The organism is Pseudomonas sp. R3-57, assembly GCF_051132065.1.
Classification (GTDB): domain Bacteria; phylum Pseudomonadota; class Gammaproteobacteria; order Pseudomonadales; family Pseudomonadaceae; genus Aquipseudomonas.
Window position 1 is genome coordinate 4,978,127 of record NZ_CP071655.1, and the last position, 57,671, is coordinate 5,035,797.

50 protein-coding genes (2 of these 50 running past the window's edge) are annotated in these 57,671 nt (G+C 59.9%); 25 read left to right on the forward strand and 25 right to left on the reverse strand.

The annotated features are described in order from the left end of the window. On the reverse strand, positions 1-2,820 hold the 5' portion of the coding sequence (purL, locus tag J3P93_RS22465; protein WP_434592025.1) for a phosphoribosylformylglycinamidine synthase. Its footprint begins 1,077 nt before the window's first position; only the first 2,820 of its 3,897 coding nucleotides appear in the window; it begins with the start codon at positions 2,818-2,820; its stop codon lies off the left edge, out of view. A gap of 285 nt (positions 2,821-3,105) precedes the next feature. On the opposite strand from purL, the gene mltF reads away from it, so the two are divergent. After that, a complete protein-coding gene (gene mltF, locus J3P93_RS22470) occupies positions 3,106-4,566 on the forward strand; it encodes a membrane-bound lytic murein transglycosylase MltF (protein ID WP_434592028.1) in 1,461 nt (486 codons plus the stop codon). Positions 4,567-4,689: 123 nt separating this feature from the next. On the opposite strand, the gene pdxJ is transcribed toward mltF, so the two are convergent. The 8 genes from pdxJ to lptF form a co-directional block, all read right to left on the reverse strand. After that, positions 4,690-5,433 (reverse strand): pyridoxine 5'-phosphate synthase, encoded by a 744-nt coding sequence (gene pdxJ / locus J3P93_RS22475; protein ID WP_434592031.1) that lies wholly within the window; start codon positions 5,431-5,433, stop codon positions 4,690-4,692. 39 nt (positions 5,434-5,472) lie between these two features. Continuing rightward, complete coding sequence (gene recO, locus J3P93_RS22480) at positions 5,473-6,162, reverse strand: DNA repair protein RecO (RefSeq protein WP_434592034.1); 690 nt, start codon at positions 6,160-6,162, stop codon at positions 5,473-5,475. Positions 6,163-6,329: 167 nt separating this feature from the next. Then, positions 6,330-7,232, reverse strand: coding sequence for a GTPase Era (era, locus tag J3P93_RS22485; RefSeq protein ID WP_434592037.1), 903 nt, complete (start codon positions 7,230-7,232; stop codon positions 6,330-6,332). Continuing rightward, a complete protein-coding gene (rnc, locus tag J3P93_RS22490) occupies positions 7,225-7,914 on the reverse strand; it encodes a ribonuclease III (RefSeq protein ID WP_024011703.1) in 690 nt (229 codons plus the stop codon). Before rnc ends, era begins: the two co-directional genes overlap by 8 nt. A gap of 169 nt (positions 7,915-8,083) precedes the next feature. Then, the gene (lepB, locus tag J3P93_RS22495) at positions 8,084-8,938 is read right to left on the reverse strand and encodes a signal peptidase I (RefSeq protein WP_434592041.1); all 855 of its coding nucleotides are present in this window, start codon (positions 8,936-8,938) and stop codon (positions 8,084-8,086) included. 9 nt (positions 8,939-8,947) lie between these two features. Continuing rightward, positions 8,948-10,744, reverse strand: a complete 1,797-nt coding sequence (lepA, locus tag J3P93_RS22500; RefSeq protein ID WP_332762793.1) for a translation elongation factor 4 — start codon at positions 10,742-10,744, stop codon at positions 8,948-8,950. A 173-nt stretch (positions 10,745-10,917) separates the two neighbouring features. Beyond that, positions 10,918-11,979, reverse strand: a complete 1,062-nt coding sequence (gene lptG, locus J3P93_RS22505) for an LPS export ABC transporter permease LptG (protein ID WP_434592045.1) — start codon at positions 11,977-11,979, stop codon at positions 10,918-10,920. Then, the gene (gene lptF / locus J3P93_RS22510) at positions 11,972-13,093 is read right to left on the reverse strand and encodes an LPS export ABC transporter permease LptF (RefSeq protein ID WP_203420851.1); all 1,122 of its coding nucleotides are present in this window, start codon (positions 13,091-13,093) and stop codon (positions 11,972-11,974) included. Before lptF ends, lptG begins: the two co-directional genes overlap by 8 nt. 576 nt (positions 13,094-13,669) lie before the next feature. On the opposite strand from lptF, the gene J3P93_RS22515 reads away from it, so the two are divergent. The 5 genes from J3P93_RS22515 to rlmF all read left to right on the forward strand — a co-directional run bounded on the left by J3P93_RS22515 (position 13,670) and on the right by rlmF (position 20,356). Next, entirely contained in the window at positions 13,670-15,160 is a 1,491-nt protein-coding gene (locus J3P93_RS22515) for a leucyl aminopeptidase (RefSeq protein ID WP_434592048.1), read from the forward strand. A 57-nt stretch (positions 15,161-15,217) separates the two neighbouring features. Further along, positions 15,218-15,646 carry a DNA polymerase III subunit chi gene (locus J3P93_RS22520; protein WP_434592051.1) on the forward strand — a complete coding sequence of 143 codons (429 nt, stop codon included), beginning with the start codon at positions 15,218-15,220 and terminating at the stop codon, positions 15,644-15,646. 8 nt (positions 15,647-15,654) lie between these two features. Beyond that, complete coding sequence (locus tag J3P93_RS22525; protein ID WP_434592054.1) at positions 15,655-16,062, forward strand: DNA polymerase III subunit chi; 408 nt, start codon at positions 15,655-15,657, stop codon at positions 16,060-16,062. A 194-nt stretch (positions 16,063-16,256) separates the two neighbouring features. Beyond that, positions 16,257-19,103, forward strand: a complete 2,847-nt coding sequence (locus J3P93_RS22530; RefSeq protein ID WP_434592057.1) for a valine--tRNA ligase — start codon at positions 16,257-16,259, stop codon at positions 19,101-19,103. A 233-nt stretch (positions 19,104-19,336) separates the two neighbouring features. After that, positions 19,337-20,356, forward strand: a complete 1,020-nt coding sequence (rlmF, locus tag J3P93_RS22535; protein WP_434592060.1) for a 23S rRNA (adenine(1618)-N(6))-methyltransferase RlmF — start codon at positions 19,337-19,339, stop codon at positions 20,354-20,356. Positions 20,357-20,548: 192 nt separating this feature from the next. Here rlmF and J3P93_RS22540 read toward each other — a convergent pair whose 3' ends face one another. Then, a complete protein-coding gene (locus J3P93_RS22540) occupies positions 20,549-20,830 on the reverse strand; it encodes an HU family DNA-binding protein (protein WP_003221909.1) in 282 nt (93 codons plus the stop codon). A gap of 395 nt (positions 20,831-21,225) precedes the next feature. On the opposite strand from J3P93_RS22540, the gene yejK reads away from it, so the two are divergent. Continuing rightward, positions 21,226-22,230 (forward strand): nucleoid-associated protein YejK, encoded by a 1,005-nt coding sequence (gene yejK / locus J3P93_RS22545; protein ID WP_093104504.1) that lies wholly within the window; start codon positions 21,226-21,228, stop codon positions 22,228-22,230. Next, the gene (locus J3P93_RS22550; protein WP_434592064.1) at positions 22,230-22,580 is read left to right on the forward strand and encodes a glutaredoxin family protein; all 351 of its coding nucleotides are present in this window, start codon (positions 22,230-22,232) and stop codon (positions 22,578-22,580) included. The genes yejK and J3P93_RS22550 overlap by 1 nt, the downstream gene beginning before the upstream one ends. Before the next feature lie 116 nt (positions 22,581-22,696). Here J3P93_RS22550 and J3P93_RS22555 read toward each other — a convergent pair whose 3' ends face one another. The 5 genes from J3P93_RS22555 to J3P93_RS22575 form a co-directional block, all read right to left on the reverse strand. Further along, positions 22,697-23,632 carry a glutathione S-transferase family protein gene (locus tag J3P93_RS22555; RefSeq protein ID WP_434592067.1) on the reverse strand — a complete coding sequence of 312 codons (936 nt, stop codon included), beginning with the start codon at positions 23,630-23,632 and terminating at the stop codon, positions 22,697-22,699. An 84-nt stretch (positions 23,633-23,716) separates the two neighbouring features. After that, positions 23,717-24,019, reverse strand: a complete 303-nt coding sequence (locus J3P93_RS22560; RefSeq protein ID WP_434592070.1) for a GIY-YIG nuclease family protein — start codon at positions 24,017-24,019, stop codon at positions 23,717-23,719. Positions 24,020-24,059: 40 nt separating this feature from the next. Next, positions 24,060-24,530: a nuclear transport factor 2 family protein gene (locus J3P93_RS22565; protein ID WP_076565988.1), complete on the reverse strand. Its 471-nt coding sequence runs from the start codon at positions 24,528-24,530 to the stop codon at positions 24,060-24,062. A 204-nt stretch (positions 24,531-24,734) separates the two neighbouring features. Next, positions 24,735-26,039: a CynX/NimT family MFS transporter gene (locus J3P93_RS22570; protein ID WP_434592073.1), complete on the reverse strand. Its 1,305-nt coding sequence runs from the start codon at positions 26,037-26,039 to the stop codon at positions 24,735-24,737. After that, a complete protein-coding gene (locus tag J3P93_RS22575) occupies positions 26,029-26,688 on the reverse strand; it encodes a FadR/GntR family transcriptional regulator (protein WP_434592075.1) in 660 nt (219 codons plus the stop codon). Before J3P93_RS22575 ends, J3P93_RS22570 begins: the two co-directional genes overlap by 11 nt. A gap of 166 nt (positions 26,689-26,854) precedes the next feature. Between J3P93_RS22575 and J3P93_RS22580 the strand changes: the two genes are divergently transcribed. Together J3P93_RS22580 and J3P93_RS22585 are read left to right on the forward strand one after the other, a co-directional pair. Then, positions 26,855-27,166, forward strand: a complete 312-nt coding sequence (locus tag J3P93_RS22580; RefSeq protein ID WP_434592078.1) for a type II toxin-antitoxin system MqsR family toxin — start codon at positions 26,855-26,857, stop codon at positions 27,164-27,166. Further along, entirely contained in the window at positions 27,163-27,645 is a 483-nt protein-coding gene (locus J3P93_RS22585) for a type II toxin-antitoxin system MqsA family antitoxin (RefSeq protein ID WP_434592080.1), read from the forward strand. The genes J3P93_RS22580 and J3P93_RS22585 overlap by 4 nt, the downstream gene beginning before the upstream one ends. Positions 27,646-27,696: 51 nt before the next feature. On the opposite strand, the gene J3P93_RS22590 is transcribed toward J3P93_RS22585, so the two are convergent. The 4 genes from J3P93_RS22590 to J3P93_RS22605 form a co-directional block, all read right to left on the reverse strand. After that, positions 27,697-28,461 (reverse strand): amino acid ABC transporter ATP-binding protein, encoded by a 765-nt coding sequence (locus J3P93_RS22590; protein ID WP_016771581.1) that lies wholly within the window; start codon positions 28,459-28,461, stop codon positions 27,697-27,699. Between the two features lie 13 nt (positions 28,462-28,474). After that, on the reverse strand, positions 28,475-29,569 hold the full coding sequence (locus tag J3P93_RS22595) for an amino acid ABC transporter permease (RefSeq protein WP_090281878.1): 1,095 nt from the start codon (positions 29,567-29,569) through the stop codon (positions 28,475-28,477). A 10-nt stretch (positions 29,570-29,579) separates the two neighbouring features. Continuing rightward, the gene (locus J3P93_RS22600) at positions 29,580-30,761 is read right to left on the reverse strand and encodes an amino acid ABC transporter permease (RefSeq protein WP_434592084.1); all 1,182 of its coding nucleotides are present in this window, start codon (positions 30,759-30,761) and stop codon (positions 29,580-29,582) included. A gap of 66 nt (positions 30,762-30,827) precedes the next feature. Beyond that, on the reverse strand, positions 30,828-31,859 hold the full coding sequence (locus tag J3P93_RS22605) for an amino acid ABC transporter substrate-binding protein (RefSeq protein ID WP_090281876.1): 1,032 nt from the start codon (positions 31,857-31,859) through the stop codon (positions 30,828-30,830). Between the two features lie 468 nt (positions 31,860-32,327). Between J3P93_RS22605 and J3P93_RS22610 the strand changes: the two genes are divergently transcribed. The 5 genes from J3P93_RS22610 (at position 32,328) to J3P93_RS22630 (ending at position 37,626) form a co-directional block, all read left to right on the forward strand. Beyond that, positions 32,328-32,984, forward strand: a complete 657-nt coding sequence (locus J3P93_RS22610) for an alpha/beta hydrolase (protein WP_332762819.1) — start codon at positions 32,328-32,330, stop codon at positions 32,982-32,984. A 96-nt stretch (positions 32,985-33,080) separates the two neighbouring features. Then, positions 33,081-34,571: an ATP-dependent RNA helicase RhlB gene (gene rhlB, locus J3P93_RS22615; protein WP_434592088.1), complete on the forward strand. Its 1,491-nt coding sequence runs from the start codon at positions 33,081-33,083 to the stop codon at positions 34,569-34,571. 117 nt (positions 34,572-34,688) lie between these two features. After that, the gene (locus J3P93_RS22620) at positions 34,689-35,633 is read left to right on the forward strand and encodes an ornithine cyclodeaminase family protein (protein WP_434592091.1); all 945 of its coding nucleotides are present in this window, start codon (positions 34,689-34,691) and stop codon (positions 35,631-35,633) included. Between the two features lie 148 nt (positions 35,634-35,781). Next, positions 35,782-36,909 (forward strand): NAD(P)/FAD-dependent oxidoreductase, encoded by a 1,128-nt coding sequence (locus J3P93_RS22625; protein ID WP_434592094.1) that lies wholly within the window; start codon positions 35,782-35,784, stop codon positions 36,907-36,909. 90 nt (positions 36,910-36,999) lie between these two features. Then, positions 37,000-37,626, forward strand: a complete 627-nt coding sequence (locus J3P93_RS22630) for a helix-turn-helix transcriptional regulator (RefSeq protein ID WP_434592097.1) — start codon at positions 37,000-37,002, stop codon at positions 37,624-37,626. Positions 37,627-37,733: 107 nt separating this feature from the next. Here J3P93_RS22630 and J3P93_RS22635 read toward each other — a convergent pair whose 3' ends face one another. The 6 genes from J3P93_RS22635 to J3P93_RS22660 all read right to left on the reverse strand — a co-directional run bounded on the left by J3P93_RS22635 (position 37,734) and on the right by J3P93_RS22660 (position 43,036). Continuing rightward, entirely contained in the window at positions 37,734-38,510 is a 777-nt protein-coding gene (locus tag J3P93_RS22635) for an ABC transporter substrate-binding protein (RefSeq protein ID WP_434592100.1), read from the reverse strand. Between the two features lie 263 nt (positions 38,511-38,773). Beyond that, positions 38,774-39,226: a molybdopterin synthase catalytic subunit MoaE gene (gene moaE / locus J3P93_RS22640; protein ID WP_434592103.1), complete on the reverse strand. Its 453-nt coding sequence runs from the start codon at positions 39,224-39,226 to the stop codon at positions 38,774-38,776. 3 nt (positions 39,227-39,229) lie between these two features. After that, complete coding sequence (locus J3P93_RS22645; RefSeq protein ID WP_434592106.1) at positions 39,230-39,472, reverse strand: MoaD/ThiS family protein; 243 nt, start codon at positions 39,470-39,472, stop codon at positions 39,230-39,232. Then, the gene (moaC, locus tag J3P93_RS22650) at positions 39,469-39,942 is read right to left on the reverse strand and encodes a cyclic pyranopterin monophosphate synthase MoaC (protein ID WP_281877459.1); all 474 of its coding nucleotides are present in this window, start codon (positions 39,940-39,942) and stop codon (positions 39,469-39,471) included. Before moaC ends, J3P93_RS22645 begins: the two co-directional genes overlap by 4 nt. Before the next feature lie 237 nt (positions 39,943-40,179). Continuing rightward, positions 40,180-41,574, reverse strand: coding sequence for a PhoH family protein (locus J3P93_RS22655; RefSeq protein WP_434592110.1), 1,395 nt, complete (start codon positions 41,572-41,574; stop codon positions 40,180-40,182). Between the two features lie 337 nt (positions 41,575-41,911). Next, positions 41,912-43,036: a polysaccharide deacetylase family protein gene (locus tag J3P93_RS22660; RefSeq protein WP_434592113.1), complete on the reverse strand. Its 1,125-nt coding sequence runs from the start codon at positions 43,034-43,036 to the stop codon at positions 41,912-41,914. Positions 43,037-43,260: 224 nt separating this feature from the next. On the opposite strand from J3P93_RS22660, the gene yaaA reads away from it, so the two are divergent. From yaaA to J3P93_RS22710, 10 genes are all read left to right on the forward strand, one after another. After that, a complete protein-coding gene (gene yaaA / locus J3P93_RS22665; protein ID WP_434592115.1) occupies positions 43,261-44,040 on the forward strand; it encodes a peroxide stress protein YaaA in 780 nt (259 codons plus the stop codon). An 809-nt stretch (positions 44,041-44,849) separates the two neighbouring features. Continuing rightward, complete coding sequence (locus tag J3P93_RS22670) at positions 44,850-46,166, forward strand: nucleotide sugar dehydrogenase (protein ID WP_016771595.1); 1,317 nt, start codon at positions 44,850-44,852, stop codon at positions 46,164-46,166. Positions 46,167-46,265: 99 nt separating this feature from the next. Beyond that, entirely contained in the window at positions 46,266-47,747 is a 1,482-nt protein-coding gene (gene alg8, locus J3P93_RS22675; protein WP_172833293.1) for a mannuronan synthase, read from the forward strand. Positions 47,748-47,782: 35 nt separating this feature from the next. Continuing rightward, positions 47,783-48,952 carry an alginate biosynthesis protein Alg44 gene (locus tag J3P93_RS22680; protein ID WP_090281864.1) on the forward strand — a complete coding sequence of 390 codons (1,170 nt, stop codon included), beginning with the start codon at positions 47,783-47,785 and terminating at the stop codon, positions 48,950-48,952. A 9-nt stretch (positions 48,953-48,961) separates the two neighbouring features. Further along, positions 48,962-50,467, forward strand: coding sequence for an alginate biosynthesis TPR repeat lipoprotein AlgK (gene algK / locus J3P93_RS22685; RefSeq protein ID WP_434592119.1), 1,506 nt, complete (start codon positions 48,962-48,964; stop codon positions 50,465-50,467). Beyond that, the gene (locus J3P93_RS22690; RefSeq protein WP_206415459.1) at positions 50,464-51,945 is read left to right on the forward strand and encodes an alginate export family protein; all 1,482 of its coding nucleotides are present in this window, start codon (positions 50,464-50,466) and stop codon (positions 51,943-51,945) included. Before algK ends, J3P93_RS22690 begins: the two co-directional genes overlap by 4 nt. 26 nt (positions 51,946-51,971) lie before the next feature. Then, positions 51,972-53,558 carry a mannuronan 5-epimerase AlgG gene (gene algG / locus J3P93_RS22695; protein ID WP_434592122.1) on the forward strand — a complete coding sequence of 529 codons (1,587 nt, stop codon included), beginning with the start codon at positions 51,972-51,974 and terminating at the stop codon, positions 53,556-53,558. 11 nt (positions 53,559-53,569) lie between these two features. Then, positions 53,570-55,036, forward strand: coding sequence for an alginate O-acetyltransferase (locus tag J3P93_RS22700; protein WP_434592125.1), 1,467 nt, complete (start codon positions 53,570-53,572; stop codon positions 55,034-55,036). Positions 55,037-55,044: 8 nt separating this feature from the next. Continuing rightward, complete coding sequence (locus J3P93_RS22705; RefSeq protein ID WP_434592128.1) at positions 55,045-56,169, forward strand: mannuronate-specific alginate lyase; 1,125 nt, start codon at positions 55,045-55,047, stop codon at positions 56,167-56,169. A gap of 191 nt (positions 56,170-56,360) precedes the next feature. Next, positions 56,361-57,671 carry the 5' portion of an MBOAT family O-acyltransferase gene (locus tag J3P93_RS22710; RefSeq protein WP_090281859.1) on the forward strand. The gene runs 255 nt beyond the window's last position, so only the first 1,311 of its 1,566 coding nucleotides appear in the window; its start codon is at positions 56,361-56,363; the stop codon falls past the right edge of the window.

Below are 57,671 nucleotides of genomic sequence, written 5' to 3' on the forward strand. Positions count from 1 at the left end.
CGGGGTGGCGTCCTGACGAACCTGGATCACCGCACCGAGTTCTTCGTTGAACAGAATGCCGGCGATTTCCGCGGCGGATTCGGCAACGCTGTCCAGGTTCAGACTCAGACCGCAGTGGCCGGCGAAGGCCATTTCCACCACGGAGGTCAGCAGACCACCGTCGGAACGGTCGTGGTACGCCAGCAGGTGACCGTCGGCGTTGAGGCCCTGAATCACCGCGAAGAAGGCTTTGAGGTCTTCGGCGTCATCGACGTCCGGCGCGTGCTTGCCGAGTTTGCCGTGGACTTGCGCGAGGATCGAAGCACCCATGCGGTTCTGCCCGCGACCGAGGTCGATCAGGATCAGGTCGGTGGTGCCCTTGTCCATGCGCAGTTCCGGGGTCAGGGTCTGACGGATGTCAGCCACTGGCGCGAAACCGGTCACGATCAGCGACATCGGCGAGGTCACGGTTTTTTCTTCACCGTTATCGTTCCAGCGGGTGGCCATGGACATCGAGTCCTTGCCCACCGGAATGGTGATGCCCAGCTCAGGGCACAGCTCCATGCCGACCGCTTTCACGGTGTCGTACAGACGCGCGTCTTCGCCCGGGTGACCAGCGGCAGACATCCAGTTTGCCGACAGTTTGATGTCGGAAAGCTTGTTGATGCGCGAGGCGGCAATGTTGGTGATGGTTTCGCCGATGGCCATGCGGCCGGATGCCGGCGCGTCCAGCAGAGCCAGCGGCGTGCGCTCGCCCATCGCCATCGCTTCACCGGTGTAGACGTCGAAACTGGTCGCAGTCACGGCAACGTCGGCTACCGGCACCTGCCATGGGCCAACCATCTGGTCACGGGCGACGAGGCCGGTGATGGTGCGGTCGCCGATGGTGATCAGGAAGCTCTTGCTCGCCACGGCCGGGTGATGCAGAACGCGTTCGATGGACTCGGTAATGTCGAGGTTCGACGGATCGAAGTCATCGCCCAATTCAGCTTCGCGAACCACCGAACGGTGCATGCGCGGGGCCTTGCCCAGCAACACTTCCAGCGGCATGTCCACCGGGTTGTTGCCGAAGTGGCTGTCGGTCACGGTCAGTTGCGGCTCGGCCGTGGCTTCACCGACCACGGCAAACGGGCAGCGCTCGCGTTCGCAGATCGCCTTGAAGCGCTCGAAATCTTCCGGGCCGACCGCCAGAACGTAGCGTTCCTGGGATTCGTTGGACCAGATTTCGTGCGGGGCCATGCCCGGCTCGTCGTTGGGAATGTTGCGCAGTTCGAAACGGCCACCGCGGTCGCCGTCGTTGACCAGTTCCGGGAAGGCGTTGGACAGACCGCCCGCGCCGACGTCGTGGATGAAGCTGATCGGGTTCTTGTCACCCAGTTGCCAGCAACGGTCGATGACTTCCTGGCAGCGACGCTCCATTTCCGGGTTTTCGCGCTGTACGGAAGCAAAATCAAGATCCGCCGAACTGGTGCCGGTGGCCATCGAGGATGCCGCGCCGCCGCCCAGACCGATCAACATCGCCGGGCCGCCGAGCACGATGAGCTTGGAGCCGACAACGATCTCGCCTTTCTTGACGTGTTCTTCGCGGATGTTGCCCATGCCGCCAGCGAGCATGATCGGCTTGTGGTAGCCGCGCACTTCGTCGCCGTGCGGGGTGCTGATCGATTGTTCGAAGGTACGGAAGTAGCCAGTCAGTGCCGGACGACCGAATTCATTGTTGAACGCAGCGCCGCCGAGCGGGCCTTCGATCATGATGTCCAGTGCAGTAACGATGCGCTCAGGCTTGCCGTACGGCACTTCCCATGGCTGTTCGAAGCCGGGGATCTGCAGGTTCGATACGGTGAAACCGGTCAGGCCGGCCTTTGGCTTGGCGCCACGCCCGGTAGCGCCTTCGTCACGGATTTCGCCGCCGGAACCGGTCGATGCGCCCGGGAACGGGGCGATCGCGGTCGGGTGGTTATGGGTTTCGACTTTCATCAGAATGTGCACCGGCTCCTGCACCGCGCCGTACTGGCGGGTTTCAGGGTTCGGGAAGAAGCGGCCGGCGACGTTGCCGACGATCACCGAAGCGTTGTCCTTATAAGCGGACAGCACGCCTTCGCTGTGCATCTGATAGGTGTTCTTGATCATGCCGAACAGGCTTTTTTCCTGGCTCTGGCCGTCGATGTCCCAACTGGCGTTGAAGATCTTGTGGCGGCAGTGCTCGGAGTTGGCCTGGGCGAACATCATCAGTTCGATGTCGTGCGGGTTGCGCTTCAAGCCGTTGAAGGCATTGACCAGATAGTCGATCTCGTCTTCGGCCAGGGCCAGGCCCAGCTCGGTGTTGGCCTTTTCCAGCGCGGCGCGGCCGCCACCGAGGATGTCGATCGCGGTCAGCGGCTTCGGCTCGGCGTGGCTGAACAAACCGGCGGCCTGCTCGAGGTTGGCCAGCACGATCTGGGTCATGCGGTCATGCAGGGCATCCGAGATCAACTGCGCTTCGGCTTCGCTGAACTGGCCAGCCACATAGAAGGCGATACCGCGCTCCAGACGCTGAATCTTGCTCAGGCCGCAGTTGCGGGCGATGTCGCTGGCCTTGCTCGACCACGGCGAGATGGTGCCGAAACGCGGCAGCACCAGAAACAGACGGCCGGTCGGCTCTTGAACCGGAACGCTTGGACCGTACTTCAGAAGGCGCGCAAGCACCTGCTGTTCGTCGCTGGTCAGGACGCCGGTGACTTCGGCGAAGTGAGCGAATTCAGCATACAGGCCACTGACAGCTGGAACCTTCTGGCTCAGTTGCTCAAGGAGTTTGCTGTGGCGAAAGGCAGAAAGGGCAGGAGCGCCGCGCAGGATCAACATCTTCGGGACAGCCTCGGGAAGGGGTGTGCTTTGAGGCCGTGCATTCTAGCCTAAACCGCCCTCAACATCACCCGAAACGCTACGCGCGGTTGCATTCGCCTGCCCATCTGTGTTTCTGCCTCAGGGGTCAGGTAAATCAGCCTTGAAACAGCGGCTTATTTTTACTGTAACAAAAAGCCCGATCGGCCCGTTTTCATGGGGTTTCGTTCGATTTTGTGACCTTTAGCAGACTCCTCCTGCGCTGTCGAGATATGGCGCCCGTGGCCGTTTGCGTATACTGCGCAGATGTTTTTTCCAACGGCTTTGCGTCCGCGGTACGCCAAATGGCTGATCGCAACCGGACTCTTCCTGATGCTCAGTGGCTGTGTTGATAAACCCAACACCCTCGAGCGCGTTAAGGAGGATGGTGTGCTGCGGGTGATCACCCGAAACAGCCCCGCCACCTACTTTCAGGATCGCAGCGGTGAAACCGGCTTCGAATACGAGCTGGTGAAGCGCTTTGCCGACGATTTGGGCGTTGAACTGAAGATCGAAACCGCCGACAACCTCGATGACCTGTTCAACCAGATCGGCAAGCCCAATGGCCCGGTGCTCGCCGCGGCCGGTCTGGTCAGCAGCGATGAGCGCAAAAAGCAGGTGCGCTTTTCCCACTCTTACCTTGAAGTCACCCCGCAGATCATCTATCGCAACGGCCAGTCGCGGCCAACCGATCCCGGTGATCTGGTCGGCAAAAAGATCATGGTGCTCAAGGGCAGCACCCACGCCGAACAACTGGCCGAGCTGAAACAGAAATTTCCCGCCATTGAGTACGAAGAGTCTGACGCCGTCGAGGTAGTCGATCTGTTGCGCATGGTCGATGAAGGGCAGATCGATCTGACCCTGGTCGACTCCAACGAAGTGGCAATGAACCAGGTTTACTTCACCAACATTCGCGTGGCCTTCGACCTTGGCGATGCGCGCAGCCAGAGCTGGGCGGTGGGGCCGGGCGAAGACAACAGCCTGCTCAACGAAATCAACGACTATCTCGACAAGGTGCAGAAAAACGGCACCCTGCAACGGCTCAAGGATCGTTATTACGGCCACGTCGACGTGCTCGGCTACATGGGCGCCACGACGTTCGCCCAGCACTTGCAGCAGCGTCTGCCGAAATACGAACAGCACTTCAAGAATTACGCGAAGAAAGAGAAAGTCGACTGGCGCCTGCTGGCGGCGATCGGTTATCAGGAATCGCTGTGGCAGCCGACCGTCACCTCGAAAACCGGTGTGCGCGGCCTGATGATGCTGACCCAGAACACTGCACAGGCGATGGGCGTGTCCAACCGTCTCGACCCCAAGCAAAGCATCATGGGTGGTGCCAAATACCTGGCTTACATGAAGGATCAGCTCGACGACTCGATCAAGGAGCCGGACCGCACCTGGTTCGCGCTGGCGGCGTATAACGTCGGCAGCGGCCACCTCGACGACGCACGCAAACTGACCGCCAAGGAAGGGTTGAACCCGGACAAGTGGCTGGACGTGAAGAAAATCCTGCCGCGCCTGTCGCAGAAGCAGTGGTACAGCAAGACCCGTTATGGCTACGCCCGCGGGGGCGAGCCGGTGCATTTCGTGGCGAACATCCGTCGCTATTACGACATCCTCACCTGGGTGACCCAGCCGCAGCTTGAAGGCGATCAGGTGGCCGAGGGCAATCTGCATGTGCCGGGGATCGACAAGTCGAAGCCGGCGCAAGAGCCAGCCCCGCTCTAACCAACACCCAAATCAATTGTAGGAGTGAGCCTGCTCGCGATAGCGGTTTGTCAGCCAATGTGATGACGTCTGACACACCGCTATCGCGAGCAGGCTCACTCCTACAGGAGATTGCGGTGTTGCTTAGGGCCTGGCAGCGGCCAGGATCAGCGCTTTCATCTCGGAAACAGCAGACTTGAACCCGACAAACAACGCATGCGCCACCAGCGCATGGCCGATGTTCAGTTCGTTGATGCCTTTGATCGCCGCCACCGCTTCGACGTTGTGGTAATGCAGGCCATGTCCGGCATTGACGATCAAGCCCTGAGCCAGACCGAACGCTACGCCATCGGCGACACGCTTGAGTTCTTCAGCCACTTCCGTCGGGGTTTCAGCGTCGGCATAACGCCCGGTGTGCAATTCGATCGCGGGGGCGCCGACGCGTTTGGAGGCTGCAATCTGCCGCTCGTCGGCATCGATGAACAGCGACACTTCGCTGCCGATCTTCGACAGCCGCTCGACCGCTGCCCTGATGCGCTCTTCCTGCCCCGCTACATCCAGGCCACCTTCAGTGGTCAGTTCCTGGCGGGTTTCTGGCACCAGGCAAATGTGCGGCGGACGAATACGCTCGGCGAACGCCATCATTTCTTCGGTGACGCCCATTTCGAAGTTCATGCGCGTCTGCAGTACATCCTTGAGCAGCAGGACGTCGCGCTCCTGGATGTGACGGCGGTCTTCGCGCAGGTGCACGGTGATGCCATCGGCGCCCGCCTCTTCTGCATCCAGCGCTGCCTTGACCGGGTCCGGGTAACGAGTGCCGCGAGCCTGACGCAGGGTGGCAACGTGGTCGATGTTCACGCCGAGAAGAATGCGATTGCTGCTGGTCACGAGTGCGCTCCTGAAGGGAAGAATTCGGCGCACAGCATATCAGGGCTTGCGAAACAGCTCGCGGCTTACCAGCGGCCGACCGCCCAGATGCACCGCCAATGCCTGACGCATCAGACGCTTGGCCGCCGACAGCGCGCCGGCGGCCGACCAGTCGGCTTCGGCCATGGCCAGCAGTTCCAGACCATTGAACAGGCCGGGTTGCAGCAGGAACACCCGTTCAAGCCCGGCATCCACCTGCAGGCGATAAAGACCGTCTTCGGCGATGGGTTCGCCGTGCACATCGGTATTCAACGAGAAGCCGTAGCCGAGGTCGTCGAGCAAACGCCATTCGAAAGAACGCAGCAACGGCTCCAGCGGCCGACCTTCAGCCAGTGCAAGCAAGGTCGCGGCGTAGTGATCGAACACCCCGGGATGCGGATCTTCGGCCGGCAGCAGACGAATCAACAGTTCGTTGAGGTAGAGGCCACTGAACAAGGCCTCGCCGTTGAGCCACGCCGATGTACCGAAGCTCTCCATGCGCCCGACATTCTTCAACTCGCCCTTGCCGCGAAACTCGACGTCCAGCGCCACGAACGGCCGCGCCAGCGTACCGGCCTTGCCCCGCGCACTGCGCAACACCGCCCGCAGCCGACCTTGCGGCGTGAGGAAGTCGACCAGCGCACTGGTTTCGCGATAGGCACGCGAATGCAGGACGTAGGCGGGTTGGGCGGGAGGCGGGTTTTGCGACATTGAGTTCTCGATGAACAAACGCAGTTTTATACACAACCACAAAACTGCTGTGGGAGCGAGCCTGCTCGCGATTTGGCCCTGACAGGCAACATTGATGTCGACTGACAGTCCGCAATCGCGAGCAGGCTCGCTCCCACAGTGGGTATCGGTGTTCTCAGGTTCAGCGCTTACAGATCGCCATAACCCAGCGAACGCAGCGCACGCTCGTCGTCCGACCAGCCGCCCTTCACCTTGACCCACAGGTTGAGCATGATCTTGGAGTCGAACAGCAACTCCATGTCCTTGCGCGCTTCGGTGCCGATGCGCTTGATGCGCTCGCCCTTGTCGCCAATGATGATTTTCTTCTGGCCGTCACGCTCGACGAGGATCAACGCGTGGATGTGCAGGGTCTTGCCCTGCTGCTTGAACTCTTCGATCTCGACGGTGATCTGGTACGGCAGCTCGGCGCCCATCTGACGCATGATTTTTTCACGCACCAGTTCGGCAGCGAGGAAGCGGCTGCTGCGGTCGGTGATCTGATCTTCCGGGAAGAAGTGATCGTTTTCCGGCAAATGATCGGCGATGACCTTTTCCAGCGCCTCGAGGTTATGCCCGTGCTGCGCGGAAATCGGGATGATCTGCGCGTTCGGCAACTGCTCCTGCAACCAGCTCAGGTGCGGCATCAGCTCGGCCTTGTCTTCGATGCGATCGGTCTTGTTCAGCGCGACGATCAGCGGGCCGGTGACATATTGCACACGCTCAAGGACCATCTGGTCTTCTTCGGTCCACTTGGTGCGGTCGACCACGAAGATCACCACGTCGACATCTTTCAACGCCGCCGAAGCGGTTTTGTTCATGTAACGGTTCAGGGCCTTTTCGCCACCCTTGTGCATGCCAGGGGTGTCGACGTATATCGCCTGCACGTCGCCCTCGGTCTTGATCCCGAGCATGTTATGGCGCGTGGTCTGCGGCTTGCGCGAGGTGATCGCGAGCTTCTGGCCGAGGATGTGGTTGAGCAGCGTCGACTTGCCGACGTTGGGACGGCCGACGATGGCAACGTAGCCACAGCGAGTTGCTTTTGTATCAGTCATTGCCATTCTCCACGCCCAGGGCAATCAGTGCTGCGGCGGCCGCTACCTGTTCGGCAATACGACGGCTCACACCCTGACCTCGGCTTTTTTCATTCAATAAGACCACTTCGCATTCGACGAAGAAGGTTCGGCAGTGCGGCTCACCCTGGATATCCACTACTTCGTAGCGCGGCAGTTCGCAACCGCGCGACTGCAAGTGTTCCTGCAGACGGGTTTTCGGATCCTTGTTGGTGTCGACCAGCGTCAGGCCTTCAAACTCGCCGGCCAGCCAGGCCAGTACGCGTTCGCGGGCGACGTCCATGCCGGCATCGAGGTAGATCGCACCGATCAACGCTTCGAGGGCATCGGCCAGAATCGACTCGCGACGGAAGCCGCCGCTTTTCAACTCACCGGAACCCAGTCGCAGGTAATCGCCAAGGTCGAAACCGCGCGCCAGTACGGCCAGCGTCTCACCTTTTACCAGGCGTGCGCGCAAACGCGACAACTGGCCTTCGCGGGCCAGCGGAAAGCGATCGAACAACGCCTCGCCGGCGACAAAATTGAGGATGGCATCACCGAGGAATTCCAGGCGTTCGTTGTTGCGCCCGGCAAAACTGCGGTGCGTGAGGGCCAGCAGCATCAGCTCCTGATCCTTGAAGGTGTAACCGAGCTGGCGCTCGAGACGGCTTAGAGAAACGCTCACGGTTTACCCACGCTGAGTTCGTGGCTGGATTCCACTGCCATCGCCGGGGTGCGGCGCAGGCCTGGGACAATTAACGCTGTGTTCAAAAATTAAATCCTGGCGATTGTGAAGCCGATTGTGCCGGCTCCAGAAATGCATTCGGCGCTGTGGTCAACAGCGCCGTGTGTGATTACTTGATCAGGCCAACCCGCGAGAAATTCGGCAGGTGGCTGAGTTTCGGCTCCGGCCAGCTCATCCAGACCGCAAAGGCCTTGCCGACAATATTCTGGTCGGGAACCATGCCCAGCAGGTTCTTGGGAATGTTCGGATCATCCCAGTAACGGCTGTCATTGGAGTTGTCGCGGTTGTCGCCCATCATGAAGTAGTGCCCGGCAGGCACGGTCCACGAGCGGTCCGGCGTGGCGCGATAACGGCTCATTTCCTTGCGGATCAGGTGCTCGGCGGCGCCCAGCTTCTCTTTGTAGAGTTCAGCGCTGCCCAGTGTGCCTGGCTCGGCACCGACCATCTGCTCGGCAATCGATTCGCCATTGACGAAAAGACGCTTGTCAGCGGTGTAGCGCACCGTGTCACCCGGCAGGCCGACCACACGCTTGATGTAGTTGACGTTGGGGTCGCTCGGGTAACGGAACACCATCACATCGCCGCGCTGCGGATCACCGACTTCGATGATTTTCCTGTCGATCACCGGCAGGCGGATCCCGTAGGAAAACTTGTTCACCAGAATGAAGTCGCCGACGTCCAGGGTCGGTTTCATTGAGCCGGAAGGAATCTGGAACGGCTCCACCAGGAACGAACGCAGCACCAGCACGATGAACAACACCGGGAAGAACGACTTGCCGTATTCGACCAGCAGCGGTTCCTTATTGAGTTTTTCGACCACCACGCCATCAGGCTGGCTGACGCTGCCCTGATAGGAAGCGATGGCCGCCCGGCGACGCGGCGCCAGAATCAACAGATCAAGCAACGCCAACAGGCCGCAGACGAACACGGCGATGACCAGCAACAGCGGGAAATTTAGTGACATAGGACCTGACTATTCCAACCTGAGCACGGCAAGGAAGGCTTCCTGTGGAATTTCCACGTTGCCGACCTGCTTCATGCGTTTCTTACCGGCCTTCTGCTTCTCCAGCAGTTTCTTCTTACGGCTGACGTCACCACCGTAGCATTTGGCCAATACGTTCTTTCTGAGCGCCTTGACGGTTGTCCGCGCAACGATCTGGCCACCAATGGCGGCCTGAATGGCTACGTCGAACATCTGCCGCGGGATCAGCTCTTTCATCTTCTCGGTCAACTGGCGACCTTTGTAGTGCGAGTTGTCACGGTGCACGATCAATGCCAGAGCATCGACCTTGTCGCCGTTGATCAGCACGTCCAGTTTCACCAGATTAGCCGATTGGTAACGATCGAAATGGTAGTCCAGCGAAGCATAGCCACGGCTGGTGGACTTGAGACGGTCGAAGAAGTCCAGGACCACTTCGTTCATCGGCAGGTCGTAGGTCACTTGCACCTGATTGCCGAGGAACAGCATGTCGACCTGCACACCGCGTTTTTCGATGCACAGGGTGATGACGTTGCCCAGGTGTTCCTGCGGGACCAGGATATTGGCCCGCACGATCGGCTCGCGCATGTCTTCGATCGACGACACATCCGGAAGCTTGGAGGGGTTGTCGACGTAAATCGTTTCACCGGTTTTCAGCACCAGCTCGAAGATTACCGTCGGCGCGGTGGTGATCAGGTCCAGGTCGTATTCGCGCTCGAGGCGCTCCTGGATGATTTCCATGTGCAGCATGCCGAGGAAGCCGCAACGGAAGCCGAAGCCCAGGGCGTCGGAGCTTTCCGGGGTGTACTGCAGCGACGAGTCGTTGAGGGTCAGTTTCTGCAGCGCTTCGCGGAAATCCTCGAAGTCATCGGAGCTGACCGGGAACAGACCGGCGTAAACCTGTGGCTGGATGCGTTTGAAGCCAGGCAGCACTTCAACGTCCGGGGTCGAGGACAGGGTCAGGGTGTCACCAACCGGGGCCCCGTGAATGTCCTTGATGCTGGCGATGATGAAGCCCACTTCACCGGCTTTCAGATCGGTGGTGGCGGTGTGTTTCGGGTTGAACACGCCGACGCTGTCGACCAGGTGGATCTTGCCGGTGGACTTGACCAGAATCTTGTCGCCCTTCTTCACCCGGCCGTGGCGCACACGGACCAGGGAGACAACGCCCAGGTAGTTGTCGAACCACGAGTCGATGATCAACGCTTGCAGCGGATCTTCGATGTTGCCGGTCGGCGCTGGAATGGTGTGGACCAGACGCTCGAGGACTTCGTCGACACCCAGGCCGGTCTTGGCACTGCAGGTCACGGCGTCGGTGGCGTCGATGCCGATGATTTTCTCGATCTCGTCCTTGACGCGATCGGGATCGGCCTGCGGCAGGTCGATCTTGTTCAGCACGGGCATGACTTCGAGGCCCTGCTCGATTGCCGTGTAGCAGTTGGCCACGGACTGGGCTTCAACGCCTTGACCGGCATCGACCACCAGCAACGCACCTTCACACGCGGCCAGGGAACGGCTGACTTCGTAGGTGAAGTCGACGTGACCCGGGGTGTCGATGAAGTTCAGCTGGTACTTGATGCCGTCTTTGGCGGTGTAATAAAGAGTGACGCTGTGGGCCTTGATGGTGATCCCGCGTTCACGCTCAAGCTCCATGGAATCGAGGACCTGGGCTTCCATTTCGCGCTCGGCCAGGCCGCCGCACATCTGGATGAAGCGATCGGCCAGCGTCGACTTGCCATGGTCAATGTGGGCGATGATGGAGAAATTGCGGATATGACTCAAATCACTCACGGATCAACACTCAAAAAGGCTGCAGGCATGGCCCGCCGAAAAATAGCCGGGAATTGTACCTGATAGTCCGCGCAAGCGTCACGTTCGCCTGTCATCCGGTTTGCATGCAAAAACGCCCCGCTGTGGCGAGCGGGGCGTTTTCAGGGTTCAAGCGCTGAATGAAAGCTTGTTCATCAGCCCGCTCGTCGGAGCAGCCAGACCCCCGCCAATGCGCACACGCCGGCCGGCACCAGGACCGCAAACAGCGGCGAGAAACCAAACACCAGGCTCGAGGGCCCAAGCAGATCCTGGACGATCCGGAAGGTGAAGCCCACCAGTACGCCAGTGAAAACTCGCTGACCGAGGGTCACCGAACGCAGCGGACCGAAAATGAAGGAGATCGCCATCAGCACCAGCGCGGCGGTGACCAGCGGCTGCAACACCTTGACCCAAAATGCCAGCCAGTAACGACCGTTGCTCAAGCCTTGCTCGGCCAGATAGTGGATATACCCCCACAGACCGCTGATCGACAGCGATTCCGGGGCCATGACCACGGTACTGAGCAATTGCGGGCTCAGCGACACGTCCCAACGCTCGGTCGGCGTATTCACCACTTCCGTGCTGCGATCCTTGAACAACGTGGTGGAAACCTCGCTGAGCTGCCAGTGATCACCGTCGAACTCGGCCTTTTTGGCGAAGCTCGAGCTGAGCAGGTGACGCTCTTTGTCGAAGTGGTAGCGAGTCACGCCATACAGCAGGCCGTTCGGTTGCACGGCGTTGATGTGGATGAATTCTTCACCCTGACGGTGCCACATGCCGTGCTTGGCGCTTTGCGCATCGCCACTGCCCTGAGCCAGCGAACGATTGGCTTGCGCCATGCTTTCGGTGGCCGGGGCGATGTATTCGCCGATCAGCACGCCGGCCAGCATCAGCACCAGCATCGGTTTCATGACGGCCCAGACGATACGGCCGATCGACACGCCCGCGGCGCGCATCACCGTCAGCTCACTGCTGCTGGCCAGACTGCCGAGGCCGATCAGGCAACCGATCAGCGCGGCCATCGGCAGCATTTCATAGAGACGGCGCGGCGCGGTCAGCAGCACGAAGCTCAGCACGTCGACCAGGGTGTAGGTATCGCTGACGTCGCCCATTTCATCGATGAAGGCAAACAGCGTCGCCAGACCGAGAATGATTGCCAGCACAGCGATGATCGCCATGAACACGCTGCTGCCGATGTAGCGGTCGAGTTTAACCACGGGCCACCTCCAGCGCAGCAGAGCGACGGCTGGCCATTTTCAGACGCAGCGGCTCCCAGTACAGCAGGCCGAGGCCAATGACCAGGAAGATCGCGTGCACCCACCACAAACCGAGCGCCGGTGGGATCTTGCCCTTCTCGAGGGCGCCGCGCGCGGCAATCAGGATGGTCAGGTAAGCCATATAGAGAAGAATCGCCGGCAGCAGCTTGAGGAAACGCCCCTGGCGCGGGTTGACGCGCGACAGCGGCACCGCCATCAGAGTCACGATGAACACCAGCAGCGGCAGCGACAAACGCCATTGCAGTTCGGTTCGGGAACGGATGTCATCGCTGCCCAGCAGCGAGGACGTCGGCATGGCGTCACGGTCGGTGACTTCCTCGCTGACGTCCGGTTTGGGCAGCAGCACGCCGTAGGTTTCGTAGTGAATGGCGCGGTAATCGGCCTGACCCGGGCTGCCGTCATAGCGATAGCCATTGTCGAGGATCAGATAGCGATTGCCGTCAGGGCGGATTTCCTGACGGCCCGATTCGGCCACCAGCACGGAAATGCCGCGATCCTTTTGATCGGCGCCGAGGTTTTTCTGCGAAATGAACACGCTACCCAGATTGACCCGATCGTCGCTCAGGGTTTCAGTGTAGGTCACCCGGGTACCGTCGCGCAGTGCCTGGAAACGCCCGGGCTCGAGGGTGTCGAACTCGGTCAGCGCATCCTGCTTGTTCAGCAGCAGCTGGAACTGGTTTGCGCCTTGCGGGGCCAGGCCCAGACTGAGCCATGCCACCACCAGCGCCACCAGGGTCGCCGGGAACAGGGTCATGCGAAACAGCTTCTGCTGGCTCATGCCGGTGGCCGAGAGCACGGTCATTTCGCTTTCAAGGTACAGGCGACCGTAGGCCAGCAGGATCCCGAGGAACAGGCCCAGCGGCAGAATCAGTTGCAGGAAACCCGGCAGGCGAAAGCCCATGATCAGGAACAGCGAGCCCGGATCGAGCTGGCCGGCAGCGGCCTGAGCCAGATATTTGATAAAGCGACCGCTCATGATGATGACCAGCAGCACGGCACTTACGGCGCTGAGGGTCAACAAGACTTCGCGGGACAGATAACGGAAGACGATCAAACCAGACACTCCAGGGTTGTCAGGCTAAGGCGGCCAAACAAGCAAGCACATCGACCGGCCCGCAACGCAGAGCGGTCGAAAAAAGATGCGGCATTATCCTGTGATTGGGTGCGCCTGTCACTGCGCACACTCATCCATCGCTGTAATCCTTTGCTGATCGTACAACCCAGGGGGCGTTCTCAATTAGTTTTCACACCGCGCCGAGTCTGCTGTTGTGCAGGGCAAGGCGCGAGAAGCGTGGTTTGGTCATTCCAGATGAGCTTCGAGCAACGCAGCCCTGCACAACAGCAGGCCCGGCCCTTCGGGTTGTGCCTTAAAGCCGGCCAGTCTGCGTTGCAGGCCTTGGAAAGGGAACGACCATTCCCAGCGGCCTGCGCCTTGCCTGGCTGGCTTTAAGGCGACAACGCGGTGTGAAAACTAATTGAGAACGCCCCCTAGGGTTGTCAGGCGTGGGGAGCGAGGTTCAAACTGCGGCCCTTGTCGCAGGCTTTGGCCTGCGCCTCTTCTATCTATAAGCAGGCGACTGCGGACAACGTCGAACGCCTGCGTGTTGACCATTCATTCAGGGATCCGGACATGGAACTGGTTGTAAAAAGCGTTAGCCCAGAAACGTTGAAAACCGCCACCCTGGTGGTTGCCGTCGGCGAAGGCCGCAAACTCGGCGTGGCCGCCACCCAGGTCGACGAACTGAGCGGCGGCGCGATCAGCGCGGTCCTCAAGCGTGGCGATCTGGCCGGCAAGGTCGGTCAGAGCCTGCTGCTGCACGGCCTGCCGAACCTGAAAGCCGAGCGCGTGCTGCTGGTCGGCGTGGGCAAGGACGAAGAACTGGGCGACCGTCCATTGCGCAAAATCGTTGCTGGCATCCTCAACACCCTCAAAGGCCTGGGCGGCAGCGACGCCGTGCTGGCGCTGGATGAAGTTATCGTTAAAAACCGCGACAGCTACGGCAAGACCCGTCTGCTGGCGGAAACCCTGATCGACGGCGGCTACATTTTTGACCAGTTCAAGAGCCAGAAAGCCGAACCGCGCGCGCTGAAGAAAATCACCCTGCTGACCATCAAGGCGGCGCAGGCCGAAGTACAGCGTGCGGTCAATCACGCGACGGCGATTGCCAACGGCATGGCCTTCACCCGCGATCTGGGCAACCTGCCGCCGAACATCTGCCATCCGACTTTCATGGGCGAACAGGCCAAGAATCTCGGCAAAGAGTTCAAGGATCTGAAAGTCGAAGTGCTCGACGAGAAGAAGATCAAATCCCTCGGCATGGGTTCGTTCTATGCCGTCGGCCAGGGCAGCGCCCAGCCGCCGCGCCTGATCGTCATGCAATACAACGGCGGCAAGAAATCCGAGAAGCCGTACGCGCTGGTCGGTAAAGGCATCACCTTCGACACCGGCGGTATCAGCCTCAAGCCGGGCGCCGGCATGGACGAAATGAAATATGACATGGGCGGTGCTGCCAGCGTGTTCGGCACCCTGCGCGCCGTGCTCGAGCTGAAACTGCCGATCAATCTGGTGTGCATCCTCGCCTGCGCGGAAAACATGCCGAGCGGCAACGCTTCGCGCCCTGGCGACATCGTCACCACCATGAGCGGCCAGACCGTGGAAATCCTCAACACCGACGCCGAAGGCCGTCTGGTGCTGTGTGACGCGCTGACCTACGCCGAGCGTTTCAAGCCACAAGCGGTCATCGACATCGCCACCCTGACCGGCGCTTGCGTCGTAGCCTTGGGCGCGCACACCTCGGGCCTGCTGGGCAACAACGACGAACTGATCGGCCAGTTGCTCAGCGCCGGTCAGGCCGCCGACGACCGCGCCTGGCAACTGCCGCTGTTCGATGAGTACCAGGAGCAACTGGACAGCCCATTCGCTGACATCGCCAACATTGGCGGGCCAAAAGCCGGAACCATTACCGCCGCGTGCTTCCTGTCGCGCTTCACCAAGAACCTCAACTGGGCGCACCTCGACATCGCTGGCACCGCGTGGACCAGCGGCGGCAAGGACAAGGGCGCCACCGGCCGTCCGGTGCCGTTGCTGACCCAATACCTGCTGGATCGCGCCAAAGCCTGAACCCGCTGAAAAGTGGCGTCACTCTCGGGTGACGTCGCTTGCTGCCCTGGACCCGCAATGACCAAAGTCGATTTCTATATCCTGCCCAGCGCCGCCCCTTCGGCTCGCCTGGACTTCGCCTGCAAGCTCACCGAGAAAGCCTGGCGCATGGGCCATCGCATCTACCTGCACTGCAGCGATGCCGCTCAGCGCGATGATCTTGATGCGCGCCTGTGGGCGTTCAAAGGCGAGAGCTTTGTGCCGCACGGCCCGGCAGACAGCGAACCGGAAGGTTTGATCGTGCTGGGCCTGGGTAACGACTGCGGTCAACATCAGGACTTGCTGGTCAATCTCGACCTGAAAGTCCCGGCCTTCGCCAGCAAATTCGCCCGAGTGGCGGAAGTAGTGGTCGAAGACCCGACGATTCGCGCCGCGGCGCGGGAGAGTTTCCGCTTCTACCGCGAACAGGGCTATTCTCTGCAAGACCACCGTTTACAGCGACTCTGAGCATTCCAATGGACACTCCGAAACCGCAACAGAAGTCCGCACACCTGCTGGACGATCTCGAATCGATCCGCCAGCTGCTCGGCGACGACAACCTGCAACCGCCACTCTTGACCGATACGGTCGACGAAGGCGAACAGGAACAGATTCCGATGCTGTTCGACCCGGTCGGCAACGAGCCGCCCGCCGTCGCACCGCCTGCTGCACCAGCGCCGACAGCCACTGCACAACCGGCTGCACCGGTCGACAAAGGCCCGGACGCCCTGCTGCATCTGGACAGCGAACTGCGCGCCGCCGCGCAATTGATCATGCAAGACGTGATCGACGACTTCGCCCCGCACATCGAAACCGAGATCAAACGCCGCCTCGATGCGCGAATGGAGCGGCTGCTCGCCGCAGCTGCAAGCGGCAAGATTTAAGCTGCAAGCCAAAGCCAAAGCAAAAGCCAAACCCACCGCTATCCTCTTGCAGCTTGTGGCTTGTGGCTTGTGGCTTGTGGCTTGTGGCTTGTGGCTTGTGGCTTGTGGCTTGCTGTGGCTTGTAGCTTGCAGCTGCCCCCCCAGCTATACTTGCCGGCTTTTCCTGAATAAATGCCAATAGGGTCCCGCCGCGCATGGATAAGACCTACCAGCCGCACGCCATTGAAACTTCCTGGTACAAGACCTGGGAGTCCGAGAACTACTTCGCCCCGCAAGGCGCGGGCGAGTCCTACACCATCATGATCCCGCCGCCGAACGTCACCGGCAGCCTGCACATGGGTCACGGTTTCAACAACGCGATCATGGACGCACTGATCCGTTTCCGTCGCATGCAGGGTCGCGACACCCTGTGGCAGCCGGGCACCGACCACGCCGGCATCGCCACGCAGATGCTGGTGGAGCGCCAACTGGAAGCCCAGGGCCAGAATCGTCACGACCTGGGTCGCGAGAAATTCCTCGAGAAGGTCTGGGAATGGAAGGAGCAGTCCGGCGGCAACATCAGCCGGCAGATCCGCCGCCTCGGCTCGTCCGTCGACTGGAGCCGCGAGCGCTTCACCATGGACGATGGCCTTTCGGAAGCGGTCAAGGAAGCGTTCGTGCGCCTGCACGAAGACGGCTTGATCTACCGCGGCAAGCGCCTGGTCAACTGGGACACCAAACTGCACACGGCGATTTCCGACCTCGAAGTGGAAAACCACGAAGAGAAGGGTTTCCTGTGGAATCTCAAATATCCATTGGCCGACGGTGTAAAAACCGCCGAGGGCAATGACTTCCTGATCGTCGCGACCACCCGTCCGGAAACCATGCTTGGCGACTCCGCCGTCGCGGTCAACCCGAACGATGAGCGCTACAAAGCCCTGATCGGCAAGTTCGTCGAGCTGCCCTTGGTTGGCCGCCGTATTCCGATCATCGCCGACGATTATTGCGATCCTGAATTCGGCACCGGTTGCGTGAAAATCACCCCGGCCCACGATTTCAACGACTACGAAGTCGGCAAGCGCCACAACCTGCCGCTGCTGAACATCTTCGACAAGAACGCCAACGTGCTGCCCGCCGCACAGGCGTTCAACCTCGACGGCACGCTGAATGAGAGCATCGACGGCAAGATTCCCGCCGAGTTTGCGGGCCTTGAGCGTTTCGAGGCGCGCAAGCAGATCGTCGCCGCTTTCGACGCCGCCGGCCTGCTGGTGAGCATCAACGATCACAACCTGAAAACCCCGAAAGGCGATCGCTCCGGCACCGTCATCGAGCCGTGGCTGACCGACCAGTGGTACGTGTCGACCAAGCCTCTGGCCGAACCAGCCATCGCTGCCGTTGAAGACGGCCGCATTCAGTTCGTGCCCAAGCAGTACGAAAACATGTACTTCTCATGGATGCGCGACATCCAGGACTGGTGCATCAGCCGTCAGCTGTGGTGGGGCCACCGGATTCCGGCCTGGTACGACGAGTCGGGCAAGGTCTACGTCGGTCGCGACGAAGCCGAAGTGCGCGTCAAGCACAACCTCGGCCCGGACGTCACACTGCAACAGGACAACGACGTCCTCGACACCTGGTTCAGTTCCGGCCTGTGGACCTTCTCCACGCTGGGCTGGCCTGAGCAGACCGAGTTCCTGAAGAAATTCCACTCCACCGACGTGCTGGTGACGGGTTTCGACATCATTTTCTTCTGGGTTGCCCGGATGATCATGATGACCATGCACCTGATGAAGAATGAAGACGGCACGCCGCAGGTTCCGTTCAAGACCGTATACGTACACGGTCTGGTGCGCGACGGCCAGGGCCAGAAGATGTCCAAGTCCAAGGGCAACGTTCTGGACCCGCTGGACATCATCGACGGCATCGACCTGGAAACCCTGGTGCAAAAACGCACCTCAGGCCTGATGCAGCCGAAACTGGCGAAGAAGATCGAGAAAGCCACCCGCGAAGAATTCGCCGAGGGCATCGCCAGTTATGGCACCGACGCCCTGCGCTTCACCTTCTGCTCGCTGGCCTCCACCGGTCGCGACATCAAGTTCGACATGGGCCGCGTCGAAGGCTATCGCAACTTCTGCAACAAGATCTGGAACGCCGCACGTTATGTGCTGGACAAGGGTGAGGACTGCGGCCAGAACGGCGAAGCCTACGAATTGTCGCTGGCCGATCGCTGGATCATTTCGCAACTGCAACGCACCGAAGCCGAAGTGACCCGTCAGCTCGATCAGTTCCGTTTCGACCTCGCCGCGCAGGCGCTGTACGAGTTCATCTGGAACCAGTACTGCGACTGGTATCTGGAACTGTCCAAGCCAGTATTGTGGGACGAGAACGCGCCGGTCGAGCGTCAGCGCGGTACTCGCCGTACGCTGGTTCGCGTACTGGAAGTGGCGCTGCGTCTGGCGCATCCGTTCATGCCGTTCATCACTGAAGAAATCTGGCAACGCATCGCGCCGCTGGCCGGTATTCAGGGCAAGACGATCATGCTGCAGCCTTGGCCAGTGGCCAATGAAGAGCGCATCGATCCGGCCGCCGAAGACGACATCGAATGGCTCAAGGAACTGATGCTCGGCACGCGTAACATCCGTGGCGAAATGAACATCGGCCCGGGCAAGCCGCTGCCGATCTTCCTGAAGAACGTCAGCGCTGAAGACCAGCGTCGTCTGAGCGAGAACGAAGCGCTGCTGAAGAAACTGGCGCGTCTGGAATCGATCACCGTACTCGCCGCAGGCGAAGAAGCACCGCTGTCCGCCACCGCACTGGTCGGCGAGATGGAAGTGCTGGTGCCGATGGCCGGTCTGATCGACAAGGCTGCGGAACTGGCGCGTCTGGACAAGGAAATCCTGCGTCTGCAGGGCGAAGTCCAGCGTGTCGGCGGCAAGCTGGCCAACGCCGGGTTCGTCGACAAGGCCCCGGCCGAAGTCATCGACAAGGAACGCGCCAAACTGGCCGAGGCCGAACAGGCCCTGGGCAAGCTGGCCGAGCAACATGCACGGATTGCCAGCCTGTAACGGCAAGTCGCAGTGAAAAAGGGAGGCCACAATGGCCTCCCTTTTTTATTCCCAAACACCACAAAATCCCCTGTAGGAGCGAGCCTGCTCGCGATAGCGGTGTGTCAGTTGCCATAACCCAGACTGACACACCGATATCGCGAGCAGGCTCACTCCTACAGGTTTGAACGGTCTGGCCCTTAGATGTGGGACAATACCCGCCACTTTCAGCCATACCCGAATCGACTACGCCCATGACCGCCCCCCGCACACCCAAACCTGCGCGCAAGAAGCCTGACGCCGCGTCCCCGAGCAAAGCCGTCGAGCCGCGTGAAAAGGCCAGCCTGCATCCGCGCAATCGCCATCAGGGTCGCTATGACTTCCCGGCGCTGATCAAGACCACGCCGGAACTGGCGAAGTTTGTGATCACCAACCCGTACGGCAAGGAAAGCATCGACTTCGCCAGCCCGGACGCGGTACGCGTGTTCAACCGGGCGCTGCTCAAGTCGTTCTATGGCATCCAGCATTGGGACATCCCGGCCGACTACCTCTGCCCGCCGGTGCCGGGCCGCGCCGATTACGTGCATTTTCTCGCCGATCTGCTGGCGAGCATGAACGACGGCAAAGTCCCGCGCGGCGCGATCGTCAATGTGCTGGACATCGGCATGGGCGCCAACTGCGTGTACCCGCTGATCGGCAACAGTGAATACCGCTGGCATTTCCTCGGCTCGGAAATCGACCCGACCGCCGTGGCGGCCGCCCGCGCTATCGTGCAGTCCAACGACCTCAGCAAAGTCATCAAGCTGCGCCAACAGGAAAACCGCAAGCACATCCTCATCGGCTTGCTGGAACCTGGCGAGCGTTTCGACCTGACCATGTGCAACCCGCCGTTCCACGCCTCGATGGACGAAGCGACCAAGGGCAGCGAGCGCAAGTGGCGCGCCTTGGGCAAGGCCGATCCGAAACGCAAACTGCCGGTGCTGAACTTCGGCGGCCAGTCGGCGGAGCTGTGGTGTGAAGGCGGCGAAGCGCGCTTTGTGACGCAACTGATTGCCGAGAGCGCTAACTTCCAGCACAAGGTTTTGTGGTTCAGCACGCTGGTCTCAAAGGCATCGAACCTGCCAGCCATCGAAACCGCGCTGAAGAAAGCGGGTGTGCTGGAAAGCCAGGTGGTGGAGATGTCGCAGGGGCAGAAGCAGAGCCGCTTCGTGGCCTGGACGTTCCAGACCAAATCCGAGCAGCAGATCTGGCGGCGTGAGCGCTGGGTGCGCTGACACACCGCAAATCCCCTGTAGGCCTTCGCCTGCTCGCGATAGCGGTGTAACAGTCGACATTCAAATTGACTGACCCACCGCTATCGCGAGCAGGCTCACTCCTACAAAGGTTCAGGGTGCAGCATCAAATCACAGACACAAAAAAACCGTGCCCGGATCACTCCGAAGCACGGTTTTTTTTATCGCTGCGTCTTACTTGTTCACAGCGTCGGTCAGGCCTTTGGCCACAACCAGCTTGATCACTTTCTTGGCAGGGATTTCGATGGCAGCGCCAGTCGATGGGTTACGGCCGGTGCGGGCAGGACGCTCGGTCACTTTCAGCTTGCCGATACCTGGCAAGGTGATTTCGCCGCCATTTTCCAGCTGATCGGCAACGATTTGGCCCAGTTGGTCCAGAGCGTTACGCGCGGTGGTTTTCGGCGCGTCGATAGCTTCAGCAATGTCGGCGATCAGTTGGTCTTTAGTAAGAGCCATGTAGTGTTCCTTCCCTATCAAATTCATATGGATTGCAGAGTGCAGTGTCAGCCATCGAGCCCGATCTTCTGGATCTGGCACCCTCGGCGATAACCACGACGAGTCGGGTTATAGATGCCGAAATCAGGGTTTGGTTCGACCTGACAAATGCTGAATGCACGCTTAACGCAGTGACTTCGCGTAAGACCGGGCAAAACTAGCACAGCGACAAGGAAATATCCGCCTCTAGCTACCCATTTGGTCAGCTTTATTGCTCTAAACCGCTAAAAAACCGCATAAGGCCGGGCGCGCCCCCCGGTTTTGCCCTACAACCCGCGCCAAAACCAGTGGTTGCGGTACACTGGGCGCTTTTTCGGGGGAGCCTGCCCTCCTCCCTTCCAACAGCCGAGAAGCCCATGCCGATCCGTCATTGCATCGTCCACCTGATCGACAAGAAACCCGACGGCACGCCCGCAGTTCTGCACGCCCGTGACACCGAACTGGCCGAGTCCGCAGCCATCGAAAACATGCTCGCCGACCTCAACGAGAGCTATAACGCCAAACAGGGCAAAGCCTGGGGTCTGTTCCATCCGGAGTCCGGCGCGTTCCCGTTCAGCGGCTGGCTGAAGGAGTACATGGACGGCGGCAAGGACTTCACCGCATTCAGCAAAGTTGCGGTCGAGCATCTGCAAAAGCTGATGGAAGAATCCAACCTGTCGGTCGGCGGCCACGTGCTGTTTGCCCACTATCAGCAAGGCATGACCGATTACCTGGCGATCGCCCTGCTGCACCACAGCGAAGGTGTGGCGGTAACCGATGAGCTGGACGTGACCCCGTCGCGCCACCTCGACCTCGGCCAGTTGCACCTGGCGGCGCGGATCAACGTCTCCGAGTGGCAGAACAACAAGCAGTCCAAGCAGTACATCTCGTTCATCAAGGGCAAGAACGGCAAGAAGGTCTCGGAGTACTTCCGCGACTTCATCGGCTGCCAGGAAGGCGTCGACGGCCCGGGCGAGACCCGCACACTGCTCAAGGCCTTCAGTGACTTCGTCGAGAGCGAAGACCTGCCGGAGGACTCCGCCCGCGAGAAGACCAAGACCCTGGTCGACTACGCCAGCAGCCAGGCCAAGCTCGGCGAACCGATGGGTCTGGAAGAGCTCTCGGAGTTGATCGACGAAGAACGCCCGAAAGCCTTCTACGATCACATCCGCAACAAGGACTACGGCCTGTCGCCAGAGATTCCGGCAGACAAGCGCACCCTCAATCAATTCCGCCGTTTCACTGGCCGTGCCGAAGGTCTGTCGATCAGCTTCGAAGCGCATCTGCTGGGCTCGAAGATCGAGTACGACGAAGAGAACGGCACCCTGATCATCAAAGGCCTGCCGACTTCGCTGACCGATCAACTGAAGCGGCGCAATTGATGCTCGGCAATGTGCTGAAGAAGGTTGTCCTGGTTCTGCTGGTCGTTGTGGTCTATCAGAACTGGGGCAAGATCGAGCGAGTTTTCAATCCGTCGCAAATGGTTTCTGAGCAGACGCGTGCGCAGGCCAATGTCGTGCTCTATGCCACTGACTGGTGCGGCTACTGCAAGCAGACCAAGCGTTTTCTCGACAGCAAGGGGATTCCTTTCAAGGAATTCGATATAGAGAAGGATGCCGAGGCGCGCAAGGCGTACGAGGCTTTGGGTGGGCGCGGGATTCCGCTGATCGATGTCAACGGCACGTTGATTCGCGTGTTTGACCCGGACGAAATCCTCGCCGCCCTGAAATAACCTGTAGGAGTGAGCCTGCTCGCGATAGCGGTGTGTCAGTCGGCGGATTTATCAACTGACACACCGCTATCGCGAGCAGGCTCACTCCTACAGGGTTTTGCAACAGACTCGATAAATCAGCGTGCTTCGATGCGGAAACCAAAACGAGGGAAGTGCACATGCACCACGCCGCCGCGCTCGTCTTCGCGGCGGATGATCAATTCCTCGCGACCGGCAAACAGTAACTCACCCACCACTGGGTCGACGCCATAGTCGATTGCCGCGATCGCCACTTGCTGCCCGGCCGTAAAGCCATTCGGATCAACAAACTGCTCATCCGGTAATGGCGCAGGCGTAGCGTTACGCGCCACTTCCAGCGCCTCGGCGGAGGACATCTCGCTCGCCGCGCCATGACCAAAGCCCAGCACACGCCCCAGCCACGCTACGACCGCCGGATACTCTTCGACCAACGGTGCGGTCACATGCGTCGCTTTGAGGAACCACAGCGGATGGGCCAGGGCAAAGTCGGCAATCGATGGCTCACCGAACAGGAAGTCGCCCTGCTCGCGCTGCAACTGCTGCTCCAGGCGCGCCATGATCGTCGGCCATTGATGCTTGGCCTGCTCGGCACTCAGGCGCGTTGCGCTGCCTCCGCTGAACAAACCGGCGCGGTCGGCGATAAACGCCTTGATCGCTTCTGGCGGCAACTTGCCGAAGCGCACCGCGACCGACTCCGGCTGGAACACCAGACTCACGGCATGCTGGAACACCACCGAATCGGCCCACGCGGCAAAACTGGCGCTGACCATTTCCTGGCCTTGCGGGAAGAACGCTGGCAGGGCTTTCTCTTGTTCCAGGCGACGGGCGATCAGCGCGGTGTCGCAATAAATGTCCGCGCCAATCTGCAACACCGGGGTCTTGCGGTAGCCACCGGTGAGGGCGGTCAGATCCGGTTTCGGCATCACCGGCGAAATGTGCACCGAGCGCCACGACAAACCTTTGAAGCCCAGCAGCAAGCGGGCCTTCTCGGCAAACGGGGAAGTCGGGTAATGATGGAGAATCAACTCGGACATGCTCGGCTCCGCCGCTCAGATAATGAGCCCGCAGCTTAGCGCGCATTCGATTAGCAGCCTACAGATCCACCTGATGGGAACCTATCAGTCAGATTGATAAGACGCTACCAGACATTCCTTGGCGCTCTTGCGCAGCTTTTTGATCAGCCGTTCCTGGCGCAACGCATCGCTTTTGTCGCGACACCGTTCGGTATAGACCAGCGCCATCGCCGGGCTGGAGAGGAAGAACCGCGCGCCCTTGCCGCTTTGGTGCTTGGCAAAACGGCGCACGGGATCGTCGCTGACCCCGCAATACAACGAGCCATTGGCGGCGCGAACGAGGTAGACGAACCAGGATTTGCTCACCGGTTCGGCACCATCGACAGAATTTTCGCTAAGGCTGGTCACTTCGGGATCGGGACGTGTAGGAAAACAGGCGGCGATCTTATCAGCGACCGGCCTGGAATGCCTTCAATCCCTTGCGCGCCTGCGCGCGGACAGCGTTGCGCACCAGCGGCGTCCAGCCCAGCAGCAGACCTTTGAAGCCCAACGCCTGACGCGACCAGCGCCACAGATCGAAGTGATCGTGGTGTTCGCAGATCTTGCCGTCGCGGAAGACGAAACGCGCCTGGATATCGTTAATCACGATATTGCCAGTCTGGCTGAACAGGTAGGTCGCGACCCAGTGCGCGCCACCGGTGCGCTCGTCGGCGCGGACATTGTCGAAGGTCAGCGAGAAATCCTTGGCGCGGGTGGTGAGCATGCGCCACATGTCGCCGGCATCGCGACCGCGCAATTCGCCGAAAGCCGGATCGCTGAAGACCACGTCGTCGGTGTAACAGGCGGCCATGGCTTCGGCATCGAGGCGCTGGAAGGCCTGGTAGAAGCGGGTGATCAGGGCGCTGTGGGCTTCGCTCAAGGCAATCTCCAAAGAAAGAGGTACAGATTGCCAGCACCATAATCCGCCGAGCGCGGAAACACTATCGGCATTCGCACACCGAATACCTGCAGCACGCAAAACCTGTAGGAGTGAGCCTGCTCGCGATAGCGTCCTTCCAGTCAACGTTGCGCTGACTGAACCACCGCTATCGCGAGCAGGCTCACTCCTACAGTTTGAATCGCGTCAGATCTTCTCGCTTTGCACTTGGACGTAGAGCGCCCGCCCGGCGCCGAGGCCGGCAATGATCGCTCCGGTTCCAATGATGCCGAAAATCCAGCCCACGGCATTCCAGCCGCCGGTCCAGTCGTGCACCACGCCGACCGCGAACGGCCCCATCGAGGCCAACGTGTAACCGAAACCCTGAGACATGCTCGACAGGTTCGCCGCGACATGTGAATCACGCGAGCGCAGCACGATCAGCGTCAGCGCGAGGCTGAACGTGCCGCCCTGCCCCAGGCCGAGCAGGATCGCCCAGCCCCACAGGCCTTCGATTGGCGCATACAGACAACCGAACAGGCCGCCGAGGGTCAGCGCCATGACTACAACGATGGCCAAACGCTGATCCTTGCCGCGCGTCGCCAGCCATGGCGCGGCCAACGAGCTGGCCAGTTGAATGATCACCGAGCCGGACAGCACCAGACCGGCCTGGGTCGGCGTCAGCCCGCGACCGATGAGGATTGACGGCAACCAGCCAAACACGATGTAAGCCAGCGACGATTGCAGGCCCATGTATAAGGTCACTTGCCAGGCCAGCGGATCACGCAGCAGACCGCGCACCCGATAAGCGACGTTGTGCGCGCCGTGTTTCGAGCCGACTTGCGGCAGCCAGAACACCGCGGCCAGCAGCGCCGGAATCACCCAGAAGCCCAGCCCCATGGCCCAGCTGTTGCCGAAGTGCTCACTCAACGGCACGGTCGAGCCCGCCGCCATCGCCGCGCCCAGACACAGGGCCATGGTGTAGACGCCAGTCATGGTTCCGGCATGCTTGGCAAAGTCGCGCTTGACGATGCCAGGCAGCAAAACACCGACGATGCCGATGCTGGCGCCACCGAGGACGCTGCCGGCGAACAGGCCGATCTCACCGAAGTTGCTGCGCAAGATAATCCCGCCAGCCAGCGTCAGCAGAATCCCCAGCACCACCCGCTCGGCACCGAAGCGCCGCGCCAGAATCGGCGCCAGCGGCGCGAACAAGCCCAGGCACAGCACCGGCAACGTGGTCAGCAAACCCGCCTGCGCCGCCGACAATCCAAGACTTCTGGAGACCTCACTGAGCAGCGGCGCCATGCTCGACAGTGCCGGACGCAAGTTCAGCGCTACCAGGATCAACCCGAGCAGCAACAGCCATGGTCGCTTCACCAGTGGATGGCTTTGCTGCACTTGCTCGTCATCCGCCTCGGCATCGATCAGTAGCTCTTCGAGTTCGGTGGTGCGATTCGGCGCTGTGGATAACTCACTGCGGGACATGGTTTTCTCGGTTTCAAGGTTCATTGATCAACTGCCTCGACAAGGCTTTGGCCCGCTCCGGGTCGCGTTGTTCGACCGCATCGAGCAAGGCGATGTGCAGGTCAAACACTTCTTGACGGCGCGGGACGATGTTCAGGGTCTGGCGCAATTGCGCGCCGACGATGCTGGAAAAGTAGCGATACAGCTCGCTGAGGGTCGGGTTGTGCGCGGCGTCGACCAGCCGCCGGTGGAACACCAGATCGCAGGCGATGTAGGTGTCGAGGTCGCCGTGGTAGTGGCTGCCGCTGGTGCCGAGCGCTTCACGCAGCGCCGCCAGATCCTCATCGGTACGGCGCAACGCCGCCAGGCCGATAGCCTCGACTTCGAGGATGTGCCGGGTTTCCCGCGCCTGGTCCAGTGAACACCGCGACAACGCCTTCAGCGTGTCCAGCGGATCGACCACTGCGCGCAGATAACTGCCGTCGCCCTGACGGATCTCGATCAGCCCGGAAAATGCCAGCACGCGCATGGCTTCGCGCACGGTGTTGCGGCTGATGCCCAGCTCGGCGCACAGCTCCGGCTCGGTCGGCAAGCGCTCGCCGACCTGCCATGCGCCGCTGTTGATGCGCTGGCGCAACTGATCGAGCGCCTGATCGACCAGCGATCGTTTGATGAGCGGAGAAATGTCTGACATTGGTCTCGTCCTTTCATCCAATCATAGGATGAATTTTCGGACATGTTAGTCAGACCCATGTAGGACGGCAACCACCTAGGGTCAATCGAGACACATGGAGCGGCATTTTCGATTGGTCAAAATTACCCTTTAAGGGTAATTTCAAGGACAGGGTTTTTGGCTTCTTATGGAAAAGAACACACCCCATTACGACTTGGCGGTGATCAAGGCGGATGTCAGGAGACTAGGCTGGAGGGCGTTCACGCACACCGCCAGAAAAAGCGGATCTGAGCTGGAGCTGACGCTCGCAGACATGCAGGAAGTGGTTTTCAGGCTGCAGCGCAGCATGCTCTACAAGTCGATGACGACCTATGACAACCACCGTATTTGGCAGGATGTCTATCACATCAATTCACACGGTCTGGAGATTTACATAAAGGTGTCATATCACTACGACAGGCGCCCACCCGTGATCTCCTTCAAGGAGAACAACTCATGAGTACGCAACAGTGTTTCAGTTGCGGTGCCGCTGATGGCATGGTGCATTTCGAAGGTCGAGGCGAAACGGTGAGCGTCAAAGGTATGGAGCGCCGGATTGACGACCTGTCAGGGTGGGAATGCCAGAAATGCGGAGAAGTCGAGCTCGATGAAATGTGCGGGCAACGTTATTCGGACGCATGCGATGAACTCGTTATCGCCAGCAGGAAAATGGCCGGCAACGAGATGAGAAGAATTCGCCGCAAATTGCACCTGACGCAAAAAGAAACGGTGCAACTGCTATCCGGGGGTGGGCATAACGCATTTTCTCGCTATGAGCGCGGCGATGTACTGCCGCCCAAGGCGCTCATTTTGTTGATGCGTTTATTGGATCGCTACCCGTACTTGCTCACCGATGTGAAGACTCTCGGCGAAGGTGCAGATTTGAGGGGTTTCGAGCACATCGTTCACAAAGAACATGAATCCCTTTCGGTTTCCTGACCCCAAAAAAACAACCCGGCACATGGCCGGGTTGGTTTCACACATCAACCATCAATGCAGAATCTGACTCAGGAACAACTTCGTCCGGTCATTCTGCGGATTGTCGAAGAAATCGTTCGGCGCCGCCTGCTCAACGATCTCGCCCTTGTCCATGAAGATCACGCGGTTCGCCACGGTGCGGGCAAAGCCCATTTCGTGGGTCACGCAGAGCATGGTCATGCCGTCTTCCGCGAGACCGATCATGGTGTCGAGCACTTCCTTCACCATCTCCGGATCGAGCGCCGAAGTCGGCTCGTCGAACAGCATGATTTTCGGCTTCATGCACAGCGCGCGGGCGATCGCCACACGCTGTTGTTGACCGCCGGACAACTGCCCCGGGTATTTATGCGCCTGCTCCGGAATGCGTACGCGTTCCAGGTAGTGCATGGCGATTTCCTCGGCCTTGCGCTTGGGCATCTTGCGCACCCACATCGGCGCCAGGGTACAGTTCTGCAGAATGGTCAGGTGCGGGAACAGATTGAAGTGCTGGAACACCATGCCAACTTCGCGGCGGATCGCTTCGATCTGCTTGAGGTCGTTGGTCAGCTCCACGCCATCGACAACGATGCGGCCCTGCTGGTGTTCTTCAAGACGATTCAGGCAACGAATCGTCGTCGATTTGCCCGAGCCCGATGGCCCGCACAGGACGATACGCTCGCCCTGTTTGACATTGAGGTTGATGTCTTTCAGTACGTGGAACTGGCCGTACCACTTGTTGACGCCCTGCATCTGGATGATGCCTTCAGGGCCCACAGGCTTTTTGATTGCTTCGCTCATTTACAGAGAACTCCTAACGCTTGTGGCCAGTGTCGAGCTTGCGTTCCAGATGCATGGAATAGCGCGACATACCAAAACAGAAAATCCAGAACACCAGGGCGGCGAACACGTAGCCTTCGGTGGCCATGCCCAGCCATTTCGGATCGGCAGCGGCTTGCTTGACGCTGTTGAGCAGGTCGAAGAGGCCGATGATGATCACAAGGCTGGTGTCCTTGAACAGCGCAATGAACGTGTTGACGATGCCGGGAATCACCAGCTTCAGGGCTTGCGGCAGAATCACCAGGCCCATCGAGCGCCAGTAACCGAGGCCCATTGCCGCTGCGGCTTCGTATTGGCCTTTGGGGATCGCTTGCAGGCCGCCGCGCACCACTTCGGCAACATAGGCCGACTGGAACAGGATCACCCCGATCAGTGCACGCAGCAGCTTGTCGAAGTTCATGCCTTCGGGCAGGAACAGCGGCAGCATCACTGAGGACATGAACAGCACGGTGATCAACGGCACGCCGCGCCAGAATTCGATGAAGGTCACACAGACCACGCGAATTGCCGGCATGTTCGAGCGCCGCCCCAGCGCCAGTACGATGCCCAGCGGCAACGCTCCGGCGATACCGACCGTGGCGATCACCAGGGTCAGCATCAGGCCACCCCACTGGCTGGTCGGCACGGTGGTCATGCCAAAACCGCCATGCAGCAAGGTAAAGGCAATGATTGGGTACAACACCAGGAAGCACAGCCCGTAGACCGCTTTACGCGGCACCCGCGAGATGAACAGCGGTGCTGCGCCGATGACCGCCAGCCACACGGTCAGGTCGACGCGCCAGCGCAGTTCGGTCGGGTAGTAGCCGTACATGAACTGGCCGAAACGCTGCTGAATGAACACCCAGCAGGCGCCTTCCTTGGTGCAGTCGGCGCGCGTGGTGCCAACCCAGTTGGCATCCACAATCGCCCAGCTGAGGATCGGCGGCACAACCAGATAAATCAGATAGAACGCAAACAGGGTCAGCAGGGTATTGAGCCAGCTGGAGAACATGTTCGCGCGCATCCATGCGACCACGCCAATGCTGCTGTTCGGTGGTGGCATGTCGGGTTTGAAAGTATGAGTACTCATGCGCTTTTCCTTACCGCTCGATCAGCGCAATGCGCTTGTTGTACCAGTTCATCAGCAGGGAAATGCTGATACTGATCGCCAGGTAGACGCTCATGGTGATGGCAATCACTTCGATCGCCTGGCCGGTCTGGTTGAGCACAGTGCCGGCGAACAGCGAAACCATTTCCGGATAACCGATACCGGCCGCCAGCGAAGAGTTCTTCGCCAGGTTCAGGTATTGGCTGGTCAGCGGCGGAATGATCACGCGCAAGGCTTGCGGAATGATCACCTTGCGCAGGGTCGGGCCGTTGCGCAGGCCGAGCGAACGCGCCGCTTCGGTCTGGCCGTGGCTGACCGACTTGATCCCGGAACGCACGATCTCGGCGATAAACGCCGCGGTATACACGGTCAGGGCCAGGGTCAACGCCAGCAGTTCCGGAATCAACACCCAGCCACCGACAAAGTTGAAGCCCTTGAGCTCAGGCATTTCCCAATGCAGCGGAGCGCCGAAAATCAGCGCGCACAAGGTCGGGATCACCAGCAGGATCGCCAGGCCGGCCCAGAACTTGTGGAACGGCACGCCGGTGTCTTCGAAGCGCTTGTTGGCCCAGCGGGTCATCAGCACGATGCCGACGATCGCCACCACAATGCTCATCACGAAGGCCCAGAAGCCATCGGCAGCCAGTGCGGCCGGCATGTTCAGGCCACGGCTGCTGACGAAGAAGGTGTCGCCGAAGTTGTGGCTGTTGCGCGGCCCCGGCATGGTCAGGAACACCGCGAAGTACCAGAACAGAATTTGCAGCAGCGGCGGAATGTTGCGGAACACTTCCACATAAACCGTCGCCAGTTTGGCAATGATCCAGTTTTGCGACAGCCGCGCCACACCGATGATGAAACCGAGGATGGTTGCCAGAACCACACCGATCACGGTCACCAGCAAAGTGTTGAGAAGCCCGATGACGAAGACGCGGGCATAGCTGTCCGCTTCGGTGTAGTCGATCAGGTGTTGAGCGATGCCGAACCCGGCACTGCGCTCCAGAAAGCTGAAGCCGGAGGTGATGCCCCGGTGCTGAAGGTTGGTTTGCGTATTGTCGAACAGGTACCAGCCAAGCGAGACCACCGCCACAACGGTGATGATCTGGAATAGCCACGCACGCACTCGTGGATCGCTGAGGCTGAGCCTCTGCTTTGGTGCGCCGATTGAATTTTGCATGAAGTGCCCCGGAAGAAATGGAACAAGAACATCACCCGGCGGTTGGCCCGCCGGGCGATAGAACCATTAGCGCACTGGTGGTGCGTACTGAATGCCGCCGTTGTTCCACAGGGCATTCAAGCCGCGGTCGATTTCCAGCGGAGTGCTCTTGCCGAGGTTTTTCTCGAAGATTTCGCCGTAGTTGCCGACTTGTTTGACGATCTGTACTACCCAGTCCTTCGGTAGTTTCAGGTCTTTGCCGTATTCGCCGTCAGCGCCGAGCATACGGGCCACGTCCGGGTTCTTGGTCGACTTGGCTTCTGCTTCGACGTTCTTCGAAGTGATGCCGGCCTCTTCAGCGTTGAGCAGCGCGTAGCCGACCCAACGCACGATGGCCAGCCACTCGTCGTCGCCGTTACGCACAACCGGGCCCAACGGTTCTTTGGAAATGGTTTCCGGCAGAACCACGTAGTCCTTCGGCGAGGCCAGCTTGCTGCGCTGGGCGAACAGCTGCGACTTGTCGGAGGTCAGCACGTCGCAACGACCGGATTCCAGCGACTTGGCGCTTTCATCGGAGGTGTCGAAAGTGATCGGGGTGTATTTCAGACCGTTGCCGCGGAAGTAGTCGGAAACGTTCAGCTCGGTGGTGGTACCGGCCTGGATGCAGATGGTCGCGCCGTCCAGCTCTTTGGCACTTTTCACGCCCAGCTTGTTGTTAACCAGGAAGCCAATGCCGTCGTAGTAGGTGATGAAGCCCGGGAATTTCAGGCCCATGCCCGCATCACGCGAACTGGTCATGGTGGTGTTGCGCGAGAGGATGTCGATCTCGCCCGATTGCAGCGCGGTGAAGCGCTCCTTGGCGTTCAACTGACTGAACTTGACCTTGCTCGCGTCACCGAAAACGGCGGCGGCCACAGCGCGGCAGACGTCAGCGTCGATGCCGAGGATCTTGCCGGTTGCATCCGGTACCGAGAAGCCTGGCAGACCGTCGCTCACGCCACACTGCACGAAACCTTTCTTTTGTACCGCATCCAGGGTTGCACCCGCCTGAGCGAACCCGCTGACGCCGAGCACTGCTGCAGCAGTCACGACCGCCAGGGTGGATTTCAACATCTTCATTCAAACCTCCAGTTTTGCTCTTGTTGTGTCGGAGCTTGAGTCCAGTCGCACCCTTTTGAGGCGTTGTTGACCCGTGTTGGCTTTTTTTGGGGTCAACCGACGTAAGACCTTCGCTATGAGTCTAGTAGGAGAAAATCCACATCATGGATCACTCACTTCTCACCAATCGGCCGAACGGGCTGTAGCCCTTTCACGTTCGCTAAGCCCGTAGCGGCCATTGGCGAACATCCATCACCGGATTCGTTGCTGTCCCATCGCGCGACGTAGACTGACAGTGTTACCGCCACGCGTAGGACGCTTCGTACAGAAACCTCCATAGCAAACGCCGTACCACACCGCTTGCCAAAGTGATTGCGCGACACGTCAATAGCAAAACTTGTAACCTTGCGACATCTTCTTAACGGATCAACCGGGCGCGCACTTCGATCACGCACTCAATGAGAGCGCCCGCACATTTTTGGAGCAGCCATGACCGAGCCCTTGATTCTTCAGCCTGTTAAGCCCGCAGATGCCTGCGTGATCTGGCTGCACGGCCTCGGCGCCGACCGCTACGACTTCCTGCCGGTGGCCGAGGCGCTGCAGGAAAGTCTGCTGAGCACACGCTTTGTGCTGCCACAGGCGCCGACCCTTCCCGTGACGATAAATGGCGGATATGCCATGCCCAGCTGGTACGACATCAAAGCCATGAGCCCGGCCCGGGCGATCGACCGTGACCAGTTGGAAGCGTCGGCGGATCGCATCATCGAATTGATCGAAACCGAGCGCGCCAGCGGAATAGACGCCTCGCGGATCTTTCTCGCCGGTTTTTCCCAGGGCGGCGCTGTCGTACTGCACACCGCTTTTGTGAAATGGCAGGGACCATTGGGTGGGGTTTTGGCGCTGTCGACGTACGCGCCGACCTTCAGTGACGAGATGGAATTATCCGCCAGTCAGCAGCGGATTCCGGCGCTGTGCCTGCATGGCCAGTTCGACGGCGTGGTGCAGAACTCGATGGGCCGCAGCGCCTATGAGCATTTGCTCAAGCATGGTGTCACCGTGACATGGCAGGAATACCCAATGGAGCACGAAGTGTTACCCGAAGAAATTCGCGACATCGGTGTCTGGTTGAGCGAACGCCTGCGCTAAGCGTCGGCTTTATTGGCAGCCTTTGCGCCTCCCCCTACGCCGCGCCCGTTTCTTGCATTACACTGGCCGGCGTACATTCCTTAACCAATTGATGAGATGACCGTGCTCAAAGCACTCAAGAAGATGTTCGGTAAAAGCGAGGCTGAGCAGCTCGCGCCAGTTCCCAGTGCGCCGTCGCACGCCGCCGGTCATCGCAACGATGCCCCGCAGGCCGACCGCCCTACTTCTGTAGCGGCACCGAAGCCAGAACCGAAACAACCGCCGCAACCCGCCACGGCCGCGTCAACCGCCGCCGAGCCCGCACGCAGCGAAGCGCCGAAACCGGCCAGACCACGCCGCGAACCGAAGCCCAAGGCCCCGGTGATTCCATGGAAACTCGAGGACTTCGTCGTCGAGCCCCAGGAAGGCAAAACCCGCTTCCACGACTTCAAGCTCTCACCAGAACTGATGCACGCCATCCAGGATCTCGGTTTTCCGTACTGCACGCCGATCCAGGCGCAGGTGCTCGGTTACACCCTCGCCGGCAAAGACGCCATCGGCCGCGCGCAGACCGGCACCGGCAAGACCGCCGCGTTTCTGATTTCGATCATCACCCAGCTGTTGCAGACGCCACCGCCGAAAGAACGCTACATGGGCGAACCCCGTGCGCTGATCATCGCGCCGACCCGTGAGCTGGTGGTGCAGATCGCCAAGGACGCCGCTGACCTGACCAAGTACACCGGTCTTAATGTGATGACCTTTGTCGGCGGCATGGATTTCGATAAGCAGCTCAAGCACCTCGAAGCGCGGCACTGCGACATTCTCGTGGCGACCCCGGGCCGCTTGCTCGATTTCAACCAGCGTGGCGACGTGCACCTGGACATGGTCGAAGTGATGGTGCTGGACGAAGCCGACCGCATGCTCGACATGGGTTTCATCCCGCAGGTGCGGCAGATCATTCGCCAGACCCCGCCGAAGTCCGAGCGCCAGACCCTGCTGTTTTCCGCGACCTTCACCGAAGACGTGATGAACCTCGCCAAGCAGTGGACCACCGATCCGGCCATTGTCGAAATCGAAGTCACCAATGTTGCCAACGAAAACGTCGAGCAGCACATCTACGCGGTGGCCGGGGCTGACAAATACAAACTGCTCTTCAACCTGGTCAACGATAACGGCTGGGAACGGGTCATCGTGTTTGCCAACCGCAAGGACGAAGTGCGGCGTATCGAAGAACGTCTGGTGCGCGACGGCATCAACGCCGCGCAACTGTCGGGCGACGTACCGCAGCACAAGCGCATCAAGACCCTGGAAGGTTTCCGCGAAGGCAAGATTCGCGTGCTGGTTGCTACCGATGTGGCCGGTCGCGGCATTCACATCGACGGCATCAGCCACGTGATCAACTTCACCCTGCCGGAAGTCCCGGACGATTACGTGCACCGCATCGGTCGTACCGGTCGCGCCGGGGCCGATGGTGTGTCGATCAGCTTCGCCGGTGAGGACGACTCCTACCAGTTGCCGTCCATCGAAGAAAAGCTCGGCCGCAAGATCAGCTGTGAAACGCCGCCGACGCATCTGCTGCGCCCGGTTGAGCGCACGCGTCCGCAGTAAGCGACGCTCGACAAAAAAGCGCAGCCGGCAACGGACTGCGCTTTTTTTTCGCCCGCGTATTGCTCGAAAGAACTAAAAGTCCATAATGGAAAAATAAGTTCAATTTCGGAGCGCATCATGTCCAGCACGCCCTACGTCATTGATCAGGCCCAAGCCCGTGAACTGCTGGCCCAGATCGATGTGCCGCAGATTTTGCGCAAGCTGTTCCGTGATCTCGCGGCGGGCAGTGCGGTACAACCGGCGCAGCAACTGGTGGATTTTCCCCAAGGCGCTGGCGATTTCATCAACTATCTAGGCGTGCTGGCTGAAGACGGCGTGTACGGCGTGAAGACTTCGCCGTACATCGTGCGCGAGCAAGGCGCGCTGGTGACCGCGTGGACACTGCTGATGTCGATGAAAACCGGCCAGCCGCTGCTGCTGTGCGATGCCGGCGAACTGACCACCGCACGGACTGCAGCGACCACCGCTGTAGCCGTCGATGTCCTCGCCCCCTTAAACGCCACTCGGCTGGCTATCATCGGCAGTGGCAAGGTGGCCCAGGCGCATCTGCACTACGTGAAAACGTTGCGTGAGTGGAAGAGCATCAACGTGTATTCACCGTCCCTGCTGGGAGATGCTGAAACACAGGCCGCATTGAAAGCCATCGCGCCCGGGCTGAAAATCGCCGTCAGCCGCGAAACCGCTCTCGCCGATGCAGACGTCATCATGCTGTGCACGTCGTCCGCCGGGCCGGTGATCGACCCGGCCAAGTTGAGCAGACCGGCACTGATTACCTCGATCAGCACCAACGCCCCGCGCGCTCACGAAGTGCCGCCGCAAAGCCTCAACGACATGCAGGTGTTCTGCGACTATCGTATGACCACGCCGGGTTCGGCGGGTGAAATGCTGATTGCGGCTGAGCAGCATGGCTGGAGCAAAGATTCAATTGTGGGCGACCTGGCGGATCTGCTCAGCGAGAAGGTGCAGCGTCCCGATTACCGGCGTCATGTGTTTTTCCGCTCGATCGGTTTGGGGCTGGAGGACATTGCCCTGGCCAATGCCGTTTATCACCTCCTTCACTGAACACACAAAGCCCCTGTAGGAGTGAGCCTGCTCGCGATAGCGATTTACCATTCAATGATGAATCGTCTGATATACCGCTATCGCGAGCAGGCTCACTCCTACAGGGGACAGTGCAATTCTGGATAATGTGTAGACCCCGGAGTTTTTCATGAGCCAGGCAGATTTCATCATCATCGGCGGCGGAATTGCCGGCGCTTCCACCGGTTTCTGGCTGTCGCCACACGCCAAAGTCATTGTCCTCGAGCGTGAATCCCATCCGGCCTATCACTCCACTGGCCGCTCCGCCGCGCTGTTCACCGCGGCTTATGGCACGCCACAGGTGCGCGCGCTGACTCAAGCCAGCCGCGCGTTTTTCGACCATCCACCGGCCGGTTTCTGCGAACACCCATTGCTGACGCCACGCGGCGAAATGACTGTGGATTTCACCGGTGACGCCGCCGAATTGAACAACCAATACCTCAGTGCCAAAGCCACCGTGCCGCAGATGCAACTGCTCAGCGCCGACGAAGCCTGCGCGCGCCTGCCGATTCTGCGCCGGGAAAAGGTCCACGGCGCCATCTACGATCCGAGCGCCAGCGATATCGATACCGATGCCCTGCATCAGGGTTACCTGCGCGGCATCCGCCGTCACAACGGCGAAGTGCACACCGATTGTGAAGTGCTCGGCCTGAGCCGCGACGCCGAGGGGTTGTGGCACGTTCGAACCAACGGCCAGACGTTCAGCGCCCCGGTGCTCATCAACGCCGCCGGCGCATGGGCCGACAAGATCGGTGTCATGGCCGGTGCAACTGCGCTGGGCCTGCAACCGAAACGCCGCGCCGCGTTCATCTTCGCCGGGCCCGAGGGCGTCGATATTCATCATTGGCCGATGCTGGTCAGCCTCGACGAATCCTTCTACATGAAGCCCGATGCCGGGATGTTCCTCGGCTCGCCGGCCAATGCCGATCCGGTCGAGCCGCATGATGTCCAGCCCGAAGAACTGGACATCGCCATGGGCATCTATCAGATCGAAGAAGCCACCACCCTGACCATTCGCCGTCCGACCCGCACCTGGGCCGGTTTGCGCAGCTTCGTCGCCGACGGCGATTTACTCAGCGGTTTCGATCCGCAGGTGCCGGGGTTGTTCTGGGTCGCGGCGCAGGGTGGCTACGGCATTCAGACGTCGCCAGCGATGGGCCAGGCCAGCGCAGCACTGGTGCGTGGCCAGCCACTGCCCGAACACTTGGAGCAATTCGGGCTGAACAGCGCCATGCTCTCCCCTGCTCGCCTGCGCTGAATCCGTGCGGTGACGCGCGCCACGGATTGCGGCACACTCCCTGCGCCTCCTGATCACGGAGGCGTTGACGCTGCCTGGAGCTCCACTGTCATGACCGCCCCCGAATTCGACCCGGCGCTGGATAACTTCCGTGCCATCGCCGATGCCATCGCCACGCTGTTTTTCCCCCACGCCGAAGTGGTGCTGCATGACCTGCGCACGCAAAAGGTCGACTACATCGCCAACAACCTGTCAAAACGCGAAATCGGCGACGATTCGTCACTGGAAGACATGCTCAGCGAGGATGTCAGCGATCGCAACATCGGCCCGTACGAAAAGCTCAATTGGGACGGTCAGAAGATCCGCAGCCTGAGCAGCGTCCTGCGCGACAGCGAAGGCGCACCGCTGGCGGTGCTGTGCATCAACCTGAATATTTCATTGTTCGAAAATGCCAAGGCAGCGCTCGACCTGTTCCTCTCGCCGAGCAAACTGATCCCGCAACCGGACGCCCTGTTTCGCGATGACTGGCAGGAACGCATCAACACCTTCCTGCATGCCTGGCTGCGCGAACGCCAGTTGAGCCTGAATGTGCTGAACCGCGATCACAAACGTGAACTGGTGCTGGCGCTGCACGCCGAGGGCGCGTTCAAGGGCAAGAGTGCCTCGAATTATGTGGCCAATGTGCTGAATATGGGGCGGGCGACGGTGTACAAGCATTTGAAGGAAGTGAAGGGTTAGAGATTTACATTGGCAATCCGGCCCCATCGCTGGCAAGCCAGCTCCCACAGGGGTTTTGTGGCGCGCACAAATCCTGTGGGAGCTGGCTTGCCAGCGATAGCGGACTATCAATCGCCGTAGATATCAACTTTGAAATACTTCTCGGAAATCTTCTGATACTCGCCACTCGCACGAATGCCATCAATGGCTCCGTTCAACTGGCTGACCAGTTCTGAATTGCCCTTGCGCACCGCGATCCCCGCGCCTTCACCAACATACTTCGGGTCCTTCAGTTCAGGTCCGACAAACGCATAGCCCTTGCCGCGCGGCATCGACAGAAAGTCATTCAACGGAATGGTGTCGGCAAAGATCGCATCGAGCCGCCCTGCCGCGAGATCCATGTAGATCTCTTCGTTGTTGCTGTAACGCTTGACGTTAACGCCCTTGGGCTCGAATACCTCGGTGGCAAACCGGTCAGTGGTGGTCGCGCGCTGGACGCCGACGTTCTTGCCCTTGAGGCTGGCGTACTGATCATCGACGCTAGCGCCTTCTTTCATCACCAGACGCGAAGAAGTGAAGTAATACTTGTGAGTGAAATCCACTGACTTCTTGCGATCTTCGTTGATGGTCATCGACGACAGCGCCATGTCGATCTTCTTCACTTTCAACGACGGAATCAGCCCGTCGAACTCACCCTCGACCCACACACATTTGACCTTCATCTGTGCGCACAGCGCATTGCCGATGTCGTAGTCGAACCCGACGATTTCCCCCTTGTCGGTTTTCGAGGCGAATGGTGGGTAGGCGGCTTCGATGCCGATGCGCAGGGTTCTCTCGGCGGCAAAGGTGCTGGCGCAGGCCAACAGACTGAGGGCCAGACCGGTGATGAGGGGGAGTTTCTTCATGTTCGTTCTCTCGCGGGGTTGTTGTTGGTTTGGCAAGAAAGAGCTGAAACGGAGGCGATGCTTTTTTGTACTTATAAATCCATATTGGACTTACACGTACATATCGTCAATTAAAGAAAGGAGAGATTTTGGGTGTTGCAGATGGCCCCATCGCTGGCAAGCCAGCTCCCACAGTTTCAGCGGTGCGCAAAAAATATGTGCACGCTGCAAAACCCTGTGGGAGCTGGCTTGCCAGCGATGACTGAGTGAAGAACACTACAGGACTACTTTTTCCAGCGATCCGCAGCCGCATGATCACTGTCGCGCCCTTCCACCCAGCGCGGGCCGTCGCTGGTGTTTTCTTTCTTCCAGAACGGCGCGCGGGTTTTCAGGTAGTCCATGACGAAGGCGCAGGCGTCGAAGGCGGCCTGGCGATGGGCGCTGGCGGCGCCGACGAAGACGATCGGCTCGCCCGGCTCCAGCGCGCCGATGCGATGCAGCACTTCCAGCTTGAGCAGTGGCCAGCGCTGTTCGGCTTCGACGGCGATCTTGTCCAAGGCTTTTTCGGTCATGCCCGGATAGTGCTCGAGAAACATCCCCGCGACATCGAGCCCGTCGTTGAAGTCGCGCACATAGCCGACAAAACTCACCACCGCACCGACGCCGACGTTGGCCGCGTGCATCGCATTGACTTCAATACCCGGATCGAACGGCATGGCCTGCACGCGAATCGCCATGGCTCAGCCTCCGGTCACGGTGGGGAAAAACGCCACTTCGTCGCCATCGACTACCGGTTCGTCGAGCTGGCAGAGGTCTTCGTTGCGGGCGCACATCAGGTTCTGCTCGCGCAACACCTCGAAGCCGTCACGTTGTGCCAACAGACTGCGCACGTCATCGACCGTAGCAAAATCGCCTTCAACCTTTACCGAATCGACGCCCAGCGCTTCCCGATAACGGGCGAAAAACTTCACGGTCAGGTTCATGGCTGCTCAGCCTGAAAGTGGCCGCTCTTGCCGCCAACCTTCTCCAGCAGACGCACGCTTTCGATGGTCATGCCGCGGTCCACGGCCTTGCACATGTCATAGATGGTCAGGGCGGCGACGCTGGCGGCGGTCAGCGCTTCCATCTCGACGCCGGTCTGCCCGGAGAGCTTGCAGCGGGCAACAATGCGCACGCTGTCTACACCTTCGGCGCTCAGCTCGACCTTGACGCCGGTGAGCATCAGCGGATGGCACAGCGGAATCAGATCGCTGGTTTTCTTCGCCGCCTGAATGCCGGCGATGCGCGCCACGGCAAACACATCCCCCTTGGGATGACCGCCGCTGACGATCATCTGCAGGGTTTCGGGGAGCATGCGCACCAGCGCTTGGGCCGTCGCTTCACGGAACGTCACGGCTTTTTCGGTGACGTCGACCATGTTGGCGCGACCTTGGGAATCGAGATGAGTCAGCACGGAATTACTCCTGATCAGGAGCGTGGATTGTAAACCCGTGGGTCAGATATCCGCGAGCGCGATTACCGCCTCACCCTAAATCCCTGTAGGAGTGAGCCTGCTCGCGATAGCGGTATGACATTCAACATTCATGTTGGCTGATGCACCGCTATCGCGAGCAGGCTCACTCCTACATTTGGTTTTGTGTTCGGCATAAAAAACGGGCGGCTTTTGGGCCGCCCGGTTGTGGGTGATGGGTTACAAATGCGATTCGGCGTATTCAGCCAGAATCGAGCGAGGCACCCCTTGCAGGGTGATGTGTACACCGTTGGGGAAATCCTTGAAGCGTTCGGTCAGGTAGGTCAGCCCGGAGCTGGTCGCGGACAGGTAAGGGGTATCGATCTGTGCGAGGTTGCCCAGGCACACCACTTTCGAACCGGCGCCGGCACGGGTGATGATGGTTTTCATCTGATGTGGCGTGAGGTTCTGGCATTCGTCGATCAGGATCAGGCTCTGCTGGAAGCTGCGACCGCGAATGTAGTTGAGCGATTTGAACTGCAACGGCACTTTGCTGAGGATGTAATCGACGCTGCCATGGGTGTTTTCGTCATCCATGTGCAAGGCTTCGAGGTTGTCGGTGATGGCGCCCAGCCAAGGCTCCATTTTTTCCGCTTCGGTGCCGGGCAGGAAGCCGATTTCCTGGTCCAGGCCCTGCACGCTGCGGGTGGCGATGATGCGCCGGTAGCGCTTGCTGACCATGGTCTGCTCGATCGCCGCGGCCAGGGCCAGAATGGTTTTACCGGAACCGGCAGCGCCGGACAGATTGACCAGGTGAATGTCGGGGTCGAGCAGCGCATAAAGTGCCAGGCTTTGGTAGATGTCGCGTGGCTTAAGCCCCCAGGCCTCTTGGTGCAGCAGCGGTTCCTGATGCAGATCGAGAATCAGCAGCTTGGCCTCGTCGATCTCCTTGATCCAGCCGACGAACCCCTGTTCGTCGATGATGAACTCGTTGATGTGCACTGCCGGCAGGTTGTCGATCAGTTGCACTTGATGCCAGGTGCGGCCGTGATCCTGGCGGGTGTCGACCTTGCTCACGCGGTCCCAGAACGAGCCGGTCATGGTGTGGTAGCCGTTGGGCAGCAGGGACACGTCATCGACCAGTTGGTCGGTGCTGTAATCCTCGGCATCGATGCCGCAGGCGCGCGCCTTGAGGCGCATGTTGATGTCTTTGGTGACCAGCACCACCGGTTTGTGCGGGTCGCGGGCGTGCAGGTCGATCAGTTGGTTGATGATTTTGTTGTCGTTCAGGTGCTCGGGCAGAATCAGGTTCGATTCGGCCTGCTTGCTCATCAGAATTGACAGCAAGCCCTTCGGTCCACCCTTGCCGCGCTGGATCGGCACACCCAGTTCAACGTCTTCGGGTGACGCATCGCCCAGGGTCTTGTCGATCAGCCGGATGGCCTGGCGGCATTCGGCGGCAACGCTGTGGTGCCCGCTCTTGAGCTTGTCGAGTTCTTCGAGCACGGTCATCGGGATGGCAACGTGGTGTTCTTCGAAATTCAGCAGGGCGTTTGGATCGTGAATCAATACGTTGGTATCGAGTACATACAGGATTGGCTGGTTGGAGGAAGGGCTACGTCCGTGATCATCCATACTCGGTCACCTATGTCAGAGCCAGTAGACGCAATACCTGAGCGGTGCTGCGCCTCGAAGTGACTGCCGAAATCTCACCTGCGGAGATTCAAGTGACTGCAAACAAACGGGTCTTGGAAGACGCCACCTGTGTTGCAGGTTTCGGCGGTCTGTCTTCGTAATACTCCAAAACCGATGACATAAAAAAGTACTTTGACGGTTTTTTTAAGTTTATTTTGCAGAGTGACGAAAAGCCCTTGGCGGACTCGCCAGACACCGCTAAAGTCGGAAGTCCGCCAGCATCGAATCCCTTCGAAAAATCAGCCCAAGCCCAATGTTTTCGGGCCCTTTGGCGTTTTCATCGAAACGCGTCCTGACAGTCTTCCCAGCCGATGCCGCTTTGCGCGGTTTGCGTGATCAGCCACGGCAACGAGGTCTTCACCGCATCCTGCTTCATGTTGAAATTGATCACTCCGTGGCGCCACAACAGCATCAGGGTCAGGACTCGCTGCGCGCTCGCCGCGCCTCTGAGTCGGCCGGCGCCGTCCTGAGCGTCCATGTCCCACAGCGCCACTTGCAGGCCCTGGGCATTGAAGAAGCCTTGTGCATCGCTGCGGCGCTGGCCTTCCGGCGGGCGGAACAGCGGTACGTAGTTCTCCGGCAACTTGCTCTTCACCAGATCGGCACTGCGCCGCACCGAATCCTGCCAGTCCTGCCAGTGGCTGTGAGAGCGAAACTCCCAGCCTTGCACGCCTACGCACTGGGTCGAAAAACTCGCTTGCAGGCTGCTGACCGAACGATCGGCCAGCCGCGCCTGAATATCCTTGCCCAATACGAAGAACGTGCCGCTCATATTGGATTTGCGCAGGTACTCGGTGAGCCAGTCGGTGTTGTCCGGTTGGACGTTGGCGGCGCTGTCGAAGGTCAGCAGAAACAGGCGATCGTGCATGTCGTCGCCGTTGCGCTCATAGTCGCCGAAACGATCGACTTCGCTGCTGGTCTGCGGAAACAGCGCAGCCTTGCGCAGCAGTTCATACAGATATTGCAGATGGAAGATCCGGCTCGGTTCGGCCCACTTGGTGTAATAGCTGTCGTCGCTGACCACAAACTTGGCGGCTTGCTCACGCAGGGTCGGCAGGTCTTCGACGAGGAAGCAGAACGAGGCGTCCTGGTCGCAGCTTTGCTGGGCATGGTTGTAGTTGGTGAGCAGGCGTTGCCACAGGCGCTGGCGCAGCTGGTTGACCGCATCGATATTCACCGTGCGCAGGCCGAGGCGCTGGGCCAGTGCGGCCTCGTCGATCGACTCGGTGCCGAGCAGGCCACGGGCAAACATGAGGATTTCTGCGCGTGACGCGACGTCGAACAGGGTCGGACTGCTGAGCTGCTCCGGCCAGGTCGTGCGATCCAGCGTCGCCGGATCACCGGGCGCCGCGACGGCAGCGACACTCAGCAGCCAGGCGGTGAATAAAAGAACAATGCGCAAGGGGACGTCTCCATAACAAAACCCGCGCGGCACTATAGCTGATGTGCATGGTTCAAGGTCGCTACCCTCACCCCAGCCCTCTCCCAAAGGGAGAGGGCTGGGGTGAGGGAAAGATCCACCAGCCGTCGCAAATCCCGGCCCTTGCACCGACCTATAACCCCCATAGCTGGAGTCAACCCCGCCAACCCCCTAGAATCGCCCCCACGATTAAAGGAGACGACTTCATGCTGATGGTGATTTCCCCCGCCAAGACCCTCGATTACGAAACACCGCCGGCGACCCAGCGCTTTACCCAGCCGCAATACCTGGACCACTCCCAGGAGCTGATCCAGCAATTGCGCGAGCTGAGCCCGGCGCAAATCAGCGAGCTGATGCACGTATCCGACAAGATCGGCGGGCTCAATGCCGCGCGTTTCGGTAGCTGGACGCCGGCCTTCACGCCAGAGAATGCCAAGCAGGCATTGCTCGCTTTCAAAGGCGACGTCTACACCGGTCTGGACGCGCAATCCTTCGGCGAAGCTGATTTCGATTACGCGCAGAAACACCTGCGCATGCTCTCGGGCCTTTACGGCCTGCTGCGCCCCCTCGACCTGATGCAAGCCTATCGCCTGGAAATGGGCACCAAACTGGCCAACGCCCGGGGCAAAGACCTGTATGCCTTCTGGGGCACACGCATCAGCGAATGGCTCAACGAAGCGCTGGCTGAACAAGGCGATGATGTGCTGCTCAACCTCGCTTCCAACGAGTACTTCTCGGCCGTCAAACGCACCGCCCTGAATGCGCGGATCATCAATACCGAGTTCAAGGATCAGAAGAACGGTCAGTACAAAATCATCAGTTTCTACGCGAAAAAGGCCCGCGGTCTGATGAGCCGTTTCGTGATCCAGGAAAAGATCAACGATCCAGCGCAGCTCAAGCACTTCGATGTGCAGGGCTATCGCTTCAGTGCCGAGCAGTCGAAACCCGACAATCTGGTGTTTCTGCGAGATCACGCCCCGGAATAAAGCATGCCCAATGCACGACTCTTTTCATCCAGAGTCGTGCACCTCGCACGATGTCAGAAACTTCCCGCCGCATTTCGCCGGTTTAATGGCGCCAAAAAAATACCCCTGTCTTTTCTAAGATTTCTTTCACTCGACACTCGTCAGTTTTTTCAGTAGTGGCACCTAAATTTTTTTGCAGTAGTGGCACAAAACTATCTAGCGCGCTTAAAGCCCCAGAACTAAAGGGCGAAATCGCTAGTGCTATCAAATTGAAAGCAGTGCCATCTTTACCAATATTTCAAAAAATTTCAGATGGCACGATGAGCGGACAGGAACTATGTCCAAATGCGTAGCTCATACCACCGGTAACGATTCTCGGCGAGTTTGTACGAGATAACTTACGCAGAGCAGATAGCCATGTAACCAAGTTGTCACAGCAACTTGACTAGATGACTAACCGATCTGAAAACGAAACGATGGACAGGCGATACGCACCATTGATATCCCCTGCAAAGGCCATGGTCGTATCCTTTAAACGTGCTCGCCTGAGCACTGAACCGCTTGATTTACAAGGATTTTCATCTCCGCATCAAGCGCGCAAGACGATTGCACAAGAGTCTTCAGAAAGAAGATCCGCTGCATAACAGGGCAAGTCATAACAATAAGGCCTGGTTGCGCACATCTTGAGTGCACTTATTTAGACACTCGAAACTTAGTATGCCTGCACACGGCATTGTGGCGCCTGTAAGCCACACTTTCGAGTGCACTAGTGTCCGCTGAACACCATTAACTCCGGCCTCTAAGGCCTGATATATACAGAGGTAATTGCGATGCGCATCAGCATATTTGGTTTGGGTTACGTTGGCGCAGTATGTGCCGGTTGCCTGTCTGCACGGGGCCATGACGTAGTTGGCGTCGATGTTGCCAAAGACAAGATCGACATGATCAACGCCGGTAAATCGCCGATCGTTGAACCGGGTCTGGGCGAACTTCTACAACAGGGAATCCAGACCGGTCGTCTGCGCGGCACGACCAACTTCGCCGAAGCCATTCGCGACACCGACCTGTCGATGATCTGCGTCGGTACACCGAGCAAAAAAAACGGCGACCTGGAACTCAACTACATCGAAGCGGTATGCCGCGAGATCGGGTTTGTTCTGCGTGAAAAAACCACCCGTCACACCATCGTCGTGCGCAGCACCGTTCTGCCGGGCACCGTGGCCAACGTGGTAATCCCCATTCTCGAAGACTGCTCGGGCAAGAAAGCCGGCGTCGACTTCGGCGTTGCGGTCAACCCTGAGTTCCTGCGCGAATCCACTGCAATCGCTGACTACGATCAGCCACCGATGACGGTCATCGGCGAGTTCGACACCGCCTCCGGTGACGTTCTGCAATCGCTGTACGAAGAACTCGACGCACCGATCATCCGCAAGGACATCGCCGTTGCCGAAATGATCAAGTACACCTGCAACGTCTGGCACGCGACCAAAGTGACCTTCGCCAACGAGATCGGCAACATCGCCAAAGCGGTCGGCGTCGATGGCCGTGAAGTGATGGAAGTGGTCTGCCAGGACAAGACCCTCAACCTGTCCCAGTACTACATGCGTCCAGGCTTCGCCTTCGGCGGCTCGTGCCTGCCAAAAGACGTCCGCGCCCTGACCTACCGCGCCGGTTCCCTGGACGTCGAAGCGCCGCTGCTCAACTCGCTGATGCGCAGTAACGAATCGCAAGTGCAGAACGCTTTCGACATCGTTGAAAGCCATGAAAAACGCAAAGTCGCCCTGCTCGGTCTGAGCTTCAAGGCCGGCACCGACGACCTGCGCGAAAGCCCGCTGGTCGAACTGGCCGAAATGCTGATCGGCAAGGGTTACGACCTGAGCATCTACGACAGCAACGTCGAATACGCTCGTGTTCACGGCGCGAACAAAGACTACATCGAGTCGAAAATCCCGCACGTATCGTCCCTGCTCAACTCGGACTTCGATTCGGTGATCGACAACTCCGACGTGATCATCCTCGGCAACCGCGACGAGAAATTCCGTTCGCTGGCCCAGGAAGCGCCGCAGGGCAAGCAAGTCATCGACCTGGTGGGCTTCATGTCCAAGGCCACCAGCGCCGGTAGCCGCACCGAAGGTATTTGCTGGTAACGCAGCGCCAAGCGACAAGCGTCGAGCTGCAAGTCAACGCGATTGGCTTGCAGCTTGAAGCTTGCAACTTGCGGCTTCCCTTACCTTCGGATGACGGTTATGACCAAGCTCAAACATTTTTTTCTGCAATCAGCCGGCTGGCTTTTTTATCTCAGTCTGCTGATGGGCCTGGCCTTGATGCTGCCCACGTCCACATTCGACTCCGAGTCGAAGGACTTCATTTTCCTGATTGGCGCCGTGGGTATCTGGCGCTACTCGATGGGTGCAACGCACTTTGTGCGCGGCATGATTTTTCTCTACATCGTCTACCCGCATCTGCGCCGCAAAGTGCGCAAGCTGGGCAAGGCCGCCGATCCATCGCATGTGTTTCTGATGGTCACCAGTTTCCGTATTGACGCGCTGACTACCGCGCAGGTCTACAGCTCGGTGATCCGCGAAGCCATCGATTGCGATCTGCCGACCACCATCGTCTGCTCGATCGTGGAGATGTCCGACGAGCTGCTGGTCAAGGCGCTGTGGGCACGGATGAATCCGCCGGAGCGGGTCAAGCTCGATTTCGTGCGCATTCCCGGCACCGGCAAGCGTGATGGTCTGGCCTTCGGTTTCCGCGCGATCTCCCGTCACCTGCCGGACGATCGTGCCGTCGTGGCCGTGATCGACGGCGACACCGTGCTCGGCGAAGGCGTCGTGCGCAAGACCGTGCCGTGGTTCCAGCTGTTCGGCAACGTCGGCGGCCTGACCACCAACGAATTCTGCGAAGTGCGCGGCGGCTACATCATGAGCGAGTGGCACAAGCTGCGCTTCGCCCAGCGCCACATCAACATGTGCTCGATGGCCTTGTCCAAGCGCGTACTGACCATGACCGGTCGTATGTCGGTGTTCAAAGCGTCCGTGGTGACCAACCCGGAATTCATCGCCGACGTTGAAAGCGACTCGCTGCAACACTGGCGCCTGGGCCGCTTCAAATTCCTGACCGGTGACGACAAGTCGAGCTGGTTCAGCCTGATGCGCCTGGGTTACGACACCTTCTACGTGCCGGACGCCGCGATCAACACCGTTGAGCATCCGCCGGAAAAGAGCTTCATCAAGGCCAGCCGCAAGCTGATGTTCCGCTGGTACGGCAACAACCTGCGGCAGAACTCGCGTGCACTGGGCCTGGGTATCCGTCGTCTCGGCGCGTTCACTTCGGTGGTGCTGTTTGACCAGCGTGTGTCGATGTGGACGTCCCTGCTCGGTCTGACCGTGGCGCTGATCGCCAGCTTCAAGTACGGCACCGCGTTCATCCTCGTGTACCTGCTGTGGATCGGCATCACCCGCCTGATCCTGACGCTGTTGCTGTCGTGTTCCGGCCACCGCATCGGCCCGGCTTACCCGGCGATTCTGTATTACAACCAGATCGTTGGTGCGCTGGTGAAGATCTACGTGTTTTTCCGCCTCGACCAACAATCGTGGACTCGCCAGCCCACTTCCCTGACCCGTGACCTCGCCAGCTTTCAACGTTGGTTCAACACCTGGTCGTCTCGGACCATGACCTTCTCCGCCGGCAGCATTTTTGTCGCCGTGCTGCTGATGATGGTCTGACCCGCTCCTATTGAATTAACAAGGAAATCGCCCCTATGAATACCGCCGTCAACGTCAACGTAGTGCATGAATCCGAAGCCCAGCGCCAGCACGCTCGCGTGAAAATCCCGGCCAAGCTGCGTTTCTTCGGCCCTGACCGGACTCCGGTCGAAGCGCGGGTTTTGGACCTGTCGGCTGGCGGTCTGGCGTTCAACGCCGGGCAGATGCCGCTGACCATCGGCGAGGTGTACAAGGCGCGTCTGCAATTTGTCATCGACAACCTCGGCCTGGCCATGGACGTTGAACTGCAGGTGCGTTCCTTCGATCGCGCCACTGGCCGCGCCGGTTGCCAGTTCCAGAACCTCGAGCCGCAGGACATCTCCACCCTGCGTCACCTGATCACGTCGCACCTGGCCGGCGACATCGTCAGCATCGGCGAAGTGCTGGCGACCCTGCAGCGCGACAACTTCACCAAGGCGCGCAAGAACAAGAGCAACGACACCGGCATGACCGCGTTCGGCCGTCTGAAAGCGGTGACGTTCAGCGCCGGTATTTTCGCTGTCGGTCTGGTCGCAGCCGGTTTCATCTTCAAATCGGTGTATGGCATGTACTTCGTCAGCCACGCCCAGGCCGGTCTGGTCAGCGTGCCGGGCATGAACATCACCATGCCGCGCGATGGCACCGTGCAAAGCCTGGTCAAATCCGACGGCGTTGCCGCCAAAGGCGCGCCGCTGGCGACCTTCAGCACCAGCATGCTCGACGTGCTCAAGGGCCATCTGGCCGAAGACCAACTGGCCCCGGCCAAGGTTGAAGAACTGTTCGGCAAGCAGATGACCGGCACCCTGACTTCGCCATGCGATTGCACCGTGGCCCAGCAACTGGTCGCCGACGGTCAGTACGCGAGCAAGGGTGACGTGATCTTCCAATTGGTGCCGCGCAACACCCAGGCCACCGTTGATGCGCGCTTCTCCTATCGCCAGTTCGGCGACGTGCGCCCTGGGACGCCAGTGAGCTTCCAGATCGCCGGCGAAGACAAGACCCGCACCGGCAAGATCGTCAGCAGCACCAGCCTGAAGAGCGCCGACCTGTCCTCGGACATCCGCGTGCAGATCCAGCCTGACGAGCCGCTCGACAGCAGCTTCGCCGGCCGCCCGGTGGAAGTGAACAGCGACCGTGGCCCGAACCTGAACTGGCTGATCGACAAAGCCATGGCTGCCGGTCTTTAAGTCGAGGACATGCCTGTGACTACGCATAATTTGAACACGCCTCCGACCCTGTGGGAGCGAGCCTGCTCGCGATGGGATCGCCGCGGTTTGTCTGATGTACCGAGTCGCTTGCATCGCGAGCAGGCTCACTCCTACAAGGGAACGGTGTGTGCCCTGGCATTGGCGGTGAGTCTGGCCGGTTGCGCCGGTCTGCCCGATCAGCGTCTGGCTAACGAAGCGCTCAAGCGTGGCGATACTGCCACCGCTGCGCAGAACTACCAGCAACTGGCCGACTTGGGCTACAGCGAGGCGCAAGTCGGCCTGGCCGATATCCAGGTCGACAGCCGCGACCCGGCACAAATGAAACAGGCCGAAGCGACCTATCGCGCCGCGGCCAGCGTGTCGCCGCGTGCCCAGGCCCGTCTCGGTCGTCTGCTGGTGGCCAAACCGGGCTCGACGGAAGCCGAGCACCACGAAGCCGAAAGCCTGCTGAAAAAAGCCGCCGCCAATGGCGAAGGCAATACGTTGATCCCGCTGGCGATGCTGTATCTGCAATACCCGCACAGCTTCCCCAACATCAACGCCCAGCAGCAGATCGATCAGTGGCGCAAGGCCGGTTACCCGGAAGCCGGTCTGGCCCAGGTGCTGCTGTATCGCACCCAGGGCACCTACGACCAGCATCTGGATGACGTGGAAAAAATCTGCAAGGCCGCGCTCAACACCACCGATATCTGCTACGTCGAACTGGCCACCGTTTACCAGAAACGTGGCCAGCCGGACCAACAGGCCGAGCTGATCAAGCAGATGCAGGCCGGTTACAGCCGTGGCACCGTCACCGCCCAGCGCGTTGATTCGGTCGCCCGCGTACTCGCCGATTCGACCCTGGGCAAGACCGACGAGAAAACTGCGCAGTCGCTGCTCGAGCCGATCGCTCCGGGCTACCCGGCTGCGTGGGTCAGCCTCGCGCAATTGCTCTACGACTTCCCGGAACTGGGCGACGTCGATCAGATGATGAAGTACCTGGACAACGGCCGCGCCGCCGACCAGCCGCGCGCCGAGCTGTTGCTGGGCAAGGTCTACTACGAAGGCAAACTGGTCCCGGCCGACGCGAAAGTCGCCGAGGAACATTTCCAGAAAGCCGTGGGCCGTGAAGTCGCCGCCGATTACTACCTCGGCCAGATCTATCGCCGTGGCTACCTGGGCAAGGTCTATCCGCAGAAGGCCCTCGATCATTTGCTGACCGCTGCGCGCAACGGCCAAAACAGTGCCGACTTCGCCATCGCTCAACTGTTTTCCCAAGGCAAGGGCACCAAGCCCGATCCGCTCAACGCGTACGTCTTCAGCCAACTGGCCAAGGCGCAAAACACTCCGCAAGCCGCTGAGCTGGCAGCGACCCTCGAGGCGCAGCTGCCGCCCGAGCGTCTGCCTGAAGCTCGCCGCCTGCTGCAACAAGAGCAAGCCAGCCGTGGCTCGCTGAACCCGAACACGCTGCAACTGCACGCCCTGCAAGAAGAAGACGGCGAGGAAAAACTATGAAGCTGAACCCATTCGTGAAGGCCGGCATTGGCCTCACTTTCGCGCTGATCTGGTCTTGCCCGACACTGGCCGCGATGACTGAAAGCAAGAACTTCGGCCTGGAAGTGAAACTCACCGGCCAGTCCGAAGACGACCGCGACCTCGGCACCGCCCGTGGCGGCGACGTCAACGGCGTCGGCCTCGACCTGCGTCCGTGGATCTACGGCGAAAGCGGCGCGTGGAGCGCCTACGCCATGGGCCAGGCCGTGACCTCGACCGACATCATCGAGACCGACACCCTGCAACAATCCGACGGTGCGCAAACCACCGACAGCGGTGATCGCGAAACCAAGAAAAACTACCTGGCGATGCGCGAATTCTGGGTCGGCTACAGCGGCTTCACGCCCTACCCTGGCGAGATCCTCAAGTTCGGTCGCCAGCGTCTGCGCAATGACGACGGCCAATGGCGCGACACCAACATCGAAGCGCTGAACTGGACCTTCGACACCACCCTGCTGCGTGCCAACGCCGGTGTGGCCGAGCGCTTCAGCGAATACCGCACCGACCTGAAAGAGCTGGCGCCCAAAGACAAGGATCGCCTGCACGCCTACGCCGACGCCGCTTACCAGTGGACGCCGGGCCAGTGGGTCGGCATTCGCGGTCACCACACCCACGATGACGGCAAGCTCGATTACGCCGAACCGGGTGTAGCGCGTGATTCGCTGGACAAGACCGAGAACGGCGACATCAGCTGGATCGGCCTGACCGCTGACAGCGATGCCTACAACTGGCGCAACACCAACACCGTCAACTACTGGGGCAGCATCACTGGCATGAGCGGCGACCGCGACACGGTCAACGCGCTGAATGCCGATGGCACGCGCCCGGCGCAAGCCAAGCGCAGTGACGACATCAGCGGCTGGGCGGCCGATGTCGGCGTGCGTCTGCGCCTCGATCCGCAGTGGCAAGTCGGCGGCGCCTATGCCCGCGCCAGCGCCGATTACGAACAGAACGGCCTGGAGAGCAACCGCTCCAACTACACCGGTACTCGCTCGCGTGTACACCGTTTCGGTGAAGCGTTCCGCGGTGAAATGAACAACATGCAGACCGCGACCCTGTTCGGTTCGTGGATGGTCAACGACGAATACGACGCCAGCCTGATCTACCACAAGTTCTGGCGTGTCGACGGCAACAAGCCAGTGGGCAGCAACGGCATCAACGCCGTGGAAAACAACACCGACGACGTCACCGGCGCGATCCTTTCCAGCACCTCGCTGCCGCTTGAAGACGGCAACAAGGACCTGGGTCAGGAGATGGACCTGGTCGTCACCAAGTACTTCAAGCAAGGCCTGTTGCCGGCGGCGCTGAGCCAGTCGATCGACGAACCTTCGGCGCTGGTGCGATTCCGTGGCGGTGTGTTCAAGCCGGGTGATGCCTATGGCAGCCAGGTCGATTCGTACATGCACCGCGCATTCATCGACGTGATCTGGCGCTTCTGATGCAAACCGCCAAGGGAGTGCCCGACATGATCAGCACCAGAACAGGCTCACTCAGCCTGCTGGCCGGCGCGATGCTGCTGGCCAGCGCTGGCGCCTTTGCCAACGTGGAACCGGTCGCGCCCCAGGCGGGCAAGCCGGCCACGGTGACCAAGGAGCTGCAACAGGCCAAGACCTACACCGTCAGCAGCGCGCCGACCGAGGCGCTGCAACTGGCCAAACCGACCCTGCCTGACCTTTCCGGTTTCACCGCCGAAGCCGCTGCGGCGAAGATCGTGCGCAGCAAGCCGGGCAAGATCAGCGTGCGCCGGATGATGCAGGAAAACGCCCTGAAGGACTTCATCGGCGGCGATAACAAGATGGCCGAATGGGTGGTGCGTCAGCACGGTATCCCGCAAGCGATCTTCATCGACGACGGCTACATGAACCTCAAGGATCTGGCGAAGAAACTGCCCAAGCAGTACTTCAGCGAGACCGCGCCGGGCGTGTACCTGGCCAGACTGCCAATTGTGGTCGGCGAGAAAGGCATCCTCGAAATCGACGGTCAGACCCAGGAACTGCGTCTGTCCCAGGAGGCCGGTTCGTTCCTGGTCAACGACGGCAAGCTGTTCGTCAGTGACACCAAAGTCACTGGCTGGCGCGAGAAAGACAACGGCCCGGCAACCTTCCGTTCGCCGAAGGAATTCCGCCCGTTCCTGCTCGCTTGGGGCGGCACGCAGACCTACATCGTCAATAGCAAGATGGCCAGCTTCGGCTACGCCAACAGTAAGTCGTACGGCGTGAGTATTTCCCAGTACACGCCGAACATGGCCAAGGTCCTCAAGCGCCCAGAGCCGACCGGCTGGATCGTCGGCTCCGAGTTCTCGGACATGTGGTACGGCTTCTACTGCTACGAAACCAGTGACTTTGTGGTCAAGGGCAACACCTACAAAGACAACATCGTCTACGGCATCGACCCGCACGACCGTTCGCACCGGCTGATCATTGCCGAGAACACCGTGTACGGCACGAAGAAGAAGCACGGGATCATTATTTCCCGTGAGGTCAACGACAGCTTCATCTTCAACAACAAGAGCTACGACAACAAGTTGTCGGGCCTGGTGATCGACCGTAACAGCATCAACAACATCATTGCCTACAACGAGATCTACAAGAACCACACCGACGGCATCACGCTCTATGAGTCGGCCGACAACCTGTTGTGGGGCAACAAGGTCATCAGCAACCGGCGTCACGGCATCCGTATTCGTAACAGCGTGAACATTCGCCTCTACGAAAACATCGCCATGGCCAACGGCCTGACCGGCGTCTACGGGCACATCAAGGACCTGACCGACACCGACCGTGACATCAAGCTCGACCCGTTCGATGCCCAGGTCTCGCTGATCGTCGTCGGCGGCGAACTGGCGGCCAATGGCAGCGGCCCGCTGTCGATCGATTCGCCGTTGAGTGTCGAGTTGTATCGCGTGTCGATGCTAGCGCCGACCAAATCCAGCGGCATCAGCTTCAACGGCATCCTCGGCGAGCGCCAGGATGAAATTCTCGACTTGCTGGTGCGCCAGCAGAAAGCCGTGCTGATCGACCCTGTCGAACGCCAGACCGAAATGCGGGACTGAGGATAATTTTTATGCACCCACACATGATCAAACTGCTCAGCCTCTCGGCCCTGACCCTTGGCATTCTCGCCGCCGGCAACGCGCGTGCCGACGCTGGCAGTGAAACTGCCGCGCCGCCGAAATTCACCGCCGAGCCATGCTGCAACCTGTGCCCGGCCGCCCATGACGCGAAGAACTACACCACGCGTTATCAGCAGAACTTCACCACACTGGTGCAGGCCCAGGGCGACTGGCTGTTCCGGACCCAGGAAGACCTGCGCACCGAGTTCAACACCACGCCGGCCGGCTACAAGCGCCTGCAACAACTGCACGATGCGTTCAAGAGCAAAGGCGTCGAGCTGGTGATCGTTTACCAGCCGACCCGTGGCCTGGTGAACCGCAACAAGCTCAACCCGCAGGAAAAAGCCGCGTTCGATTACGAGAAGGCGCTGGGCAACTACAAGACCATGCTCGGCCGTTTCGCGCAGATGGGTTATGTGGTGCCGGACCTGTCGCCACTGACCAACGAATCGCTGCCGGACACCCTGCCCGCCCACGATTTCTACTTCCGTGGCGACCAGCACTGGACGCCATACGGCGCCCAGCGCACGGCGAAAATCGTCGCCGAGAAGGTCAAGCAGATCCCGGCCTTCGCCGACATTCCCAAGCGTGAGTTCGAGACCAAGAAGTCAGGACGCATGGGCAAGACCGGCACCCTGCACAACATGGCCGGGCAACTGTGCGGCACCAGCTACGCGATCCAGTACATGGACCAGTTCACCACCGAGCCGAAAGGTGAGGCAGGTGACGGCGATCTGTTCGGCGATTCCGGCAATCCGCAGATCACCCTGGTCGGCACCTCGCACAGCGGCAAGAACTACAACTTCGCCGGGTTCCTCGAAGAAGCCATCGGCGCTGACATTCTCAACGTCGCCTTCCCCGGCGGCGGTTTCGAGGGTTCGATGCTGCAATACCTCGGCAGCGAGGAATTCCAGAAGTCGCCACCGAAAATCCTCATCTGGGAATTCTCGCCGCTGTATCGCCTCGACCAGGAAACCATCTATCGCCAGATGATGGCCTTGCTCGATAACGGCTGCGAAGGCAAAGACGCACAGATGACCGGCAGCGCCACGCTGAAGCCGGGCAGCAAACAGGAACTGATGGTGAACAGCAAGAACCTGAACCTGCAGAACGCCAACCATCAGGTCGACATCCGCTTCGCCGACACCTCGGTGAAAACCCTGCAAGCCACCCTCTGGTACATGAACGGTCGCCACGAGGACATCAAGATCGAGAAACCGGAAACCTCCGACACCGACGGTCGTTTCGCCTTTGAGCTGCGCACGGACGAGGACTGGGCTTCGCAAAACCTGCTGGCCGTTGAAGTCCAGGGGCCTGAAGCCAAGCCCGGCGCCGCGCCACAAAAAGTCGAAGCGAAAATCTGCAAACGCAACATATTCCCGGGCGCCGGTCAACAGACCGCGCAGCTTGGGCAATGAGGTCTGCTATGCGAAATCGAACGATCAAACACCTGCTCGCGCCTTCCCTGCTGACCCTGGCGATGTTCGCCGGGGCCACCCAGGCCGCCGCGCCACTGCGTCCGCCACAGGGCTACTTCGCCCCGGTGGATAAATTCAAGAGCGGCGACAAAAGCGACGGTTGCGACGCGATGCCGGCGCCGTACACCGGGCCGCTGCAATTTCGCAGCAAGTACGAAGGTTCGGACAAGGCCCGCGCGACGCTGAACGTGCAGTCGGAAAAAGCCTTTCGCGACACCACCAAAGACATCACCACCCTGGAGCGCGGCACCGCCAAGCGCGTCATGCAGTTCATGCGCGATGGTCGTCCGGAACAGCTCGAATGCACGCTGAACTGGCTGACCGCGTGGGCCAAGGCCGATGCGTTGATGTCCAAGGACTTCAACCACACCGGCAAGTCGATGCGCAAATGGGCGCTGGGCAGCATGGCGTCTTCGTACATTCGCCTGAAGTTCTCCGACTCGCATCCACTCGCGCAGCATCAGCAGGAAGCGCAGTTGATCGAGGCGTGGTTCAGCAAAATGGCCGATCAGGTTGTCAGCGACTGGGACAACCTGCCGCTGGAAAAAACCAACAACCACTCGTACTGGGCCGCCTGGTCGGTGATGGCAACTTCAGTCGCGACCAACCGCCGCGACCTGTTCGACTGGGCTGTGAAGGAATACAAGGTCGGCGTCAATCAGGTCGATGCCGACGGCTACCTGCCCAACGAGCTCAAGCGCCAGCAACGCGCCCTCGCCTATCACAACTATGCCCTGCCGCCGCTGGCGATGATCGCCAGTTTCGCCCAGGTCAACGGGGTCGATCTGCGTCAGGAAAACAATTCAGCGCTCAAGCGTCTGGGTGATCGAGTGTTGTCCGGGGTGAAAGATCCGGATGAGTTCGAAGAGAAGAACGGCAAAGAGCAGGACATGACCGACCTGAAAGAGGACATGAAATTCGCCTGGCTCGAACCGTTCTGCACGCTCTACACCTGCACGCCGGATGTGATCGAGAAGAAACGCGACATGCAACCGTTCAAGACCTTCCGCCTCGGCGGCGACTTGACCAAGGTCTACGACCCGTCCCACGAAAAGGGCAATAAAGGCAGTTAGTCGCTGATCGTTCCCACGCTCTGCGTGGGAATGCAGCACGGGACGCTCTGCGTCCCAAAGCGTGACGCAGAGCGTCACAAGAGGCATTCCCACGCAGAGCGTGGGAACGATCATACAACCACCCGGTTTTACATGGGGGGTTTGGGGGGGCTTTGGCCCTTGACTGTTGGTTCAAACATGGAGAGATCGGGATGGTATTTTCATCCAACGTGTTCCTGTTTCTGTTCTTGCCGATCTTTCTCGGCTTGTACTACTTGAGCGGGCAACGCTATCGCAACCTGCTGCTGCTGATCGCCAGCTACGTGTTCTACGCCTGGTGGCGTGTGGACTTCCTTGCGCTGTTCGCGGCCGTCACGCTGTGGAACTACTGGATCGGCCTGAAAGTCGGCGCCGCCGGCGTCAGGACCAAACCGGCCCAGCGCTGGCTGCTGCTCGGCGTGGCTGTCGACCTGTGCATTCTCGGCTACTTCAAGTACGCCAACTTCGGTGTCGACAGCATCAACGCGATGATGACGTCGGTGGGTCTGGAGCCGTTCATCCTCACGCACGTGCTGTTGCCGATCGGTATTTCGTTCTACATCTTCGAATCGATCAGCTACATCATCGACGTGTACCGTGGTGACACTCCGGCGACGCGCAACCTGATCGACTTCGCAGCGTTCGTGGCGATCTTCCCGCACCTGATTGCCGGCCCGGTGCTGCGCTTCCGCGATCTGGCCGACCAGTTCAACAACCGTACGCACACCCTCGACAAATTCTCCGAGGGCTGCACCCGGTTCATGCAGGGTTTCATCAAGAAAGTCTTCATCGCCGACACCCTCGCGGTGGTTGCCGATCACTGCTTCGCCCTGCAGAACCCGACCACGGGTGATGCCTGGCTTGGCGCGCTGGCGTACACCGCGCAGTTGTACTTCGACTTCTCCGGTTACAGCGACATGGCCATCGGTCTGGGCTTGATGATGGGTTTCCGCTTCATGGAAAACTTCAAACAGCCGTACATCAGCCAGTCGATCACCGAGTTCTGGCGCCGCTGGCACATCAGCCTGTCGACCTGGCTGCGTGACTATCTGTACATCACCCTCGGCGGTAACCGTAAAGGCACGCTGATGACCTATCGCAACCTGTTCCTGACCATGCTCCTGGGTGGTCTGTGGCACGGCGCGAACATCACTTACATCATCTGGGGCGCCTGGCACGGCATGTGGCTGGCGATCGAAAAAGCGCTGGGCCTGAACACTTCGCCGCGCAGCCTCAACCCGATCCGCTGGGCACTGACTTTCCTGCTGGTGGTGATGGGCTGGGTGATCTTCCGTGCCGAGAACCTGCACGTTGCCGGGCGCATGTACGGCGCGATGTTCAGCTTCGGCGACTGGTCGCTGTCGGAACTCAACCAGGCCAGCCTGACCGGCCTGCAAGTGGCGACTCTGGTGGTGGCTTACGTGACGCTGGCGTTCTTTGGCCTGCGTGATCTGTACACCAACCAGCCACCGGCCAAGACCAAA

Coding starts and splice junctions, on each gene's coding strand:
- mltF (WP_434592028.1), top strand. CDS start 3,106: ATGTTTTTTCCAACGGCTTTGCGTCCGCGGTACGCCAAATGGCTGATC.
- recO (WP_434592034.1), bottom strand. CDS start 6,162: ATGTCGCAAAACCCGCCTCCCGCCCAACCCGCCTACGTCCTGCATTCG.
- era (WP_434592037.1), bottom strand. CDS start 7,232: ATGACTGATACAAAAGCAACTCGCTGTGGCTACGTTGCCATCGTCGGC.
- lepB (WP_434592041.1), bottom strand. CDS start 8,938: ATGTCACTAAATTTCCCGCTGTTGCTGGTCATCGCCGTGTTCGTCTGC.
- J3P93_RS22515 (WP_434592048.1), top strand. CDS start 13,670: ATGGAACTGGTTGTAAAAAGCGTTAGCCCAGAAACGTTGAAAACCGCC.
- J3P93_RS22520 (WP_434592051.1), top strand. CDS start 15,218: ATGACCAAAGTCGATTTCTATATCCTGCCCAGCGCCGCCCCTTCGGCT.
- J3P93_RS22525 (WP_434592054.1), top strand. CDS start 15,655: ATGGACACTCCGAAACCGCAACAGAAGTCCGCACACCTGCTGGACGAT.
- J3P93_RS22530 (WP_434592057.1), top strand. CDS start 16,257: ATGGATAAGACCTACCAGCCGCACGCCATTGAAACTTCCTGGTACAAG.
- rlmF (WP_434592060.1), top strand. CDS start 19,337: ATGACCGCCCCCCGCACACCCAAACCTGCGCGCAAGAAGCCTGACGCC.
- J3P93_RS22540 (WP_003221909.1), bottom strand. CDS start 20,830: ATGGCTCTTACTAAAGACCAACTGATCGCCGACATTGCTGAAGCTATC.
- yejK (WP_093104504.1), top strand. CDS start 21,226: ATGCCGATCCGTCATTGCATCGTCCACCTGATCGACAAGAAACCCGAC.
- J3P93_RS22550 (WP_434592064.1), top strand. CDS start 22,230: ATGCTCGGCAATGTGCTGAAGAAGGTTGTCCTGGTTCTGCTGGTCGTT.
- J3P93_RS22555 (WP_434592067.1), bottom strand. CDS start 23,632: ATGTCCGAGTTGATTCTCCATCATTACCCGACTTCCCCGTTTGCCGAG.
- J3P93_RS22570 (WP_434592073.1), bottom strand. CDS start 26,039: ATGAACCTTGAAACCGAGAAAACCATGTCCCGCAGTGAGTTATCCACA.
- J3P93_RS22575 (WP_434592075.1), bottom strand. CDS start 26,688: ATGTCAGACATTTCTCCGCTCATCAAACGATCGCTGGTCGATCAGGCG.
- J3P93_RS22580 (WP_434592078.1), top strand. CDS start 26,855: ATGGAAAAGAACACACCCCATTACGACTTGGCGGTGATCAAGGCGGAT.
- J3P93_RS22585 (WP_434592080.1), top strand. CDS start 27,163: ATGAGTACGCAACAGTGTTTCAGTTGCGGTGCCGCTGATGGCATGGTG.
- J3P93_RS22590 (WP_016771581.1), bottom strand. CDS start 28,461: ATGAGCGAAGCAATCAAAAAGCCTGTGGGCCCTGAAGGCATCATCCAG.
- J3P93_RS22595 (WP_090281878.1), bottom strand. CDS start 29,569: ATGAGTACTCATACTTTCAAACCCGACATGCCACCACCGAACAGCAGC.
- J3P93_RS22600 (WP_434592084.1), bottom strand. CDS start 30,761: ATGCAAAATTCAATCGGCGCACCAAAGCAGAGGCTCAGCCTCAGCGAT.
- J3P93_RS22605 (WP_090281876.1), bottom strand. CDS start 31,859: ATGAAGATGTTGAAATCCACCCTGGCGGTCGTGACTGCTGCAGCAGTG.
- J3P93_RS22610 (WP_332762819.1), top strand. CDS start 32,328: ATGACCGAGCCCTTGATTCTTCAGCCTGTTAAGCCCGCAGATGCCTGC.
- rhlB (WP_434592088.1), top strand. CDS start 33,081: ATGACCGTGCTCAAAGCACTCAAGAAGATGTTCGGTAAAAGCGAGGCT.
- J3P93_RS22620 (WP_434592091.1), top strand. CDS start 34,689: ATGTCCAGCACGCCCTACGTCATTGATCAGGCCCAAGCCCGTGAACTG.
- J3P93_RS22625 (WP_434592094.1), top strand. CDS start 35,782: ATGAGCCAGGCAGATTTCATCATCATCGGCGGCGGAATTGCCGGCGCT.
- J3P93_RS22630 (WP_434592097.1), top strand. CDS start 37,000: ATGACCGCCCCCGAATTCGACCCGGCGCTGGATAACTTCCGTGCCATC.
- J3P93_RS22635 (WP_434592100.1), bottom strand. CDS start 38,510: ATGAAGAAACTCCCCCTCATCACCGGTCTGGCCCTCAGTCTGTTGGCC.
- moaE (WP_434592103.1), bottom strand. CDS start 39,226: ATGGCGATTCGCGTGCAGGCCATGCCGTTCGATCCGGGTATTGAAGTC.
- J3P93_RS22645 (WP_434592106.1), bottom strand. CDS start 39,472: ATGAACCTGACCGTGAAGTTTTTCGCCCGTTATCGGGAAGCGCTGGGC.
- J3P93_RS22655 (WP_434592110.1), bottom strand. CDS start 41,574: ATGGATGATCACGGACGTAGCCCTTCCTCCAACCAGCCAATCCTGTAT.
- yaaA (WP_434592115.1), top strand. CDS start 43,261: ATGCTGATGGTGATTTCCCCCGCCAAGACCCTCGATTACGAAACACCG.
- J3P93_RS22670 (WP_016771595.1), top strand. CDS start 44,850: ATGCGCATCAGCATATTTGGTTTGGGTTACGTTGGCGCAGTATGTGCC.
- alg8 (WP_172833293.1), top strand. CDS start 46,266: ATGACCAAGCTCAAACATTTTTTTCTGCAATCAGCCGGCTGGCTTTTT.
- J3P93_RS22680 (WP_090281864.1), top strand. CDS start 47,783: ATGAATACCGCCGTCAACGTCAACGTAGTGCATGAATCCGAAGCCCAG.
- algK (WP_434592119.1), top strand. CDS start 48,962: ATGCCTGTGACTACGCATAATTTGAACACGCCTCCGACCCTGTGGGAG.
- J3P93_RS22690 (WP_206415459.1), top strand. CDS start 50,464: ATGAAGCTGAACCCATTCGTGAAGGCCGGCATTGGCCTCACTTTCGCG.
- algG (WP_434592122.1), top strand. CDS start 51,972: ATGATCAGCACCAGAACAGGCTCACTCAGCCTGCTGGCCGGCGCGATG.
- J3P93_RS22700 (WP_434592125.1), top strand. CDS start 53,570: ATGCACCCACACATGATCAAACTGCTCAGCCTCTCGGCCCTGACCCTT.
- J3P93_RS22705 (WP_434592128.1), top strand. CDS start 55,045: ATGCGAAATCGAACGATCAAACACCTGCTCGCGCCTTCCCTGCTGACC.